We start from the raw sequence: 57,671 nt of genomic DNA on the forward strand, positions 1-57,671 counted from the left end.
CGGCCTTCACCCGCGCGCGCTCTTCGCGCACCAAGAAGGCGATGACCTGGAACTTGACGCGGTTCGTGGGTCCGAGCTTTCCGCGCTGGGCCTTGGCCTCGACCTCGCGCACCTTGCGCGCCAGGATCGGGATCAGCGGCGCGTCATCATCGCGTCGGGCGGACGAAGATCTCCGTCGGCGGTTGGCGGTCGCTGCGGCGGTGGCCATGGTCGGCATGCTCCTCCTGAGCCTGAGTGCCGGAGTTCCGTCGTGACGGAAACGTACGAGGTGCCGCTCGAACGGACACCGGAGCGTCATGCGAGCGAAGGGCGTTCGCGTCGGTCGGCCACGGGCACTCGCTTCAGCGAGCTGCGGCGTCGAACCCGACGATGTCCCCGTCGTCCATTCTATGCCATGTCAGGCGCGCCCCGCGATGCGGCCGCGGGGCGGACGGCGTAGCCGGGCTCAGGGCCACAGCTGGGCGACGATGCCCGGCGTGTAGGAATCGGGGCCGTAGTTGACCCACCGCGTCGCGATCCAGGCGTTGCCGCGGAAGAAGTGCGTCTCTCCCAGCTCGACGACCTGCTCGTCCATCGAGAGGGTCTGCTGCGACGTTCGGAAGTACTCCCCGCCCGACGCCTCCTCGGCGGCGAAGCCGGACGACGTCAGCGAATCGGTGATGAGCTTCGCGTCGGCGGGCGAGACGATCGACACGGTGGTTGCCACACCCCGGTCGGAGGGAGTGCCCCACGTGCACCTCAGGCTCGGCACACCCGACTCGAGGACGGTGAGCGCCTCGGCGTTCTCCGTGGAGTACATCGTCACCCCCGGGTCGTTGAGCGGGGGGAGCTCCGCTTCGAGCGTCGCGCGCAGCTCACCGGTGAAGATGTCGTCGCACGACGAGGGCAGCCCGATCTCCTCGTTCGTCGCCTGCGTCTCGATGGGGCTCGGCGTCGCCGAGGGGGTCGGCTCGGGCGACCGCGTCGCGGCGGACTCGGTCGGGGCGGGGCTCGCGGTCCCGCCCGCCGGAGTCGCGCATGCCGTGGCCAGCAGCGCGACCGCCGCGATGACCGGGATGAAGCGGAGGGCGGTGCGGTGCGTGACGGGCATGCCCAGATCGCAACGAGCCATGCGGGCTATCCGCTCCGGCGCGCGGGCCGCAACGCCGATCGCAGTCGCAGGCTGTTGAGCACGACGAAGACGCTCGAGAACGCCATGGCGGCCGCGGCGACCATCGGGTTGAGCAGACCGGCCACCGCGAGCGGCACGGCGGCGACGTTGTAGGCGAAGGCCCAGAACAGGTTGCCGCGAATGATGCCGAGGGTACGGCGGCTGAGTTCGATCGCCTCGGCCACGGCCCGGGGGCTGCCAGCGGTGAGCGTGATGTCGCTGGCGTGCTTGGCGGCATCCGTGCCACCGCCCATCGCGATGCCGAGGTCGGCAGCGGCGAGGGCGGCCGCGTCGTTGACGCCGTCGCCGACCATCGCGACGCGCTTCCCCGCGGCCTGGCGGCGCCGTACCTCATCGAGCTTGCCCTCGGGACGCACGTCGGCGACCACGTCGTCGATGCCGAGCTCGCGGGCGACCGCCCCCGCGGCGCCGGCGTTGTCGCCGGTGACCAGGACCACCGAGGCCCCGGTGCGGTGCAGCCGCGCCACGGCCTCGCGGGCGTCGTCTCGGACCCGGTCCGAGACCGCGATGACCGCACGGACCGCCCCGTCCCAGCCGACGGCGACGACGGAAGCACCGGATGCCGCGGCGTCGCGCGCGGCTTCATCGAGCTCGGAGCTCAGCTCGCCCAGTCGCTGGGTGACGAAGGCGACGCTCCCCGCGGTGACCTCGCGCCCCTCGACTACGCCGCTGACGCCGCCTCCGGCGACGCCCGTGAACTCCGTCACCGGCGGCACGGTGCCGGCGGCTGCGACGATCGCGCGCGCGATCGGGTGCTCCGAGGCGGATTCGACGGCGCCGGCCGCCCGCAACGCGTCGTCGCGATCGGCTCCGGCCGCGGTGACGACCGAGGCGACGGACATCCGCCCCTCGGTGAGGGTGCCGGTCTTGTCCATGAGCACGACGTCGATGCGCTCGGCGGCCTCGAGGGCTTCGGGACCGGTGATGAGGATGCCGAGCTCGGCGCCTCGGCCGGTGCCGACGAGGACGGCGATGGGCGTCGCGAGCCCGAGCGCGCACGGGCAGGCGATGATCAGGACCGCGACGGCGGCGGTGAAGCCCGCGGCGACGGGTGCGCCGGCGATGATCCAGCCGAGAAGGGTCAGCACTGCCACGACGATGACGACGGGGACGAACACCGCCGAGACGCGGTCGGCGAGACGCTGCACGCGGCTCTTGCCCGACTGGGCCTCGTCGACCAGCCGCGCCAGATGCGCGAGGCGGGTTTCGTCGCCGACCGAGGTGGCGCGTACCCGCAACCGTCCGCCGGAGGCGATCGTGCCGCCGGTGACCTCGGAACCGGGGCCGACGTCGACGGGCACCGACTCGCCCGTCAGCATGCTCTCGTCCACCGCCGCCGCGCCGTCGACGACGATGCCGTCGGTGGCCACCTTCTCACCGGGCCGCACGATGAACTCGTCGCCCGCATGCAGCGCGTCGATGCCGACGCGACGCCCGTCCGGCAGCTCGACATCCGCCGCCCCGAGCTCGAGCAGGGCGCGCAGCGCGGCGCCCGCGCGCCGCCGCGAGCGCTGCTCGATGTATCGACCGAGCAGGATGAGCACGGTCACCGCTGCGGCGACCTCGAAGTAGACGAGCGATGTCGGGTCGTGCACGGGGCCGAAGAGGACGACATCGTGACGGATGCCGATGCGCCCGGCGGAGCCGAACAGCACCGCCCACAGGCTCCAAGCGAAGGCCGCGAAGGTGCCCAATGTGACGAGCGTGTCCATCGTCAGCGCGCCGTGGCGCGCGTTCGCGAACGTGGCACGGTGGAACGGCCAACCCGCCCAGAACACGACCGGCGCGGTCAGGACGAGCGACACCCACTGCCAGCCGGGGAACTGCCACGCCGGCACCATGCCGAGCGCCACGACGGGCGCGGCGAGCACGATGCCCCAGATCAGCCGGGTGCGCAGAGTGGTCTGCCCCGGCATGTCCTCGACGTCGTGCTGGTGGCCCGGAGCGTCATGATGCTCCGCCGGATGCTGCGCCGGAGAGGAGCGCACTCGAGCGGTATACCCCGCCTGGCCGACGGCCTCGACCAGGTCGTCGACCGAGACGGCGGCGGGATGCTCGACGCGCGCCGACTCGGTCGCGAGGTTCACCGTCGCGTGGACACCGTCCAGTCGCTGCAGCCGCTTCTCGACCCGGGCGACACAGCTCGCGCACGTCATCCCCTCGATGTCGAGGACGGCATGGCTGCTCTCCCGCCCGGCGGTGTCCGCGCTCATCAGCGGCGTCCGGTGACCGTGTAGCCCGCCTCGGCCACAGCGGCCGAGACGACGTCGTCGTCGGGCGGCTGCACAGCCGTGACCGCGACGGTGCCGGCGTCGACGTCGACGGCGACGTCGGAGACGCCCGGGACGAGCCCGAGCTCGCGGGTCACCGCTGCGGCGCAATGCCCGCAGGTCATGCCTTCGACGGTGTAGGTCTGAGTCGTCATGATGCTCCTTCGTGGTTCAGCGACGACAACAGGATACCCCCCAGGGGTATTCCCGTCGATGCCTCGAGATTCGGACGGCGTACGCTGAAAGCATGTCCACGATCTCCGAGCGCGAGCTCGCCGCGACCCTCGACCACGCCATCCTCAAGCCCGAGCTGACCCGCGACCAGGTCGACGCCGAGCTCGACATCGCCGCCGAGTGGCGAGTCTTCTCGGTGTGCGTACGCCCCTCCGACATCCCGCACGCTGTCGCGCGTCTCGCGGGCACCGGTGTCGCCGTCGGTACGGTCATCGGCTTCCCCCACGGCACGACGTCCACGGCGGCGAAGGTCGCCGAGGTCCGTCAGGCCGCCGCGGACGGCGCCTCGGAGTTCGACATGGTCGTCAACATCGCCGCGCTGCGCTCGGGCTTCGACGACGTCGTCGTCGACGACATCCGCGCCGTGGTCGAGGCCGCCGAAGGCAAGATCGTCAAGGTCATCCTCGAGACGAGCCTGCTCGATGACGAGCAGATCGCCCGCGGCAGCCGCCTGACCGAGGCCGGCGGCGCCGACTTCGTCAAGACCTCGACCGGCTTCGCCGGCGGCGGGGCGACAGTCCCCCACGTCCGCCTCATGCGCGAGAACGTCGGCGAGGCCGTGCAGGTCAAGGCCTCCGGCGGCGTGCGCAGCTTCGCTGACGCCGTCGCGATGCTCGACGCAGGCGCCACGCGCCTCGGCACGAGCGGCAGCGCGACCATCCTCGGCGAAGCGCGCCGACTCGAGGCCGGCGGCGAGGCCACCGGCGCAGTCGACGAGTCGTCGTACTGATCACGCGGGCTGCGGCCCGCACGGGCGCGCGAGGCGCTGGCTTCAGGCGAGGGCCTCGCGCACGCGGACGACATCGTCGTCCATCTGCTCGATGAGCGCCGGGATACCCGCGAACGCGACCATCCCGCGGATACGGGCCGTGAAGCGGACCTCGACGCGGTGACCGTAGAGGTCGAGATCCGTCTCGTCGAGCACGTACGCCTCGACCTGTCGCTGCGGCACGTCGTCGAACGTGGGATTGGTGCCCACCGAGATCGCCGCCGGATACCGGATGACACTCGCCGGCATCGCGCCGTCGGCACCCGGCATCCCGAGGTCGACGAGCCAGCCGGCGTACACACCGTCGGCCGGGATGAAGCCCGCGGCGTCGGTGGCGAGGTTCGCGGTCGGATACCCGAGTTCCCGGCCGCGCTTGAGTCCGTGGACGACCTCGGCCTCGACCGCGTGAGGGCGGCCGAGCAGGCGGGCGGCACCGGCGACATCGCCGGCCGCGAGCAGATCGCGCACCCACGTCGACGAGACGCGCCGGCCGGCGTCGCGGGCGCGGACGTCTGTGACGACGTCGACATCGAAACCGTGCTCGCGCCCGAGTGCGGCCAGCACCTCGGGATCGCCCTCGCCGCCTCGACCGAAGCGGAAGTCGTCGCCGACGAGGACGCCGACGGCACCGAGCGCGCGAACGAGGATGCTCTCGACGAAGTCACGCGCCGAGAGCGCTGCGAGCTCGGCGTCGAACCGCAGCACGAGGACGGCATCCACCCCGGCCGCCGCGAGGAGCCCGATCTTCTGATCCAGAGCGACGAGCGGCTCCGGGCAGAGCTCCGGACGCAGCAGGCTCAGCGGGTTGCGGTCGAAGGTGACCGCCACGACACGCGCGCCGCGGGCGGCGGCATCCACCCGGGCCCGGTCGATGACCGCGCGGTGCCCGGAGTGCACGCCGTCGAACTTGCCGATGGCCACGACGCTCGGGCCGAAGTCCGCGGGGACCTCCGCGGGGTCTCGGTACACGGTCACCATGACGATCCCTCCAGGACGGCCGGGCGCTCGCTGCTCTCTCCGGCACCGTTGCGGTGCGACACGAGCCACCAGATCCCCACGAAGGGCAGGGCGAGCGGAACCCAGAAGTAGCCGAAACCGTAGCCCGACCAGACGGTGGCGTCGTGCGAGAACAGGTCGGGCAGCACGAGGCTGAGCGTGCCGACGACGAGCACCCCGGCCAGCTCGAAGCAGATCGCGACCCACGCGATCGCGTACCAGGTGCGCGAGCCCGACTTCACCAGCGCGACGGTCGCCAGCACGTACACCAGCGCCGCGGCCGCCGACAGCGAGTACGCGAGCGGTGCGTTGGAGAAGTCCTCGACGATCTGGACGAACGAGCGTCCCGTCGCGGCGAGCGCCATCACGGCGTACACGACCACCAGAACGCGGCCGATGCCGGTCATTCGAGGGCGGGGATGATCCATGACCCCACCAATGATAGGCGTCGCGCGGACGGCTTCAGACGACCTGAACCGTCCAGATCACCTGCATCCGCCACACCATGATCGCGACCGACAGGGCGGCGACGCCGAGGATGACGGTGCTCCAGCGACTGCGTTCGATGAGCGCCCAGAACACGGCGGCGGGCGGCAGCAGGACGGCCGAGACGAGATACACCCAGAACTCCAGGAGACTGCCCGAAGGGGCGTTACCCGCGAGCGGGGCGATGATCGCGACGACGACCTGGGCGATGAGAAGCACCTCGACGAGGGCGAGCGACCCGACCGAGAGGTCGCTCGGGCGGCGGTTCGCGAGGCCGAGGACGGTACAGAGCAGACCGGCGGCGACCGCCACCGCCACCTGAACGATGGTGAAGACCGTGATCATGCGTCCTCCGCCATGTTCATCAGGCTCTTGACGTCGTCGCCGCGACGCTCGACGATCCCCACCAGTCGCCCATCGGGGTCGATCGCCGCCGGGTGCGGTGCCGACAGGCGCGCCGCTGCTCCGACGAGACGCTTGCCGTGGCGCAGGTCGCGCGCCTCGTCGGCGGTCACCTCGAAGGCGCCGAGCACCGCGGCCGCGACATCCGCGTCGCGCAGCAGCGTCGCGTCCGGGGTGATCTCGGCCTCGGCATCCGACACCTCGAAAGGTCCAATGCGGGTGCGTCGGAGCGCCGTCAGATGCCCGCCGACGCCGAGATCTGCTCCCAGGTCGCGGGCCAAGGCGCGGATGTAGGTACCGCTCGTGCAGTCGACGACGACGTCGACGTCGATCGCGCGGGATCCGCCCGCGACATCGTTCAGGACGACGTCGCGGACGTCGCGCACATCGAAGCGAGAGACGGTGACGCGACGTGCCTTCAGCTCGACCTCTTCGCCCGCGCGAGCGAGGTCGTACGCCCGCTTCCCGCCGACCTTGATCGCCGACACCCGGCTCGGCACCTGGTCGATCTCGCCGGTGAGCGCCGCGATGCCGCGATCGATGCCGGCGCGGTCGACCGCGGCGAGGGCTTCGTTCGTCGCGTGCTCCGTCACGGTGCCGTCAGCGTCGTCGGAATCGGTCGAGACGCCGAGGCGGATCGTCGCCTCGTAGGTCTTGCCGAGCCCCACGATGTACGTCAGCAGGCGGGTCGCCGGCCCCACACCGAGGACGAGCAGCCCCGTCGCCATCGGATCCAGAGTGCCGGCGTGGCCGATCTTGCGGGTGCCGAGGGCTCGACGGGCTCGGGCGACGACGTCATGACTGGTCATCCCGCCCGGCTTGTCGACGAGCAGGATGCCGCGGGGCGCGGGTTCGGGCATGTCTCCCAGCCTACGGCGATGCCCCGCCGGCCCCGTCCGCGGTCAGTCCAGCGCCAGCTCGATGGTCGCGAAGGAGTGCGGCGGCATCGTCACGACGAGCTCGCCCCCATCGAGGGCGGTCGCGAGGGGCCGCGGCTCGACACGAGCGGGCACGTCGGCGTCGTTGTACGTCGTCGCGCTCTCTGCTCCCAGCACCCGGGCACGCACGACGCGGGCGCCACGTCCGCGGAGGTCGATGCGCACCTCGCACTCGTCGTCCGCCGAGAGGTGGGTGAGCGAGATGAGCGCCGCCCCCTCCTTCGTAGAGGCCGACATCGACACCAGCGGCAGCTCTCCCCCGCGCGCCGTCGTCGCGGGCGCGTCGAGCACGTGCGCGGCGAGCGCACGGGCGTCCTGGTGCCCCTTGTTCATCTCGAACACGTGGTAGGTCGGCGTGAGAACGAGCTTCTCGCCGTCGGTGAGGATCATCGCCTGCAAGACGTTCACCGTCTGTGCGATGTTCGCCATCGAGATGCGCCGCGCGTACCGGTGGAAGATGTCGAAATGGATGCCGGCGACGAGCGCGTCGCGGATCGTGTTCTGTTGGAACAGGAAGCCCGGGTTCGTGCCCTTCTCGGCGTTCCACCACGTGCCCCACTCGTCGCAGACGAGGCTCACCCGGTTCTCGGGGTCGTACGAGTCCATGACCGCGACGTGTCCGCGGACGACCCGCTCGAAGTCGCGGGCGTAGGCCATCGTGTCGTAGAACTGCTCGTCGGTGAAGGTCGTCGCGTCTTCGCGATTGATGCCCGATCCGGTGTGCGTGTAGTAGTGGAACGAGATCGCCTGGTACGGATGCTTGTCGTACAGGTTCGCGGCGTGCGACTCGACGAGCGTCTTCACGAGCACCCGCGTCCACTCGAAGTCGTCCTCGTTGGCGCCGGCGGCGATGAGCGTCAACCTGTTCTCGCCGTGGTCGTGGCAATAGGTCGCGTAGCGCCGCGCTTCTTCCGCGTAGAACTCGGGAGACAGGTTGCCGCCGCATCCCCACGGCTCGTTGCCGATGCCCCAGAAGGGCACACGCCAGGGCTCGTCGCGACCGTTCTCGCGGCGCAGACGCGCCATGGGGCTGTCGTCGTCGCGCGTGAGGTACTCGACCCACTCCGACATCTCCTGCACCGTGCCGCTGCCGACGTTCCCGTTGACGTACGCCTCGGTGCCGAGCAGGTCGCACAGATCCATGAACTCGTGGGTTCCGAAGTGGTTGCTCTCGACGACGTCGCCCCAGTTCGTGTTGGCGATCTTCGGCCGTTGCTCGCGCGGACCGATGCCATCGCGCCAGTGGTACGTGTCGGCGAAGCAACCGCCCGGCCAGCGCAGGTTCGGGATGTCGAGCGCGCGGAGGGCCTCGACGACGTCGGTGCGGATGCCGCGGGTGTTGGAGATCGTCGAGTCCTCGCCGACCCAGAAGCCGTCGTAGATGCAGCGTCCGAGATGCTCGGCGAAGTGCCCGTAGATGTGCCGGCTGATGCGATCGCCGACGACGTCGAGGTCGATGACCGCACGTGCGGACGAGGTCATGTGGTTCTCCAGTGCTCGTGCTCGGTGAGCGGGACCAGCGGAGGACGCTCCGCGGTCGTGGTCAGGGTGATGCGGCGTCCCTCTCGCGCCGACCGCGTGAGGGCGCTCATGATCTCCAGGACGTGCAGGGCGACCTCACCGCTCGCACGTCCCGCGCCGGCGCCGCCGCGTACGAGGTCGAGGACTCCGATGCCGCGGCCCGCGCCTCGATAGCCCGCGCGCGGCGCGATGGCCGTCCACTCCTCCGCGCGGGGTCGCCGCATGGTCACGTCGCCGTCGAAGAAGTTGGGGTCGGGCAGGGTCAGCGATGCGCTCTCGCCGTGCACCTCGATCGGTGCGGCGTGGGTTGCGGCGGCGTCGAAGCTGAAGGTGACCGTCGAGACCGCGCCGCCGGCGTGCTCGAGCACGCCGGTGACATGCGTGTCGATCTCGACGGGGATGCGCTCCCCCGCTCGCGGGCCCGAACCGATCGTGCGCTCGTCGCGTGATCGCGACGAAGCACCCGACACGCTGACGACGGGTCCCAGCAGGTGGAACAGCGCCGTGAGGTAGTACGGCCCCATGTCGTAGAGCGGTCCGCCGCCTTCGCGATAGTAGAAGTCGGGATGCGGGTGCCAGGCCTCGTGGCCCGACGACAGCCACGTCGCGACGGCCGCGACCGGTCGGCCGATCTCGCCGGCGTCGACGACCGCTCGCGCGGTCTGCACTCCGGACCCCAGCACGGTGTCGGGGGCCCCGCCGACCCAGGCGCTGGCCGCGCCGGCCATGACCCCGAGCGCTTCGTCGAAGGTCGCGGCCAGCGGTTTCTCGCCGTAGACGTTCTTGCCCGCGGCGAGTGCCGCGCGCGCGACCTCGCCGTGAGCGGCGGGGATCGTCAGGTTGACCACGGTCTGCACCGCCGGGTCGGCGACGAGCTCGGCGACCGATAGGGCGCGGGCTCCGGGGAACCGCTCGGCGACCGACCGGGCGCGGTCGACGTCGAGGTCGGCCGTCGCAACGATACGGACGGCGGGGTGATCGCCCAGCGTCTCCAGATACTGGCCCGAGATGACCCCGAGGCCGACTACACCGATGCCGTGCGGCTCGCCCACAGCATCCCCCTCTCGATGATGGTGCGGACGTTGACGTCGCGCAGCACGACGAGGCTGTGCCCCGGCGTCGCGACGAAGATGCGGCCCTGTCCCCACTCGCGTGTCCAGACGGCAGGCGAGGTGATGGGGCGGTGCCACGGGTGGTACGGCTGCACGGGATGCGTCGTCGTCGCGAGCACGTCGTTGAGGTCGTCGGAGAGCACCCAGTACTGCTCCGTGCGGAGCGTGAAGTCCTCGAGGCCCGCCATGATCTCCGAGCGGCGACCTGCGTCGGTGAGGTCGACGGTGTAGCAGAGGTAGTTGTCGGTCTCGTCGCCGACGCGGGCATCGGGGTGCTTCGCGGGATGCGTCGCGAACTGGCCGCCGACGAGCTGCAGGTAGTCGGAGTTGTCGCGGTACGAGTCGGCGATGCCGCCGTGCCAGCCCGCCAGCCCCGTTCCGCGCTCGACCGCGTCGCGCAGGCCGGCGAAGGCCTCGCGTGAGATCTTCGACATCGTCACCGACTGCACGATCAGGTCGGTGCGCTCCATCGTCTCCCGGTCGGTGTAGACCTCGTTGTCCTCTTCGATGCGGACCTCGAAGCCGTTCTCTTCGAGGAAGGGCACGAAGAGGTTGGTGGCCTCGACGGGTTTGTGCCCCTCCCAGCCGCCTCGGACGATGAGCGCCTGTCTCGCGGTCATGAGATGACCCCTTCCACTCGGATGCTTCTGCTGTCGGATGCCGCGCTCTCCTCGACCGCCGCGAGGACGCGCTGCACACCCGCGGCCTCGGCGAACGACGGGTGCACCTCGATCTCACCGGCGACGGCGCGGACGAAGTCGACGCTCTGGTGGGTGAACAAGTGCTCGTAGCCGAGTCCGTGTCCTGCCGGCCACCAGGCTCCGGCATAGGGATGCTCGGGCTCGGTCGCGTCGATGCGGCGGAACCCCTGCTCACCGGCAGGGAGCGTCGCGTCGGCGAAGAGCAGGTCGTTCAGGTGCGAGAAGTCGAAGGCGACGGCTCCGCGGTCACCGCTGATCTCGATGCGGTTGGCGTTGCGGTGCCCCGAGGCCATGCGCGTGGCCTCGAAGATGCCGAGGGCGCCGTCGGAGAACGATGCGGTGAACGCCGCGGCGTCGTCGACGGTCACGCGTTCAGTTGCGGTTCCGGCACCGGCTCGGCCGCCGAGCCCGACGCGCTCGTCGAGGACGGGGCGCTCGTCGACGAAGGTGCGAAGTGTGCCCGAGACGCTCGTGATGCGCGCGCCGGTGAGCCACTGGGCGGCATCGATGCTGTGCGCCCCGATGTCGCCGAGCGCACCCGATCCCGCGCGATCGCGATCGAGACGCCAGGTGAACGGCGCCTCCGGGTCGGTGAGCCAGTCCTGCAGGTACTGGGCGCGCACGTGCCGGATGCGGCCGATGCGTCCCTCCTCGATTAGACGTCGCGCCAGAGCGAGGGCGGGCGTGCGGCGGTAGCTGAACCCGCACATCGCGACGACCCCGCGCGATGCCGCCGCGGCGGCGGCATCCGTCATCCGGTCGGCGTCGGCGACGTCGTTGGCCAGCGGCTTCTCGCACAGCACGTGACGGCCGGCGTCGAGGGCTGCGAGCGCGATCTCGGCGTGGGTGTCGCCCGGGGTGCAGATGTCGACGGCGTCGATGTCGTCGCGTGCGATGACACTTCGCCAGTCGTCGCTCGACTCGGCGATGCCGAACCGCGATGCGGCGTCGGCCGCGCGTTGCGCGTCGCTGCCCGCGAGCACGACCACCTCCGGCTCGACCGGCAGATCGAAGAACCGCGGAGCGGTGCGCCAGGCGTGCGCGTGCATCCGTCCCATGAACCCGGTCCCGATGATCGCGATGCGCAATCGTCTCGACATCCTCGTCTCCCTCCGCACCGGTGCGTGTGATCGCGGACCACGATGTCACAGCCCCTCGACGCGGACGTCGGGCTTTGCGCAAAATAGGCGCATGCCGTCTTCCCGACCGAGCCTCACCGACGTCGCCACGGCCGCGGGCGTCAGCGTCGCGACCGTCTCACGGGCGCTCCGCGGCCGCGGCGAGCTGTCGCCCGAGACCCGCACGCGTGTGCTGCAGACGGCAGAACGGCTCGGGTACACGCGAAGCGGGACACCGCGCGGCCGGCCCCGCGGCGGTACGTCCCGCATCTTCGATCTGGTTCTCGGGCACTTCCATGACCCCTACACCGACGAGGTCGTCGCCGGGGCTCACACGGCGGCCTCGCGCCTGAGCTACGACCTCGTCCTCACCGCGGAGCGCGACGATCCGGGCGATGACTGGCCGGCCCGCATCCGCTCCCGGGGATCGGCGGGGGTCGTGCTCGGTCTGATCCTGCCCACCGCGGCCCAGCTGGAGGTCGTGCAGGGCGCGGGCATTCCCGTCGTCCTGCTCGAGCCTCCATCGGGGACCACCCAGCACGTGCCGAGCGTGCGGAACACCGATCACGCGGGCGGCTCGGCGGCGGCGGAGCACCTGCTGGCGCAGGGCGCGCGGCGCTTCATCGTCATCGGCGGGGCTCCGTCGTACCGGTACGGCCGTGCGCGGATCGAGGGCTTCCTCTCGACGCTCGACGAGACGGCCCCGGCTGCGCCTCGCATCCTGACGACGGCGGACTGGGGTGCGGCGGACGCGCGACGAGCGTGCGCCGCGGCGCTCGATGACCTCGGCGGCGAGGGCCCCATCGGGCTCTTCGCCTGCTCCGATGAGATGGCCGCGGGCGCCTACCGGGCGATCGCCGAGGCTGGGCTCGCGGTGGGGCGCCACGTTCTTGTCGTGGGATACGACGATGTGCGGGGCGCGCGGTGGCTGCATCCGCCGCTCACCACGATCCGTCAGCCCATCCGCGAGATGGCCGCCGCGGCGGTCACGCTCCTGGCTCAGATGGCGGGCGGTGCGCAGCTCGCCGACGAGGTGGTCGAGCTGCCGACGGTTCTCGTGGCCCGCGGCTCGACCGGCCGTCCGCGCTGACCGAGGCCGCCACCGACGGGGCTCACGCGGGCGCGACGACCGGGAAGTACACGGCGTAGCGCTCGTCGACGATCTCGTTCAGCGGCACGAATCGGATGCCGGCCGAGCCGCCGACGCTGCGGTATCGCGTGAGCCACTGCGACCACTGCCTCTCGTCGTCGGCAGCCAGCAGCGTCGCCGGGTCGGAGCTGTCGCCGATGAGCGGCGTCTCACGGTCGACGAGACCCGCGAGCACCACGGCGCCCTCGACGAAGGCGACGGTCTCGGGCTCATCCGGGATCGGCACCGTCCGCAGCTCGAATCCGAAACCGAGTTCGATCTCGGTGCGCCCACCGGGATGATCGATCTCCACGAAGCTGCCGCGCCGCACCACGGCGACGTCCGACCGGACGTGCACCTCGCCCGCGGTCCAGGCGGGCACACGCATCCGGACGCGGCCCCGAACGGTCGGCGGCGACTCGACCGCCACCGAGACCCGAAGGGCGTGCGGCCGATGCGCCGGGCCGCCGGGGCCCGCGTTCGCGTCCGGACCGACGTAGAGGGCGTCGTCGATCGTGCGGACCTCGACGACCAGCTGGCCTGCTGCCGTGGCGACGTCGGCGCGGACGGGGATGTACTGAGCGACGGTGACGGCTTCGCCGTCGCTGTACACCGCCAGCGACGAGTGGCGCGTGTGCGCCTGCACCACCGTGCCGTGGCAGCACCAGAAGTCCTCGGTGGGCGATCCCCATTCCTTGCGCGCTCCGCTCTGCAGCGGCAGGAAGTAGCTCACCATGCCGGTGCCGGGATGCTGCTGCGCCAGGATGCCGTTGACGAGGTTGGCCTCGATGTAGTCGAGGTACGACGCCTCGCCCGTCCATCGGAACAGCACGTCGGCCAGCCGGATCATGTTGTAGACGGCGCAGTGCTCCTGGGTCTTCGTGCCCCGTCGCGCGGCGAAGGCGAACGGCGGCGTCCAGATCTCACCCGAGGTCTGTCCGCCCGTGCAGAAGGTTCCGCGTCGTGTGACGGCCCAGTCCCAGTACGCCTCGACGATGCGTCGCCAGCGCTCCTCACCCGTGACCTCGAAGGCCCGCGCGGCACCGAGCACCTCCGGGATGGTCGTGTTCGCGTGCATGTTGGTCAGCATGTCCTCGCCCGCCAGCAGACCGTCGAAGAGCGACCGGTGGTCGTATCGGTCGAGGAGCTCGCGATACATGTCGTCGCCGGTGGCCTCGAGGAGGTCTGCCCACACCTCGAGCATGCCGCCCGTCTCGACCTCGAGGATGGCCTGGAACTCGTCGCGCTCGAACTCCCGCGCCCACTCCGCGATCAGCGCCGCAGCGCGGTGGGCGATGCGCAGGGCTCGCTCGTCGCCGAGGTCTCGGTACACGTCCACCAGACCCATGAAGGTCTTGTGGATGTTGTACTGCGGCGCCCACACCTCGCGCCCCTCGGCGAGCCGGCGCAGGAACGTCTGCGGAATGCCGAACACCCAGCCCGCGCCGGCATCCTGGCACGCCTCGAGCTCGTCGAGGACGACGGCCAGCTTGCCCCGCAGCACCGGATCGCCGGTGACGGCGATCTCGCGCGCGGCGGCCGACATCCAGTGCCCCACGAAATGGCCCCGCAAGAGTGCGCCGGGCGTCTCCCAGCCCCAATGACGTGCCCAGCCGTTCTCGACGCCCGGTGTGACGGACGGCTTCAGGTGCCAGGCCTGATCGCCGATGCCCGCTTCGATGCGGTGGTTCTGCACGAGAGCGTGCTCGTCGAGCGACACGAGGTACGCGCGATTGATGCGACGCCGGCGATCATAGGTCCCCGGGAGCAGCCGGGAGGCATCGGGCGCGAGGGCGGATGCGGTCATGGTTGTGCCATCTCCTTCGATGTGCTGAGATCGATCTCTGACTGTACCGCCCGAGCGATGTCAGCAGAATAGGAGCATGGATTCCATGCGCGTGATCCACCTCAACGCCGAGGACGTCTCCGTCGTGATCGCAACGGCGGACGATGGGATGCCGGAGATCGTCCACTGGGGCGAGGCGGTGACGTCAGCGGAGCCCGACCTCCTCGCATTCGTCGCGGCCGAGCAGCGGAACGGGATGGCCGGTGATTCCGACGTTCCGTACCGCGCGAGCGTGCTGCCCGAGCACAGCCGCGGGTGGTTCGGAGCCCCGGGGCTGTCCGCACATCGCGACGGCTCGGGGTGGGCGCCGCGGTTCGTGCTGCGCTCGCTGACTCTCGACGGCGCCGAGGCCGGACCGGGCGTGACGTCCGGCGGAGCGGGGCGGGTCGACGCAGTCCTCCACGACGATGCTGCTGAGATTGAGCTCGGTGTAGAGATCGATCTCACACGAGACGGCCTCGTGCGTTCCCGCGCTCGGGTCCGGAACACCGCCGGCGCAACCGAGGCGGCGGCACCGCTCGAGATCCAGTCCCTCGCCGTCGCCCTTCCGATACCGACGTGGGCGCAGGAGGTGCTCGACTTCACCGGCCGATGGGGGCACGAGCGCATCCCCCAGCGGCATCCGGTCGTCCGCGGTGATAACTCGCGCGTCTCGCGGCGCGGCCGAACCGGTCTCGACGCGACGCTGGTGCAGGCGGTCGGCACGCCGGGGTTCTCCGCCGGATCCGGCGAGGTATGGATCGGACACGTCGGATTCAGCGGCGACCACGAGCACACGATCGAGCGCACCGACGGGCGCCTGCACTTTCGGGGCGGCGAGTCGATCCTTCCCGGCGAGATCCGGCTGACGCCCGGCGAGGAGTACACCGGCCCCTGGGTGTTCGGCAGCTACGGGCGCGGACTCGACGGCGCTGCGGCGCGCTTCCACTCCTACCTGCGTGAGCGCTCGCGTTCGTCGCGCCGCCCCCGCCCCGTGACGATGAACGTCTGGGAGGCGGTGTATTTCGACCACGACCACCGCGTACTCGTCGATCTGGCGGCCCGCGCCGCCGAGCTCGGCGTCGAGCGCTACGTCCTCGACGACGGCTGGTTCCGGGGGCGCAATGACGACCGCGCGGGGCTCGGCGACTGGGCGCCCGACCCGATTGCGTGGCCCGACGGCCTCCGCCCACTGGCCGACGAGGTGCGCTCTCTCGGCATGGAGTTCGGGCTCTGGGTCGAGCCGGAGATGATCAACGAGGACTCCGATCTCGCCCGTGCGCACCCCGAGTGGATCCTTCGGGCGGGGCCCGAGCTGCCGCCGCGCCAGCGGTTCCAGCAGGTGCTCGACCTCACGCATCCGGCCGCTTTCGACCACATCCTGGGCGTGCTCGACGGGCTCATCGAGGACATCGGCGTGAGCTACCTCAAGTGGGACCACAACCGCGACCTCATCGCAGCCGGGCACCCCGCCTCGGGCGCCCCCGCCGTTCACGAGCAGACCCTCGCGGTGTACCGCCTCATCGACGAGCTCCGCCGTCGCCATCCCGACCTCGAGATCGAGAGCTGCGCCTCCGGCGGCGGGCGGGTCGACCTGGGGATCCTCGAACGGACTGACCGGATCCATCCCTCCGACAGCCACGACCCCCACGACCGTTTCGGCATCCTGCGCTGGACGGGACTCCTGGTGCCGCCGGAGATGATGGGATCGCACGTCGCCTCCCCCGTGTCGAGCGTCACGGGACGCGCGCATGACCTGCAGTTCCGGTGCGCCGTCGCCTTCCTCGGCCACTTCGGCATCGAGTGGGACATCCGCGATCTCGACGAGCACGACCGGCGCGTCCTCGGCGACTGGATCGCACGATACCGCCGGCACCGCCACCTCATCGCGACGGGGCGCACCGTCGGCTCGGGTGAGCTCGACGCCGCGGCTCCGCAGGTGCGCGGCGTGGTCGCGCCCGACGGGTCGGAGGCGCTCTTCACGATCGTCACGCCGACGACCTCGGCCGACACGATCGCCCGTGTGCGGTTCCCCGGCTTGTCGACCGACCGCAGCTACCGGGTGTCGGTGAGCGGCTCGGACTCCTTCGGACCACCCTGGCAGGTTCCGGCGTGGCTTCGGGAGAGCCCGGGGCTCGGCGGTGACGGTGACGGTGGCGGCGAGCGTGTGGGTGACGGCCCGGTCATCGCGGGTACAGTGCTCGCACGGGTGGGGCTGGAGTTCCCCACGTTCCACCCCGACCGCGCGGCGGTCGTTCACCTCGCGGCGGTGGCAGCGCCGTGATCGGCGCGCGCCGGGCCGCGGCATCCCGTCCCCCGATGGGGTGGAACAGCTGGGACTGCTTCGGGTCGTCCGTGACGGAGGCCGAGGTGCTGGCGAACGCCGAATACGTCGCGGAGCACCTGCTCGCGTTCGGCTGGGACACGATCGTCGTCGACATCCAGTGGTACGAACCCGATCCGGGGGCGCACGACTATCGCGAGGTCTCTCGGCCACTGCTCGATGCCTGGGGCCGGCCGCTCCCCGCGCCGGGACGCTTCCCCTCCGCGGCGGACGGGAGCTTCCGGCCGCTCGCCGACCGGGTCCACGAGCTCGGCCTGCGCTTCGGGGTGCACCTCATGCGGGGCGTGCCGCGCGCCGCAGCGGATGCGGCTCTGCCCGTCTCGGGTCGCCCCGACGCGACGTGCGACTCGATCGCCGACCGCTCGAACGTCTGCGTGTGGAACCCCGACAATTACGGCGTCGATATGACGGCACCCGGTGCGCAGGAGTACTACGACTCGGTCATGGCGCAGCTGGCCGCCTGGGGCGTCGACTTCGTGAAGCTCGACGATGTGCTCTACCCGCCCGTCGAGACCGCTGAGATCGCAGCGATCTCGCGCGCGATCGATCGGTCGGGACGGGCGATGGTCCTGAGCCTGTCGCCCGGCAAGCGACTGTCGCTCGCGCACCTCGAGACGCTGCGCGAACACGGCCAGATGTGGCGGATCTCGGACGACTTCTGGGATGACTGGGCGCACGTGGTCGAACAGTTCCAGCGCGCCGCCCGCTGGGCGCCGTTCCAGCGGCGCGGTGCGTGGGCGGATGCCGACATGCTCCCTTTCGGACGCATCGGCGTGCGCGGACACGTCGGCGAAGACCGTCTCAGCCGCCTGTCGGTCGACGAGCAGCGCACCGTCATGACGCTGTGGAGCATGATGCGCTCACCGCTCATGATGGGCGGCCACCTGCCCGACACTCCGCCAGAGACGCTCGCGCTGCTGCGTAATCCCGGCGTCCTCGCGCTGCGCGACGGCGAGGAGTCGCGCGAGATCGTGCGCGACGGACACCTGGTCATTTGGAGCGCGCGCGCGGGCGCGCGCGAGTACCGTGCGGTGTTCTGGCTCGGCGACGATGAGCAGGAGCTCGTCGTTCACCTCGCCGACCTCGGGCTCGGGCTCGGGATCGCGGACATGGGGACGGCGGGTTCGTGCACGGATGTGTGGAGCGGGACGAGCGTCGAGGTCGCCGACGGACGCGTCACGCTGACGGTGCCGGCTCACGGCACGCGTCTACTGGTCTTCGACTGACCGGCGGGCGAGCGGAGCGGGCCGGGCTGTGGAAAGTCACGGGCGATGTCGGAGGCCCGTGGCAACATTAGAACATGCATTCGAAGGGCGAGCTTAGTGGCGGGATGGGCAGCGACGGCGACGTCGATGTCCTCGCTCAGCTGGTCGCGGATGCGGAGGGGGCGGCGGATGCTGCGCGGTTGGCGCAGATTCGGGAGGTTCGGGTTCTCGCGGCAGCTGGCGTGCTGGCCGAGAAGCAGGCGGCTGCGGCGGCGGAGCGGGTCAAGGCACGGGAGATGGCGCTGCGTGGCATCGCAGCGGAGCTCGCCGGGGTGTTCGTCGCGACCGACCGGACACTGCAACGGCGGATCGACGAAGCCCGGGATCTGGTCGAGAACTACCCGGTGACGATGGCCGCGTGGGAGGACGGGCGCATCGTCCGCGGGCACGTGCGGGTGATCCAGGAGATCGGATGTCTCGTGCCCGCGGAGGAACGGGCAGAGTTCGAACGAGTCGCGATCGAACGGTGCGAGGGCGAGACCCCGAACCGGGTGCGCGACGCGTTGCGGATGATCGCCGAGCGGATTCACCCGCGCAGTTTCACGGAGCGGCACGAGGAGGCCGCGGCGGGGCGGTGCGTGCGAGTGCAGGCCGGGGCGGACGGGATGTCCGACCTGATCGCGACGCTGCCGACCGTGATCGCCGACGGGATCGTGGACCGGCTGACGCGGCAGGCGCGAGAGATCATCAACGCGCGGGCCCAGGCTGACGCCGCGGATGCGGATGTGGAGAGCGATGCTGAGAGCGCAGTGGGCGCCGGGTCGTCGTTCATCGACGATGCCCGCACCATCGACCAGGTCCGCGCCGACGTGTTCAGCGACCTCCTCCTCGCCGGAACACCCGCCCTCGACCCCACCGCGAGCGGTGACGGCGACGGAACGCTCGGGGCGATCCGGGCACACGTGCAAGTCGCCGTGTCCGCACTGACGCTCATGGGACAGGACGAGGGCCCGGCTGATCTGGCCGGCCGCTCCCCCATCGATGCCGCCACAGCACGGGAACTGGCCGGCAACGCCACTTCGTGGGATCGGTTGCTGACCCACCCGGTCACCGGGACCGTGCTGGAGTGCGATGCATACCGGCCCACCGCCGCGATGGTACGGCTGCTGCGGGCGAGGGACCGGCACTGCCGGTTCCCCGGATGCCGACAACCAGCCATCCGGTGCGAGTTGGACCATACGATCGCCGCATCCGAGGGCGGGGGCACGCACGTGTGCAACCTCGCCAACCTCTGCAAGAGACACCACGACGTCAAACACCACACCCGATGGCATGTCCGACAACTCCCGGGTGGGCGGCTCGTGTGGACCTCACCTACCGGGCGGGTCTACCGCGAAGACGCACCCCCACCACTCGTCGCCTTCACCATCGACGAGCCACCCGATCGCCGAGGCGATCAAGCACCACCCGGAGCGTTTCCCCCACCACGATCACTGGGGCGACCCGACGCGCCTCAGGGGTCCGCTCCGCCGTTCTGACGGGATCGTCTTCGCCCTGAACCAGCCCGCGGGAGGGGGTGGTTGCCGTGCCCGTCACACCGCGAGAGCGCCGTCCATCATGCCCGCGACCGCGTCGCGCCGCCGGAAGACGACACGCGTCTGCTCGCGTTCGGCCGACCGTCAGGACGCGCGGCGCGGGTCGCTCCCGAGTCTGCCGACGGCGTCATCGAAACCGCCGGCGCGAGCGAGTTCCTCCGCGCGCGCCGATGCCCGCTCGAACAGGTCGTCGAACCTGACCGGGGCGCCGGTGGCCGCGGACGCCACGGCAGCCTCGACCATGGCGAGGCTGCCGATGTTCCGCGTGATCTCGCCGGACGGCACCGGACCGCCGTCGAGGGCTGCGACGAACTCGGCGAGGGCGGCATCCAGCCCCTCGGCCCCGTCCGCCAGCACAGCAGCCTGCGCGCCGCCCTCACGTGGCTGGATCACGACGTCGGTCTCTCCGTCCCAGGCAGCGGATCCATGGGCAGCGTTTCCCCGCCAGTCGCCGTTCCACGAGGTCGTCAGACCGTCGGCGCACCAGCTGCCGGAGTACGAGAACCGACGTCCATCGGCGAAGCGGAAGATCGCCTCGGCCGCGGCGGCGCCGCGATACCAGCTCCAGCTCGGCGAGAACTCCTCGCAGAAGACCGACACGGGTTCACTCGAGAGCAGGTACCGGGCTTGGTCGAACTGGTGAATCGCCATGTCCACGAGCAACGGCGACGGCATCTCGTCTCGGAAACCTCCGAACCGGGGGTTCTGGAAGAAGCGGACGTCGAGCTGCTCGGCCCCGCCGAGGCTGGCCAGGGCGTCGCGGAACGCCCGGATCCCGCGGGAGTGCCGACGCGACTGACTCGTCGCCATCAGGGTTCCGGTCGACGCACTGACGGCGGACAGTAGCAGCGCCTCGGCCACGGTCGGCGTCACCGGCTTCTCGCTCAGGACGGGAACGCCCGCCCGCAGCGCCGCGGCGCTCACCTCGAGATGCGCCTGCGGGATCGTGACGTTGACGACGAGGTCGACGTCGAGGGCGTCGAGCGCGTCATCGACCGAGCCGAAGCTCGGGACATCGAGCGCCCGCTCGACTGCCGCGGCCCGCGCGGCGTCGGCGACGATGTCGACGAGCCCGACGATCTCGAGATCAGGACGACGAGCGACTGTGTCGATCCACGCCTTCCCCATCGCTCCCGCCCCGACGACGACGACACGACGGGCGCGCCCCGTCACGACTGCTCCTCGCCGTCCCACTCCCGCGGAACGTCCCACTCCCCCGTGCGATGCATCGCCAGACGGGCGGCGGCGCGGGGGCGGTCGTTCCGAGCCCATCGCGCCGCGTTCGCGAGGACGAGCTGGATCTCGGGCTGATGGTAGACGGGATAGTCCTGGTCACCTGGCGAGAAGTAGAACACCCGCCCGTGACCGCGGAAGAACGTCATGCCCGAGCGGAACACCTCACCGCCCGAGAAGTTCGAGACGAAGACGAGCTCGTCCGGCTGCGGCACGTCGAAGAACTCGCCGTACATCTCCTGCTCGGGGATGACGATCGGCTGCGGCACGCCGGCGGCGATCGGATGCGTCGGCGAGACCGTCCACACGAGCTCCCGGTCATGCGCCTGCCGCCAGCGCAGCGCGCAGGTCGTCCCCATGAGACGGATGAAGATCCTCGAGAAGTGCGCCGAATGCAGCGCCACGAAACCGAGCCCGCCGAGCACGTGCCGATGGACCCGCTCGACCACGACGTCGTCGACCTCGTCGTGCAGGAGGTGCCCCCACCAGAACAGCACATCCGTCTGCGCGAGGCGCTCCTCGCTCAGCCCGTGCTCCGGATCGTCGAGCGTCGCCGTCTCGACGACGGCAGCGTCGCCGAGCAGTCGCCGCAGGCCCGCGGCGATGGTCCCGTGCATCGTTTCGGGATAGAGGGCGCGCGGGATGCCGTGATGCTTCTCGTGATGGTTCTCGCCCCACACCAGCACGCGGATGGGGGTGGATGTCGTGCCCGTCACCCCTTGAACGCCCCGTCCATGATGCCCGCCACCATGCGGCGCCCGACGACGAAGAAGACGATGAGCAGCGGCAAGGTTGCCAGGAACGACCCGCCCATCGTCAGCGCCAGGTCGATCGACCGGTTCGCCTGCAGCTGCTTCAGGGCGATCTGCACCGTGAACAGCTCGGGCGACTTCAGCACGATGAACGGCCACATGAAGTCGTTCCACACCGAGGTGAACGTGATGAGGCCGAGCACGAAGGCCGCCGGCCGCACGACCGGGAACCCGATGCGCCAGAAGATCTGCCAGCTGTTCGCCCCGTCGATGCGGGCCGCGTGCATGAGCTCGTCGTTGAGGGTGGTCGCCATGTGCTGCCGCATCCAGAAGATGCCGAACGCGCTGGCGAGCCCCGGGACGATGATCGCCTGCAGGGTGTCGACCCAGTCCAGCCACGAGATGATCAGGTACTGCGGGATGACGCTCAGCTGAGCGGGCACCGTCATGGTGAGCAGCACGATGACGAAGAGCGCGTTGCGGCCCCGGAACTGCAGCTTCGCGAAGGCGAAACCGGCGAGCGCGCACAGCAGTGATGCGATGACGGCGATCGAGAGCGAGACGATCGCGCTGTTCAGCAGCGACTGGAAGAACGGCACCGTGTCGAACACCTTCGTCGCGATGTCGAAGAAGTTGAGCCCCGGGTAGAAGCGCGGCGGGATCGAGGTGACCGCGGAGGCACCCACCGACGCGATCACGAACATGTAGTACAGCGGGAAGACGCTGATCACGACCGCGATCCCGAGCAGCACGTAGACCGGCCAGGGCACGCGGCCGACGCGCCCGCCTCCGCGCCGCGGACGCTTGCGGGGCGCGCTCAGCGCGGTCGGATCGAGGGGACGCGGCACAGCTGTGTCGACGGCGTCGGACATCATCGGGCCTTTCGGGTGCGGGTGGTCAGGAAGAAGTTGATCGCCGAGACCACGACGACCACGACGAAGAGGGCGACACCGATCGCCGAGCCGTAACCGAACTCGAACTGGCCGAAGCCCTGCTCGTAGAGGAACAGCGCGAGGGTCTGGCACTGTCGCCCGCCGCCGCAGGTCAGCCCCGACTCGGGAGCCACCAGCAGGGGCTCCGTGAAGATCTGCAGCCCGCCGATGGTCGACATGATGACGGTGAAGATGATGATGGGCCGCAGCGACGGGATCGTCAGGTGGATGAACTGCTGCCAGCCGGACGCGCCGTCGACCGAGGCCGCTTCGTACATTTCGCGCGGGAGCGCCTGCAGCCCGGCGAGGTAGAGCAGCGTGTTGTATCCGAACCATCGCCACATCACCATCGACGAGATGACGATCCACGAGCCGACCTGAGACGACAGGAAGTTCACCGCCGGGATGCCGAAGAGGTCGAGCACCCAATTGATGAGCCCGAAGTTCTTATCGAAGATCTGCGCGAAGACGAGGGCGGTCGCGGCGACCGAGGTGATGTAGGGCACCAGCAGCGCCATGCGGAAGAAGTTCGCCATCTTGAGGGTGGCGTGGTTCAGCAGGTGCGCGAGGCCGAGCGCCAGCAGCAGCTGCGGGATCGTGGAGATGAGGAAGATCCCGAAGGTGTTCACGAACGCGTTCCAGAACCGGGAGTCCTGGACGAGCCGCTCGAAGTTCGCCAGACCGACGAACGTCTGCTCCCCGATCGGGTTCCAGTCGAACAAGGCCACGTAGAACGTGAACAGCAGGGGGAACAGCCCGAAGATCAGGAAGATCACGAAGAACGGGGCGATGTAGATGTACGGCGCGATGCGCTCCGCGAGCGGCTGGCGGATGGCGCGTCTCGGCGGACGCTCGCGCCGAGCGGTCTTCTTGTCGATGGTGATGGCGGTGGCGGTGGCTGTCGCGGTCATGATGCGTCCTCGATGAGGGTGGTGGCCCGCCCACGGGCGGACCACCACCGAGCGGGTAAGGTCAACCGCCGATCGCGGCCCGGGCGCTGTCGACGCCGGTCTGCCACGCGTCGCGCGGCGCGACGTTGCCCGCTTCCATGTCGACGAGGGCATTGAGCAGCGCCGCCCCGATCGCGCTCGTGTCCGGCCCGTTGTGGAAGGACTGGAACTTCAGCACCGAGTTGCTGATGACCTCGCCGATCCGGGAGTCCCCGAAGAAGGGATCGGTGTAGCCGGTCACCTCGCTGCTCTCGAGAGCGCTCTTGGCCGCCGGGAACGTGCCGGTGCGGGCGAAGTGCGCCGTTTGTCCTTCCGGCGAGAGCATCGTCTCGATGTACTTCCACGCGGCCTGCGGGTTCTTCGCGCGGGCGGGGATCGCGATGACGCTGCCACCCCAGTTGCCGCCGACGCCGGGGATCGCGGCGACTCGCCAGAGCCCCTCGGTGTCGGGAGCGTCGTTCTTGTAGCCGGACAGCATCCAGGAGGGCGCAGTGCTGACCGCGAACGCGCCGTTCGCCTTGCCCGGAGCCCAGCCCGACGACCAGGCGGCGATGCCGGCGCTGATGCCCGCCTCGTAGGTGCGCACCGCGACGTCGAACGCCTCCTCCACCTGCGGGTTGGTGTCGAAGATGAGCTCGCCGTCCGGTGTGTAGTACTTCTCGGTGACCTGGTTCACGGTCGAGAAGAAGACGCTCGTCTCGACGTTGTCGACGAAGGGCTCTCCGGTCGCGGCCGTGTATTTCTTGCCCATCTCGATGAAGCCGTCCCACGTCGACCACATCTCGGCGACCTCGTCCGGGTCGGTCGGCAGTCCTGCCGCCTCGAAGAGGTCTGCGCGGTAGGCGAAGCCGAGCCCGCCGATGTCGGTCGGGATGCCGATGATCGAGCCATCCTCACCCGTCGCCTCGGCGATGGCCCAGTCGAGGTAGCCGTCGCCGATGTCGTCGCCGCCCAGCGTGCGGAGGTCGATGAAGTTCCCGGGGTTCTCGATGAATTTCGGCAACTCGTCGTTCTGGATCATGACGAGGTCGGGGACGCGTCCGCCGGCCAGGGCCGCGGTGAGCGCGGTCGCGGTCTCGGCGGTGCTGCCGACCTCCGACAGCTTCACCTTCGCGTCCGGGTTCTGCTCGAGGTACTGGTTGACGGAGTCCTGCTGCCCGATTCCCGTGAACGACCAGAACTCGAACTCGGCGTTCGGGTCGTCCGACCCGCCGCCCGATCCACCGGACGTGCACGCGGTCATCGCGATCGCGACGACGCCGAGAGCGGCGACGGGCAGGGCCAGTCTGCGACGATTCACAACTGCTCCTCTTCTTTGGGGACATGTGATGTGCGCGGGGCGATCAGATACCCCACTGAGAGATCGTTCTCTCATGCCGGGAAACAGTATCCCGAGATCGAACAGCTGGCAAGCCGCGGCATCCGCCAGTTTCGTCACACGCACTCCAAGACCGGGACCATGAACGGATGGGTTGCGCGCAGCGGCTGCTGTCGTGCGAAGATCATCGCGTCAGAGAACGATCTTTCGCTCGCTGAACCCGACCTAGGAAGAGGGAGCCATGTCTCGACCGACCATCGTCGACGTTGCCCGCGCGGCCGGCGTCTCACGCGCTACGGCAGCGCGCGTCCTGGCCGGAGCGACGAACGTCGACCCGGCGATGGCGGCCGCCGTCGGCCGCGAGGCCGCGCGCCTGGGCTACGAGACGAACTTCGCCGCGCGCGTGCTGCGCGGCGGGCGCGCCGGCGCGATCGGACTCGTCATCGCCTTCGACGAGCTCGGCGGGCTGAGCGGCACGTTCTTCACCGCGGTCATGAAGGGCGCAGCCAAGGGCCTCTCTGCCGGCGAGGTGCAACCGGTCCTGCTTCCCGCCGATCACGAGGACCTCGATCGCATCCCGCGGTTCCTGCGATCTGGAGCACTCGATGGCGCCATCGTCGTGCTCCAGCACGAGATCACCCACCTCGTCGACCGGCTCGCCGACTCGCCGGTGCCCATCGCGTGGGTCGGTCGTCCACGTGGCGAGATCGGCCCCGACCCGATCGTGATCGACTCGGACAACTACGGCGGCGGGGTCCTCGCGGCGCGGGCGCTGGTCGAGCATGGGCGCCGCAACATCGGCATCATCACGGGCCCCCTCGACATGGAGCAGGCGCGCGAGCGCACCCGCGGATGGACCGACGAGCTCGCGCGCCACGGCATCGAGCCCGGACCCATCGTCCACGGCGACTTCACCCTCGACAGCGGCACGGCGGCGATGGCCCGGCTGCTGCAGCGCGTCCCGACCCTCGACGGGGTGTTCGCCTGTTCCGACCTCATGGCTGCAGGCGCCACGCGCGTGCTGCAAGCGGCCGGTAGGCGTGTGCCCACCGACGTCTCGCTCGTCGGCTTCGACGACATCCTGCTCGCCGCAGCGAACGACCCCCCGCTGACCACCGTGCGCCAACCGCTCGAGGAGATGGGCCGTGCTGCCGCCGACACGCTTCTGGGCGCCATCCGCGGGGACGACGTCGAGCGTGTGCAGGTGCTGCCCACCTCGCTCGTGCACCGGGAATCGCTGTGACCTCGGCGCGCTCGTGAAAGCCGGCCCGGATCTGGTCTTCCGCAGCACGGAGCCCGCCGAGTCGTGGGAGCACGGCCTCATCGTCGGAAGCGGTCGTGTCGGCGCCGTCGTCCACGGACCCGGCGACCAGCTGCGCATCTCGATGGCCCACGAGAGGTTCTTCCTGCCCGCGAACCCGCGGCCACCGGCACCCCGGCTGCATCCCGCCCTGCCGCGGTTGCGGGCGGCCCTCGGGAGCGGCAACCCGGCGCTGGCCGCCGAGATCTTCGACGCCGCACTGACCGACGCCGGGTTCGCCGAGCTCGTCTGGACCGACCCGCTCGCGCTGTGCGGCTCGCTGACGGTGGCGACGACGGGCGGATGCTCGACCGAGACGCGCGAGATCGACCTCGTGCGTGGCGTGGCGAGCGTCGCCTGTCGCGACGACTCCGGCGCGTCCCATCGGGTCAGCATCGTCGCCCCGCGTGACACCGACACGATCGAGCTCGCCCTCGAAGCCGACGCCGACACCGAGATGCGGATCCGCCTGGCACTCGCTCCCGTCGACGACACCCCCGCCGCGTCGTTCGCCCCCGATTACACCGGAACCGTCACGGGGCGCCTGCGCGCGGGCGACACCGGATGCCTCGAGATCGTCGACGTCGCCGGTCGACTCCTCGCCACCGTGACCGCGGCGATCCCCGAGCCCGGCGTCGCCTGGCGGGAGGATGCGGACGCGCTCGAGGCTCGCGTGCTCGTACCCGCGGGGGTGAGGCGGACGGTGCGCGTCGATCTGTCGGTCGTGGGGCAGCCATTCGCTCCCGCGCGCGCTGCCGACTGGGACGACCGGCTCCGCTCGCAGGAGCGCGATCACGGCTCCCTGGTCACCTCATCGCTGCTCGACCTCGACGTCGCACCCGGCGTGGGCACGGCGACGACCGGTGAGCTGTGGCGGGACGCCCGATCGGGAAGCGCCGACGCCGTCCGTCGCGCGATCGAGATCGCCTATGTTTCGGGCCGGTCGAACATCATCTCGTCGGCCGGAGAGCTGCCGCCGACCCTCCAGGGCGTCTGGCAGGGCACCTGGAGGCCGGCATGGTCGGCCGACTACACGATGAACGGCAACGTGCAGAACGGGGCCCTTGCCGGCGTGGGCGTGACGGGAACACCCGAGCTCGCGCTCTCGCTCCTCGGGCTCGTCCTTCCGCACCTCGACGACTACCGGGAGAATGCGCGGCGGATCTACGGCGCCGACGGGATGCTGCTCCCCTCGCGCATGTCGACGCACGGCATCGCCAACCATGTCGACCGCGCCTACCCGCACGTCTTCTGGGCCGGCGCCGGCCCTTGGATCCTCCGGATCGCGGCCGACGTCTTGGCGCTCACGGGCGACCGCTCGATCGTGGACGATCGCCTCTGGGAGCTCGTCGAGGGCGTGCTGTCCTTCGGTGAGACCGCGACGGTCGTCGTCGACGGCATCCGCCATTTCTCACCGAGCTATTCACCCGAGAACACTCCGGCCGGGTGGGCGACGCCGCTCGCGGTCGACGCCGCCGTCGATGTCGCCGCCTACCGCGACGCCGCCCGCGCGGCCCGTCTGCTCGGTCGAGCCCGGGCAGACGGCTCGCTCGAGGAGCGGTGGGACGCGCTGGCGAACAGCCTCCCCGACCTGGCGGTCGCACCCGACGGGACGCTGGCCGAGTGGCTCGATCCGGCGTTACCGGAGAACATCGCGCACCGACACGTCTCGCAGCTGTACCCGCTCTGGTACGACCCCGACGAGATGTTCGCCGCTGACAGCCCCTCGGCCGCCGCGCTGCGCGAGGCCGCTCGTCGGACGATCGACGCGAAGATCGCCTGGCGTGCGCACGATCCCGCTCCCCCGCCGGGCCGGATGGAGATGGCGTTCGGGCTCGGGCAGCTCGGTCAGGCTGCTGCCGCTCTCGGCGATGCGGAGGCGGCGGTGCGCTGCGTCGAATGGCTCGCACTCCTGCATTGGCGGCCGTCGCTCACGACGACCCACGACGCCGACAGCATCTTCAACCTCGACGCCAGCGGAGCGCTGCCCGCCGTCGTCGCGTCGATGCTCACTCGGTCGACGATGGGCTCCCTCCATCTGCTGCCCGCGCTTCCGGCACGGTGGCCGCGTGGCGAGGTCACGGGCCTCCGCGCGCGCGGCGGCATCGTGATCGACCGCCTGGCGTGGGATGAGGCATCGGCGACGGTCGAGTTGCGCAGACTCCCCGCAGCCTCGTGGCTGTGTCCGGCGGGAACCATGATGGTGCATTCCGGCTCGGGGTTCACGTGGTGGGACGAGCAGGGCGACGCAGACGGCAGCGCGCGCGTCGTCGAGCTGCTAGATGAGCCCGTCACCCTGAGACTGCGGCGCACCCCGCGACGGAGGAGCACAGCCACGACATCGTAGGCTGATCGGATGCCCGACCTCGCCTCCCCGCTCATCGCGTGGTACCGCGACAACGCGCGCGATCTCCCGTGGCGACGCCCGGGATTCGGGGCTTGGGGAACCCTCGTCAGTGAGTTCATGCTGCAGCAGACCCCCGTCGCCCGGGTGATCCCCCTGCTGGAGGCGTGGCTCGAGCGATGGCCGACACCGGCGGATCTCGCCGCCGCGGCCCCAGCCGACGCGGTCCGGCAATGGGCCAACCTGGGCTATCCGCGGCGCGCGCTCTGGCTGCACCGTGCCGCCGTCGAGATCCGCGACCGCCACGCCGGCGTCGTCCCCCGCGACGTCGACGACTTGCTCGCGCTGACCGGCATCGGCGACTACACCGCGCGTGCCGTCGCCGTCTTCGCGTACGGCGACCGGCATCCGGTCGTCGACACGAACACTCGCCGCGTCCTGGCGAGAGCCGTGCAGGGGCGTTCGCAGCCCGGGCCGGCGGCGAAGCGCGACCTCGCCGACATGACCGAGATCCTGCCCCACGACATCGCCGCATCGGCCGTCGTGAACGCGGCGGCGATGGAGCTGGGAGCGCTCGTGTGCACAGCCCGAGTACCGAGGTGCGCTGCGTGCCCGCTGGCCGACCGTTGCGCGTGGCGCGCCGCCGGCTATCCCGACACCGGCGACACCCGCGTGAAGCAGGCGCGGTACGAGGGCAGCGACCGGCAGGCACGAGGCGCGATCCTCGGAGTCCTGCGCGCTGCGACGACGCACGACGTCGCCGCCGAGGACGTCATCGGCGACTGGCCCGACGCCGCTCAGCGTGACCGCGCGATCGACTCGCTCGTCTCAGACGGCCTCGTCGAAGCCGTCGACGGCCGGCTGCGCCTCCCCCGGTGACGAGACGGAAGAGGGATGCCGCGGCAGCGCGGCATCCCTCTTCTCAGTCCTCGTCCTCGTCGGCCTCGCGAGGCTTGACGTAGGGGTCGGCTTCTCCCGCGTAGCTCGCGCCCGTCGCGGTGGCCGCGGTGGCGGCATCCCGCTCGCGCGCCTCGCGCAGCAGGTGCTCGATGTGACCCGCGTTCTCGGGGATGGCATCGAGGATGAACTCGAGCGTGGGGGTCACCCGCACGCCGAGCTTGCGACCGACCTCGCTGCGGAGCATGCCCGTCGCCGCGCGCAGGGCGTCGGCCGAGTCGGCTCGCTCCTGGTCGGAGCCGTACACGGTGTAGAACACCGACGCGTGCTGCAGGTCACCCGTCACACGCACGTCGGTGATGGTCACGAAGCCGAGGCGCGGGTCGCGCAGGCCCTTCTCGAGCCGCTCCGCGACGAGCACGCGGATGCGATCGGCCAGACGCGACTGACGTTCGCTAGACATACCTTCTTCTCCCTACTCAGGCCCGCTCGTCGGCGGACCGGCGATTGCGGAGGCGATGGATGTCGCTCGGATAGTCGGGGTCTTGGGGGTCCTGTTATCCGAGCGACATCCGTCGCCGTAGCAACCAACGATGGGTCAGCCGCGCGGCTTCTCCACCATCTCGGTCGTCTCGATCTCGTCGCCGATCTGGATGTCGTTGTACTTGCCGAGGCCGATACCGGCTTCGAAGTCCGTACGGACCTCGGTGACGTCGTCCTTGAACCGGCGGAGCGACTCGATGGCGAGACCATCGGCGATCACGACACCGTCGCGGATGACGCGCGCCTTGGCGTTGCGCGTGATCGTGCCCGAGCGGACGATGACACCCGCGATGTTGCCGAACTTCGAGGAGCGGAACACCTCGCGGATCTCGGCAACACCCGACTGGACCTCTTCGTACTCCGGCTTGAGCATGCCCTTGAGCGACTGCTCGACGTCGTCGATCGCGTTGTAGATGACCGAGTAGAACCGGACGTCCACACCCTCGCGGGCGGCACGCTCACGCGCCTTCGTGTCGGGACGGACGTTGAAGCCGATGACGATCGCGTTGTCGATCGTCGCCAGGTTGATGTCCGACTCGGTGATGGCGCCGACGCCGCGGTGGATGATCCGCAGCTGGACGGAGTCGTCGACCTCGATCTTGAGCAGCGACTCCTCGAGGGCCTCGACGGCACCCGAGACGTCACCCTTGATGATGAGGTTGAGCGACTCGACCTTGCCCTCTTCGAGAGCACGGGTGAAGTCCTCGAGCGAGATGCGCTTGCGGGCCTTGGCCAGCTGCGCATTGCGCTCGGCAGCCTCGCGCTTCTCCGCGATCTGACGCGCGGTGCGGTCCTCCTCGGTGACGATGAACACGTCGCCGGCTCGGGGCACCGAGTTCAGACCCTGCACCTGCACCGGGCGCGAGGGGTAGGCCTCGTCGACCGCGTCGCCGTTCTCGTCGATCATGGCGCGGACGCGACCGTAGGCCGTTCCCGCGACGATCGCGTCGCCGACGCGGAGCGTTCCGGACTGGATGAGCACCGTGGCGACCGAACCGCGGCCCTTGTCGAGCTTCGCCTCGATCGCGACACCGCGCGCCGCCTTGTTCGGGTTCGCCGTCAGGTCGAGACCGGCGTCGGCGGTGAGCAGGACGGCGTCCAGGAGCTCCTGGATGTTGGTGCCCTGTCGAGCCGACACGTCGACGAACATGACGTCTCCGCCGTACTCCTCGGCGACCAGACCGTACTCGGTGAGCTGCTGGCGAACCTTGGCCGGGTTGGCGTCGGGCTTGTCGACCTTGTTCACCGCGACCACGATCGGCACGTTGGCGGCCTGCGCGTGGTTCAGGGCCTCGACCGTCTGCGGCATGATGCCGTCGTCGGCCGCGACCACGAGGATCGCGATGTCGGTCACCTGCGCACCACGGGCACGCATGGCGGTGAACGCCTCGTGACCCGGGGTGTCGATGAAGGTGATCGCACGCTCGATGCCCTCGTGCTCGGTCCAGACCTGGTACGCGCCGATGTGCTGCGTGATGCCGCCGGCCTCGCCCGCGACCACGTTGGTCTGACGGATCGCATCGAGCAGTCGGGTCTTACCGTGGTCGACGTGGCCCATGACGGTGACCACCGGAGGACGGATCTCGAGGTCTTCGTCGCTCTCCGCTTCCAGCTCGGCGTCGAGATCGAGACCGAAGCCCTCGAGGAGCTCTTTGTCCTCGTCCTCGGGCGAGACCATCTGGATCTTGTAGCCGAGCTCCTCGCCGAGCACCTCGAAGGTGGCCTCGTCGAGCGACTCGGTGGCCGTGGCCATCTCGCCCAGGTTGAACAGGATCGTCACGAGCGTGCCGGGCTGCACCGTGTAGCCGCGCAGCGCCTCGAGCTTGTCCGCGAAATCGGCGATCGATGCACCGCGGCGCAGGCGGATGATCTCGCCGTTGCCCTTCTGGACGTTGACGCCGCCGACGACCGGCGCCGACCGCATCTCGAATTCCTGCCGCTTCGCCCGACGCGACTTACGCTGCTTGGACTTGCCGCCGCCCTTGCCGAAGGCGCCTGCGGTGCCGCCGCCGGGGCCGCGACCGCGACCGCCGCCGCCACCGGGACGACCGGCGAAACCGCCACCGGGAGCACCCGGACGCTGGAAGCCGCCGGCACCGCCGGGACGACCGGGACCGCCGGGACGCTGCTGGAAGGGAGCACCGGGACGACCGCCGCCGCCGGGACGACCGGCGCCACCGGGGCGCGGAGCGCCGGGACGGGGAGCACCGGGTCGCGGGGCCTGCGGACGCGGGATGTTGCCGGGCGTAGGCCGCTGGCCCATGCCCTGCGCCGAGGCGAAGGGGTTGTTGCCGGGACGGGGACCGGCGGGACGCTGGCCCATGCCCTGCGAGGGCGCGAAGGGGTTGTTGCCGGGGCGTGCGCCACCGGGACGCGGCGGCTGCGAGCCGCCGGGCGTCGGGCCTGCCGGCTTGGCCGGACCGGGCTTGCCGGCGCCGGGAGTCGGGGCCGACGGAGCGGAAGGCGCCGCAGGGGTCGCCGACGGCGCGGCAGGGGCAGCAGGAGCTGCCGGGGCGGATGCCGCGGGGGCAGCCGGAGCTGCGGGCGCGGCGGGCTTCGCGGGGCCGGGCTTGACGGCCGGGCCGGGCTTCGCTCCGGCGGGACCGGGCTTGCCGGCGCCGGGGCGCGCAGCACCCGGACGAGCGGCACCGGGCTTGGCGCCGCCCGACGCAGCGGGAGCGGGAGCCGCGGCGGCAGAGCCGCCCTCAGCCTCGAGCGCAGCCCGCAGCTTGCGAGCCACGGGGGGCTCGATGGTGGACGAGGGGCTCTTGACGAACTCGCCGAGCTCCTTCAGCTTCGCGAGCGCGACTTTGCTGTCGACGCCGAGTTCGGAAGCGATCTCGTGTACGCGTGGTTTTGCCACAATTCTCCTGTCTGAAGGCCCACCCTCGGACAGGGCGGACCGCTTAAGCGCGGACGGGTCTCATTTCGAGCCGTTCACTTCGTGTCCATAGCCGTTCAGCCTTTGCGCTGGTGATCAATCGGGAAATCCTGCGTGTCCAGTGGGCCGGACACCCGCAGGGCTCGTCCGAACGCGCGGCGCCGCAACGCGGCATCCATGCATTCGTGCGTCTCGTGCACCCACGCGCCCCTGCCCGGCAGCGACGCGGCTCGATCTGCGATCAAGACGCCGTCGCGGGCCACGACTCGCAGGAGTGAGGACCGGGAGGCACGCGCGCGACAGCCCACGCACGTTCGAACAGGTTCCATTCTACCCCCTCGACCGACGTCCCGGTTTCGTCAGGACTCCAGGATCGAGTCGGGCTGGATGTCGATCTTCGCGCCGGTCAGCTTCGCGGCGAGGCGGGCGTTCTGCCCCTCCTTGCCGATGGCGAGCGACAGCTGGTAGTCCGGGACGAGCGCCCGGACGGCCTTCGTGGCCGCGTCGAGCACGAAGCTCGAGGTGACCTTGGCCGGCGACAGGGCGTTGGCCACGAACGCCGGCAGGTCGGCGTTGTAGTCGATGATGTCGATCTTCTCGCCGCCGAGCTCTTCGGTGACGGCGCGGACGCGGCGGCCCAACTCGCCGATGCAGGCGCCCTTGGCGTTGATGGAGGGATCGTTGGCCTTGACCGCGATCTTCGTGCGGTGACCGGCTTCGCGTGCGAGCGAGGTGATCTCGACGAGACCGTTGGCGATCTCGGGCACCTCCATGGCGAAGAGCTTGCGGACGAGTCCGGGGTGCGTGCGGGAGACGGTGATCGAGGGGCCCTTGGTGCCCTTCGAGACCGAGGTCACGTAGACGCGCAGACGCGAGCCGTGCCGGTACTCCTCGCCCGCGACCTGCTCCTCGGGCGGGAGGATGGCCTCGATCGTGCCGAGGTCGACGTGCACCATGCGCGGGTTCGGCCCCTGCTGGATGACACCGGCGACGATGTCGCCCTCCTTGCCCCGGAACTCCCCCAGCACGGCGTCGTCGGCGATGTCGCGCAGGCGCTGGCTGATGACCTGCTTCGCGGCGAAGGCGGCGATGCGGCCGAAGTCGTCGGGAGTCGACTCCTCTTCGCCGATGACGGCGCCCTCCTCATCGCGGAGCGGCACGTAGATGGCGACGTGGCCGGTCTTGCGGTCGAGCTCCGCACGAGCCCCTTCGGGCAGCTCGCCGTCGGGCGAGGTGTGCTTGGCGTACGCCGTGAGGACCGCCTGCTCGATGATGCGGACGAGTTCGTCGAAGGGGATCTCCTTCTCTCGCTCGACGGTGCGCAGCAGTGAGAGATCGATGTCCATGGGGGCCCTCCATATTCAGCTCTTGTCCGGGCGCGTTTCGCGCTCCCGGCATCCATCCCACGTTACCCGATGGGGCGGGGAACGTGTTTGCCCGGCGCCGAGGGCGCCACGTCGAGCGGGCGATCTCGGGATACTGGGGGCATGACCGAACGCGCTCCCCGCCTCGCCGACCCCGGACTGATCGGACTGCTCGGTTTCGTGATCGCCACGCTCACGGCACAGCTGGAGCATCTCGGACTGCAGAACGAGAGCCCGGTGTTCTGGGTCGGTGCCGTCTTCGGCGGCGTGGTTCAGGTCACCGCGGGGATGCTGTCGTACTTCGCGGGCGACGACTTCCACTTCATCGTCTACAACGCCTTCGGGTGGTACTGGATCTGCATGCCCGGCTTCCTGCTCGGCGGCGAGCTCGGGTTCTTCGAGGTCGAGGGGCCTGCGCGTGGCGTGTTCACGCTCATGTTCTCGATCCTGGCCCTCGTGTTCGCCCTCTCGGCGGCATCGCGCAACACCGTGCTGCCGGTGACACTGCTGGCCGTCGCGGCCGGCCTCGGCCTGCAGACGGTCACCGCGTTCGGCGGGCCGCCGGCCGTCGGAGCAGCCGGCTCAGTCGCATTGCTCCTGGCCTCCGCGCTCGCGGCGTACATGCTGCTCGAGAAGTTCTACGCGCGAACGCTCGGTCGCAGCATCCTGCCGCTGGGGCCCGCGTGGTTCCGGCTCGCCTCCCCTGTATCGATTCAGGCGCATACTGTTTGAGGACCGGGCGGCCCGCGCTGCGGGAGACCACGCCCGATCGTGACATCGGTCGCGACGACGGCTCTGCCGCCGCGACCGCAACGCGAAAGGAACCTCTCATGACCACCAACGCGCACGCCGCCGTTCTCCACGGCCAGGACGCACCGTTCACATTCGAGGAGATCACCCTCGACGACATCCGTCCGAACGAACTGCTCGTGAAGGTCGCCGCCACCGGCCTCTGCCACACCGACCTCGCCGTGCAGCACGGTCACATCCCCGCGGCGTTCCCGTTCGTTCTGGGCCACGAAGGCGCGGGCACCGTCGAGCAGGTCGGCGATGCCGTCGTCGGCTACGCCGTCGGCGACAAGGTCGCGGTGTCGTTCGCCTCGTGCGGCCACTGCACCAACTGCCTCACGGGACGCGAGGCCTACTGCCGCAACTTCATGGCGCTCAACTTCGGCGGGGCGCGCGAGGACGGCTCGGCCACCATGACCGCCGCGGACGGTTCCGCCGTGCACGGCTCGTTCTTCGGTCAGTCCTCGTTCGCCAGCCACGTCATCGTCGAGGCCCGCAACGCGGTGAAGCTGCCGACGACCGCCGACGTCGAGATCGCCGGCCCCCTCGGCTGCGGCGTGCAGACCGGAGCCGGCACCGTGCTCAACTCGCTCGACGTTCCCGCCGGCGCATCGGTCATCGTGACCGGCACCGGCGCCGTGGGGCTGTCGTCGATCATGGGCGCGAAGGTGGCCGGCGCCACGACGATCATCGCGGTCGACATCATCCCGGAGCGGCTCGAGTTCGCGGCGAAGCTTGGCGCAACCCACACGGTCAACAGCAAGGACGAAGACGCCGTGGCGCGCATCCTCGAGATCACAGGCGGGGTCGGCGCGGACTTCGCCGTCGACACCACGGCCGTTCCCGCGGTCGTCGACACGATCGTCGCCGCCACCGCGTTCGGCGCGAAGATCGCGCTGGTCGGTGTGCCGAAGCCGGGCACGGAGATCGCGCTGGCGTCCATCTCGGGCTCGGGCAAGACCTTCGTCGGCGCGATCGAGGGTGACGCGGTGCCGCAGAAGTTCATCCCCGAGATGCTCGCGCTGCACGAGGCCGGACGCTTCCCGTTCGACCAGCTCATCACCAAGTACCCGTTCTCGGAGATCGAGCAGGCCATCGCCGACACGCAGTCGGGCAAGGCGGTCAAGGCCGTCCTCGTCATGGACTGACGACCCGGATACGCCGATCGGGCCGGAGCACGCACATCGCTGCGCGTTCCGGCCCGATTCCTTCCGTCTGGCGGCACGACTTCGGCCATCGCTGAGCCACCCGGCGGTCGCCCCTCGGACACCTAGCCGTCACGGAGTCTCTCCAGAGTCGGGATCGGCGCACATCGCGCCGCCCTCCCCGTCGAACAGGAGTTCCCGCGTGTCCTCACGCCTTCCGTCAGCCACTCGCACGCGTCGCACCGCCGCCGCCCTGACCGTGGCGGGCCTCGCCGCCGGTCTCGCCGTGGCCGCGCCCGCAACCACCGCGGCGACCGCCGCCGCGCCTCCCGCCGAAGACCTCGCCTCCCGCTTCACCCTCGCCGTGCTGCCCGACACGCAGTTCTACTCGCGCTACTCGGCCGACCAGTTCCTGCCGCGCTACGGCACCGACCCGTTCGCGACGCAGACGGAGTGGCTGACGGCTCACGCGGACGACCTGCGCATTCCCTTCACGTTGCACCTCGGGGACATCGTCGACCGCGCCGGGGTCGAGGCCGAGTGGCGTGCGGCCGACGCCGCCATGCGCACCATGGACGAGGCCGCTGCGCCCTACTCGATCCTTCCCGGCAACCACGACGTGCTCAACAGTGGCGTCCGCGATGACCAGCTCGACGTCGCGAACGAGCCCTTCAACCGCTGGTTCGGCGCGACACGGGCGGCGACGCAGAGCACGTACGGCGGCAGCGACCCGCTGGGGCTGAGCCAGTTCCACATCTTCGAGGCCGAAGGCCAGCGGTTCATGTCGCTCGCCGTCGCCTGGAACGCCTCGGACGCAACGCTCGCCTGGGCCCAGAGCGTGCTCGACGCGCACCCGGACGTCCCGGTCATCCTCACCTCCCACGCACTGATCAACGTCGCGGCCGACCAGACCTCCCCCGTCGAGACCGGCGACAGCCAGCGGATGTGGGACCGCCTCATCCGGGGCAACGACCAGATCTTCCTGACCTTCAACGGCCACTTCCACGGCGCGACGCGACAGGTCAAGCAGAACGACTTCGGCCACGACGTGCATCAGGTGCTGATGGACTATCAGATGGCGTACGAGGGCGGCAACGGTTACCTCGGCCTCGTCGAGTTCGACCTCACCAACGGCCGCCTGTCGCTCGAGACGGGGTCGCCGTGGGTCGTGCAGAAGCCGCAGGAGAGCCTCGCGAGCTACGACCAGCCCCTCCTCGACGGTGAGCACCAGCGTTTCTCGGTCCCGATCGACTTCCGCGAGCGCTTCGCCGGGTTCGCTCCCGGGTTCACCGCCGGTTCGGCCGATGAGCCGAGGCTGACGGAGGCCGCGCGCGCGATCCTCCTCGACGGCTTCGAGGGCCCCGATCCGATCTCGACCGAGGCCCCGGGCAACGAACTCGACTTCGTCGAGGCCGAGGGCACGCTCGCGCACTGGCGATTCAACGGTCAGGACGGCGTCGTCGACGCGGACACGGTGATCGAGGACATCGCCGGCGACAACGACCTCACCCGCCCCGACCCCGCCGACACGAACGCGGTCGGGACGCTCTGGGAGGACGTGACCGTCCAGTCCTCCGACGTGCACGGCTACTCGTCGGACGCGGCGGCGGTGTGCTTCGACGACTCGTCGGGATCGCGCTTCAGCTACCTGACGACGGCCCCCGACGCTCCGATCAATGAGGCCGACCTGTCGCAGGGGTACACGATCGAGACCTTCGTGAAGATGGACGCCGACTGGAACGCCTCGGCGAACGGATGGTCGAAGGCCCTGACCCGCACCGGCAATCGGTCGCAGATCGGTGTGCCCGAGACTCGCTGGGACTGGACCGCCTCGCCCACCGCGCTGGGCATCTCGAACCTGCGCGAGTTCCAGTACACGAGCCTCGACGCCGACGCGACGCTCGGCGACCGCGTCAACTGGTCGGGCGAGATCATGGTCGACCAATGGCAGCACGTCGCGATCGTGAACGACCCCGAGTCGCGCACGACGACCATGTACGTCGACGGTGCCCCGGTGCTGCGCAACGCCACGAACGTCGGCGGTATGGCCTGGCACGAGGGACACTCGTGGATCCTCGGGGCCGACTGGACCGATGACGCCGCGCGCAACGGATGGCATGGCTGCATCGGCGAGACGCGCATCATCGACCGCCCGACCACGCCGGACGAGTGGCTGACGCAGCGCGCCGACCTGACCGGCTTCGGGGTGCGCGAGGCTCCGTCGGGCGAGCTCGCCGCCGATGTGTCGTCCGTGCGCTTCGCGGGCGTCGGCTTCCCCGGCGCCGAGGTGCGCCTGGCGCCCGCCGCCGAGGGCGTGGCGGCACGTGCTGACCTCGGCGGCGCCGTCACCGCCGTGGCGGCGGACGGCACGTGGGAGATCGTCGTCACCTCGGGCCTGACCGCCGGCGAGCACGCCGTCGAACTCTCGCAGGCTCTCGGAGCGCGCTCGATCACGCCGCAGCGCGTCGCCTTCGCGATCGCGGCCGCTGCGCCCGCTCCGGCTCCGACGACGCCGACGCCCACCCTCCCCGGCGGGACCGTTCCCGGCGGGACCGCATCGGGAGGCGCCGTGCCGACCGGCGCACCTGCCGCGGACGTCGACGGTTCGCTGGCCGCCACCGGCGGTGACTCGGGCCTCATGATGCCGCTGGCCGTGGCGGCATCCGTGCTCACCGTCCTCGGTGGCGTGCTCCTGGCGCTGCGTCGCCGACACATCGCCCGCGGCTGATCCCCGGGCCGGGGCGCGGCGGCATCCGTCGCGTCCCGGCCCGCCGCCGCCCCCTCGCCCTCGTGCCGTCGTAGGCTCGCGGGATGGCCGAACACGGGGTGCACGACGCGGCGCGTGCCGTCGAGCGGCATCCCGCGGCGCGCGTGCTCGCCCGGGGCGGCTACGTCGCGAACGGCTTCGTGCACCTGCTGATCGGGTCGCTCATCGTCGCGGTCGCTTTCGGCGGCGACCGCGACGCCGACCAGACGGGAGCCTTCCGCGCGGTCGCCGAGCTTCCGCTAGGGTTCGTCGCGCTGTGGGCCGCAGCCGCTCTCCTGACCGCGCTGGGCGTGTGGCATCTCGCCGAGGGGATGCTGGCCTCGCGGCGCCGGCGCGGCGCCGCCGTCTGGGGGCTGCGGGTCTCGGAGTGGGGACAGGCGGTCGTGTTCCTGTTCTTCGGCGGGTTGTCCGCCGCCGTGGCGCTCGGCGCACGTCCGCAGGCCGATGAGGCCGCGCGCGACGCGAGCCGCGGCATCCTCGCGCTTCCGGGCGGTGTGTTCGCGATCGTGCTCGTCGGGGCCGGTGTCGCGATCGCCGGAGTGGTCTTCGTCGTGATGGGCGTGCGGCGCTCCTTCCACTCCAAGATGACGATCCCCGACGGAGCGGTCGGTCGCGCCGTCGAGGGCCTCGGGATCCTCGGCTTCATCGCGAAGGGCATTGCTCTGGGGTCGCTGGGCGGTGTGCTCATCGTCGCCGCCGTGCGTTCGCGCGCCGACGAGGCCGGCAGCCTGGATGCCGCGATCCGGGCGCTGCTCGACCTGACGTTCGGCCCCGAGATCGTGGTCGTTGTGGGGGCCGGGCTCATCGCCTACGGCGTGTTCACGGTCTTCCGAGCGCGCTACGCCGACCTCTGAGCCCCGGGTCTCTCGGCGGCTGCCCGCTTTCGGGCGCACTTCGGCCTGTCGACCGCAGGAACACGTGCGCCGGATGCCGCAATCTGCGCGGCATCCGGCGACCGGGCGCTGAGATCAGCGGGCGGTGAGTCGCGCGACCGCGTCGGCCGCGGCGAGGGTCTCGCGTTCGCCCGTCCGACGGTCCCACAGCTCCACCTGGCCGTTGGCCGCGCCTCGCCCGACGATGAGGATGCGCGGCACGCCCACCAGCTCGGCGTCGCCGAACTTCACGCCGGGCGACACCTTCGGGCGGTCGTCGTAGACGACCTCCAGGCCCGTCGCCTCGAGCTCGCCCGAGAGCTGCTCGGCCAGCTCGAAGGCCGCGGCGTCCCGGCCGGTCGCCACGACGTGCACGTCGAAGGGAGCGACCGACGCGGGCCAGATGAGTCCACGCTCGTCGTTGTTGAGCTCGGCGATGATCGCGAGGATGCGGGTCACGCCGATGCCGTACGAGCCCATCGTGACCGTGACGAGCTTGCCGTTCTCGTCGAGGACCTTCAGCCCCAGCGCCTCGGCGTACTTGCGGCCGAGCTGGAAGACGTGACCGATCTCCATGCCCCGCGCGATCGAGACCGGGCCCGAGCCGTCGGGCGCCGGGTCGCCCTCGCGCACGGTGGCGACCTCGACGAACGCGTCGGCCGTGAAGTCGCGGCCCGCGACGAGGGAGTGCACGTGCTTCTGGTCGATGTTCGCGCCCGTGATCCACGAGGTCCCGTCTACGACGCGGGGGTCGAGGACGTAGCGGATGCCGGTCGCTGACTCCTCGCCGAGCACCGGGCCCTCGGGCGACCAGGGGCCGATGTAGCCCTTGACCAGCAGCGGGTTCTTGGCGAAGTCCTCGGCCGTCGCCGGCTCGACCTCGGCCGGCGCGAAGGCGACCTCCACACGCTTGTCGTCGACGTCGCGGTCGCCGGGCAGGCCCACGACGACGAGCTCCCGCGTGCCGTCGAGGTGCGTGAGGGCGAGCACGACGTTCTTGAGCGTGTGCGCCGCGGTGAACTCGCCCTCGAGGGTGGCGTTGACGTGTGCCACGAGCGTCTCGATCGTGGGGGTGTCAGGCGAGTCGAAGACGACCGGCTCCGGCAGCCCGTCGATCGGCCCCGCCTCGGGGACGACCGTCGTGAACGCCTCGACGTTCGCGGCATATCCGCCCGCGGAGCGCACGAACGAGTCCTCGCCGACGGGGGTCGGGTGCAGGAACTCTTCCGAGCGGGAGCCGCCCATGGCCCCGGCATCCGCCTGGACGATGACGTAGTCGAGACCGAGGCGCTGGAAGATGCGCTCGTACGCGTCGCGCTGGGCCTGATAGCTCGCCTCGAGCCCGGCGTCGTTCGCGTCGAACGAGTACGCGTCCTTCATCGTGAACTCGCGGCCGCGCAGCAGGCCGGCACGGGGACGGGCCTCGTCGCGGTACTTGTCCTGGATCTGGTAGATCGTCAGCGGCAGGTCCTTGTACGACGAGTAGAGGTCCTTGACGAGGAGGGTGAAGGCCTCCTCGTGGGTCGGAGCGAGCAGGTAGTCGCCGCCCTTGCGGTCCTGCAGGCGGAACAGCAGGTCGCCGTACTCCTCCCAGCGACCCGTCGCCTCGTACGCCTCGCGCGGCATGAGGGCCGGGAAGTGCACCTCCTGGGCGCCGGCCGCCGCCATCTCCTCGCGCACGACGCGCTCGATCTTGGCCTTGACGCGCAGGCCGAGAGGCAGCCAAGCGAAGATGCCCGCCGCCTGCGGTCGGATGTAGCCGGCGCGGATCAGCAGCTTGTGACTGGCGACCTCGGCGCCCGCGGGGTCTTCACGGAGCGTGCGGAGGAACAGGTGCGACATACGGGTGACCACGAGTCGAGTCTACGGATGACACGGGGCCGCGATGCGCGCGCGATCGTTCGTCACCCCGCCGCATCCCGCATCGCCGACAGCACGCGCTCCGCGGCATCCACGACGTCCGGCGCCTCCATGATCTCGACGACGTTCACTCCGTCGGTCGCGAGGAGGTAGGAGCTGTCCGGACGGATAGCCCCGACGCCCCGCACGGCCTCGGTCGCGCCCGCGACGTCGACCGGCACCGGGACGTCCCGTCGCCCGTCACCTGCAGCGAGTCGATCCCATTCCCATGCGCCGCCGGGGGGGGCGACCGCGTCGAGTCGCGCAGTGACGACCGCAGCGGCCTCATCATCTCCCACACCCTGTAGTGTCCGGCACGCCGAGAAGGTTCGCGGCCGTGCGAATTAATCTGAACGGATGAGAACCGTTCTACTGACTGGATTCGAGCCCTTCGCCGGAGACGCGACGAATCCATCGGGGGACGCGGTAAACCTGGTCGCCGACCATTGGACGGGCCCGGAGAACCTGGTCATGGCGGTGCTACCGGTGACCTTCCGTGGGGCCGGGTTGCAGCTGCTCGAGCTCATCGTCGAGCACTCCCCCGACGTCATCATCGCGACCGGCCTGGCCGGGGGCCGCACGGGGATCGCCGTTGAACGAGTGGCGCTCAACCTCAAGGACGCACGGATCCCGGACAACAGCGGCGAACAGCCCGTCGACGAGCCGTCGGTCAGGCACGCGCCCGACGCACACTTCGCGACGCTGCCCGTGAAAGCGATCGCCGCGGACATCATGGCGGCGGGCATCCCCGCCTCGGTCTCATACTCGGCGGGCACCTTCGTCTGCAACCACGTGATGTTCACGGCCCTGGATAGCGGCGAGCCGGGCGATCGCGCCGCCGGCTTCATCCACGTTCCCTACGCCACCGAGAACGCACCCGAGGGCCAGCCGTCGCTGCCGCTCTCGGACATTGCGCAAGCGTTGCGCATCGCCATCCGGACCTCCTTGGACACCGAGGTGGACCACTCGTACGCGGCAGGCTCCATCTGGTGAGAGGCAGCTGCCTCGTCAGCTCGAGAGCGCGGAGAGCATTTGCCCGAGGACCTGCCCTGCGAGGTCGAGATTCTCGTCGTAGAGGCTGACCACGTTCACTCCGTCGGTCGCGAACGCCTTGTACGAGCCGTAACCCCAATCTGTGGCGAAGGCGTCGGTCGCACCGGCCACGTCCAGCTCGACAACCGATGACTCCGCCGCCCGCCCGCGCAACTCGTCCCACTGCCACCCCAGGCCCGGCGCGACCTGCGGCGAGAGGATGTGGAACTCGTCCGTCTCGTAATCTATCCGCTCGCCGTCGGAGAACAGCGGACACGCTCGGAAGACACCCGCCGCTGCCAGCAGGACCTCCTCCGGCTGCTCGGAACCCTCCCAGTAGCCGTGGCGATACGGACCGATCAGTTCCTCGAGGCCCATGGCCTCGCCGAGCCACACGCAGTCGGGAACCGGCCAGACGTCATCGGTGGCGGCAGCGCGCCGAGGCTGCGTCGCCGTCGGTAGGTTGGCGGCGACCGCTTCGATGGCTGCACCCAGCAGCTCGTCCGGGGTCTCGACCGCGCCCCAGCCGGCGTTCGCGCCGACCCACACGTCGTCCACCACGCGCCCGAGACGACAGTGGTTGGCGTCGTAGCTGGGCTCGCAGGTCGCCACGGAGTAGCGCGCTGCGAACTCGTTGCTCACCTCGGCTGCGGGGACCACGGTCAACGTGAGGTTTCCGACACCCTCGGGGAGATCCGCGCCGTCAGCGGCGAACCACGTGCAGGCGAGGCCACCGAGAGTCCCGAGGGGCTCGAAGTCGACCTCCACCGGACGATCCGCGTCCCACGCGAGGTACTGCTCGGCCCGAGTGAGCGCCCCGACTCCGAGGAGTTCGTCGCGCTGCTCGGTCGTGAGCATTCGATCGCAGTCGCCGTCGAACGCGCGAACCGGCTCCAGGTTCGGCGTGGGCGTCGGCGTCGGCGAGGCCGGCATCTCGCTCGGCGCTGAGGGCGTCGGCGTCTCCGCCGTGCGTTCGACGGGAGCACACCCCGCCACGAGGGCGGCGGCGAGCGCGAGGGAGAGAAACGCGACAGGACGACGGAGCATGCGGTCAGCCTGGCAGGGGCGACATGCCGACAGCGGCATCCGCCGTCGAAGCGTTACGGAACCGATCTCAGGCGGTGACGACCTGTGCCGTGCCGAGCGGCGCGTCGGGACCGAGCTCGTCGGCGATACGGCGGGCCTCTTCGATGAGCGTCGCGACGATCTCCGATTCGGGCACGGTCTTGATGACCTCGCCCTTGACGAAGATCTGTCCCTTGCCGTTGCCCGATGCGACGCCGAGGTCGGCCTCCCGGGCCTCGCCCGGCCCGTTGACGACGCAGCCCATGACGGCGACGCGCAGCGGCACGGTGACATCCTTGAGGCCCGCGGTGACGTCGTCGGCGAGCGTGTAGACGTCGACCTGCGCCCGCCCGCATGACGGGCACGAGACGATCTCGAGCTTGCGCTCCCGCAGGTTGAGCGACTGCAGGATCTGGTGTCCGACCTTGACCTCCTCGGCCGGCGGCGCCGACAGCGAGACGCGAATCGTGTCGCCGATTCCCTCGCCCAGCAGGATGCCGAACGCGGTGGCGCTCTTGATCGTGCCCTGGAACGCCGGCCCCGCCTCGGTCACCCCGAGGTGCAGGGGCCAGTCGCCGCGCTCGGCGAGCTGCCGGTAGGCCTTGACCATGACGATCGGGTCGTTGTGCTTGACCGAGATCTTGAAGTCATGGAAGTCGTGCTCCTCGAACAGCGAGGCCTCCCAGACCGCGCTCTCGACGAGGGCCTCCGGCGTCGCCTTGCCGTACTTCTCGAGCAGGCGACGATCGAGAGAGCCGGCGTTGACGCCGATGCGCAGCGAGACGCCGGCGGCCTTCGCCGCGTTCGCGATCGCACCGACCTGGTCGTCGAACTTCCGGATGTTGCCCGGGTTCACGCGCACCGCGGCGCATCCGGCGTCGATCGCCTGGAAGACGTACTTCGGCTGGAAGTGGATGTCGGCGATGACGGGGATCTGGCTCTTCTTGGCGATGATGTGCAGCACGTCCGCGTCGTCCTGCGAGGGAACGGCGACGCGCACGATCTCGCAGCCGGATGCCGTGAGCTCGGCGATCTGCTGCAGCGTCGCGTTGATGTCGGTGGTCGGCGTCGTCGTCATCGACTGCACGCTGACGGGGGCTCCTCCCCCGACGAGCACCTTCCCGACGCGGATCTGCCGGCTCTTGCGGCGAGGGGCGAGGACGTCCGGAACCTGGGGCATCCCGAGATTGACAGCTGGCACGGGCACAGCCTACGCGGCACCGCCGCAGACGGGCTGGGAGCCGCGCGACACCGCATCCCCGGCGCGGGTGTGATAATTTCGGCCCATGCGCACGCGCCTCTCCTGGTGGCACACCGCCTAGGCGGTGTGTTCGACGTGCACACGTTTCAGACCGCCCGGCGTTGAAGGCCCGGCGGTCTTCTTCGTGGGGCGGGCGCTCCGACGAAGAAAGACGACGATGACCGGTTCTCTCCCGACCCTGACCGATCTCGCGGCGAGCGGTGCGCCCTTCGCGCTCATCGCGCGCGACGGGGCGAGCGTCGAGGTGCTCCGCGGCGACGTCGTCGACGTCGACCGGCTCGCCGACATCCCGCTGGACGATCCCGACGACACACCGCGCGAAGTGCTCGCCCTCGTGCCGTTCCGCCAGGTCGTCGAACGCGGCTTCGTCTGCCACGACGATCGGGCACCGCTGCGCTGCCTGCGCGTCGCCGACCACGATTCCCTGCCCCTGGCCGAGGCACTGCGCCAGCTGCCGTCGGAGCGGGTGCCGCTCGAGGACGCCGGGTTCGACATCTCCGACGAGGACTACGCCGATATCGTCCGTCGCGTGATCGCCGACGAGATCGGCCGCGGCGAGGGCGCCAACTTCGTCATCCGCCGTGATTTCACCGCAACGGTGGAGACGGATGCCGTCACCGCCGGCCTCACCTGGTTCCGCGCGCTGCTGCAGCACGAGCGCGGCGCGTACTGGACCTTCCTCGTCGTGACCGACGGTCACGTGGCGGTCGGCGCCAGCCCGGAGGCCCACGTCAGTGCGCGCAGCGGGGCGCCCGCGGAGCCCGGCACGAGCATCGTCACGATGAACCCGATCTCCGGCACCTTCCGCCATCCCCGCGGTGGCGCGACCGCCGAGACGCTGACGGAGTTCCTCTCCTCCACCAAGGAGACCGAGGAACTGTTCATGGTCGTCGACGAAGAGCTGAAGATGATGTCGGCGGTCTGCTCCGACGGGGGCCGGATCACCGGCCCGCACCTGAAGGAGATGTCGCGCCTGACCCACACCGAGTACATGCTGCGCGGCTCGAGCACCATGGACCCCCGCGACATCCTCCGCGAGACCATGTTCGCCCCCACCGTCACGGGGTCGCCCATGCAGAACGCGTGCACGGTGATCGCGCGGCACGAGCGGACGCCCCGCGGCTACTACTCCGGTGTCGCCGCCCTCTTCACCCCCGCGGCGGGCGGCGGCCACGACCTCGACGCCCCCATCCTGATCCGCACCGCCTACCTCGTCGACGGCCGGCTGCGCGTGCCCGTCGGAGCGACGCTCGTCCGGCACTCCGACCCGGCGGGCGAAGTGGGCGAGACCCACGGCAAGGCGGCCGGCGTCCTGGGCGCGATCGGCGCCGTCGACCGCGACGAAGCGCCCGCGGTGATCGCCGGCACGACGGCGGTCGACGAGGACGCACCCGCCGCGCACCGCCCGCGGCTCGGCGACGATCCGACGATCGCGGCCCTGCTCTCCTCGCGCAACGCGCGTCTCGCGCAGTTCTGGCTCGACCCGCAGGCGGCGGGAGGCGGGCCGTACGCGGGCCGCGAGGTGCTGGTCGTCGACGCCGAGGACCGGTTCACCACGATGCTCGGGCACCAGCTGCACCACCTCGGGTTCGCCGTTCGCATCGCTCCCTGGCACGAGGTGACGGATGCCGCGGTCGACGGGGCCGGTCTCGTCGTCTTCGGCCCCGGCCCGGGCGATCCGCGCGACGGCGCCAGCCCTCGCATCGCCCGCATGCGCGAGCTCGTCGGCCGGCGCGCCGACGCGGGCAGGCCGCTGCTCGCCGTGTGCCTGAGCCACCAGATCCTGGCCGACCGGCTCGGGATCGCGCTGGCCCCTCTCGCGTCGCCCCATCAGGGCCTGCAGAAGAGCGTCGACGTGTTCGGACAACCGGCGTCCATCGGCTTCTACAACACGTTCACGGCACGCGTCGCCCCCGGCACCGAACGCCTGGGCGACACCGAGATCGCGGCGGACCCGTCGTCGGGTGACGTGTACGCGCTCCGGGGACCGGGGTACGCCTCCGTGCAGGGGCATCTCGAGTCGATCCTGTCGCGAGATGGTCTGCCGACACTCGAGCGGCTCGTCGGATTCGCCCTCGAGCCCGTCCCCGCCTGATCGCGCCGCGTCGGCGGCGAGCGCGTCAGCCGAGAATCGAGATCGGGTTGAAGACGTCGGCGAGGATCAGCGTCCCGCCCATGACGATGAGCCCGATCACCACGACGAAGGTGACGGGAACGAGCTTGGTCGCATCGACCGGGCGTGGTCGCGGGCGACGGAAGAGCTTCGCCCAGGCCCGCTTGATGCCGTCCCACAGGGCGACCACGACGTGTCCGCCGTCGAGAGGCAGCAGGGGCAGCAGATTGAAGATGAACAGCGCGATGTTGAGCGAGCCGAGCAGGCTCAGCAGGTCGACGACGCGGTCCTGAATGGGCGCTTCGGTCGCGGCGACCTCGCCCGCGATGCGTCCGGCACCGACGACCGACAGCGGGCCGTTGGGGTCGCGCTCCCCGCCGGTCACCAGGGCCACTCCGGTTTCGTAGACCTTCACCGGCAGCTGCCAGATGACGCTCGCAACGGCTCCGAGCCGCTCGACCGCCGCCTGCGGTCCGGTCCAGATCGGCTGCGGCACGTTGACCCGCGTTCCCGTCATACCGACGAACCCGACCTCCTTGACCTCGGTCGTGCCATCCGCCGTCGTCACGGGACGTTCGGCGGCGACCGGAGTGACCTCGAGCGTGATGCGGTCGCCGTCGCGCTCGACGACGATCGGAATCGTGCGTCCCGGCGACGCCTGAATGATCGCGGTCGCTTCGACGTAGCCCGACACCTCGGTCCCGTCGACGGCGACGATGACGTCCCCGGGACGGATGCCGCCTGCCGCGGCCGGTGAGACAGGATCACCGGGCTCGCATGTCGTGCGCTCGACGCCGGCCGGAACGACGCACTCGTTCACGCCGGCGATCGTGGTGGAGACGCTCGGAAGTCCGATGGCACTCAGCGCGATACCGAAGAGCACCATCGCGAGCACGAAGTTCATCAGGGGCCCGCCGACCATGATGACGATGCGCTTCCACACCGACAGCTGGTAGAACGCCGGACGCGTGTCGTTCTCGACGAGGGTCTCGGCGTTGGCGAGACGGGCGTCCTGCACCATCGCCCCGAAGAAGCGACCACTGCGCCGGGTGGCGGCGTCGGGCTCGTCGGGTGCTGGCGGGTACATGCCCGACATCGAGATGTAGCCGCCGAGAGGCAGCGCCTTCACGCCGTACTCGGTCTCACCGAAGCGCCGCGACCAGAGCGTCGGCCCGAGGCCGATCATGTACCGGCCGACGCGCACGCCGAACAGCTTGGCGGGCACGAGGTGGCCGACCTCGTGCAGCGCGATCGACACGGCGAGCCCGACGACGAGCAGCACGACGCCGATGACGAAAGCGAGGATGGTCACGACCGCCCAGAGTACCCGCCGAGTCTTTGAATCGGCCCAGGCCGTAAACTCCCACCATGGAGCGGGCGCAGAGTGCGACAGTGCGGCGTGCTCGCGCGCTGCGCGGAACCGCCTCCGCCGCGATCGCCACCGTCTTCGCCGCCACCGCCCACACCATCTCGGGCGGGCTCGCACCGCTCTGGCTGATCGTCGTCGCGACGCTGCTCGCGGCCCCCGCGGCCGTCTGGCTCGTGGGCCGCGCCCCGTCGGCCTGGCGAACCGGCCTCGTCGTGCTGGCGAGCCAGGGCCTGTTCCACACGTTCTTCTCCATCGCCGGCTCCACTGACCCGACGGCGCCCCTCGGGCACGTCCACGGCGGAACGCTCGCCGCGCTCGGGCCTGTCGCGCACACGCACGCCTTCGGCATGAACATGAGTGCCACGCACGTCGTCGCGGCCGCCGTCACCGTCGCGACGCTCGTCGCCGGCGAGCGCCTCGTGCGCCTCATCCATCGCGGCATCCGTCGGTTCGTGCGTCTGATGTCGCCGTCGGTTCGCGCGCGGACGCCCCTGCTGCGTCCCGCCGTCGGGAGCACGCGCGTCGTCCCGGCACGTCGTCTCCGTTCCTCTCTGTCGCTGCGGGGTCCGCCGGTCGCCACCGCGTGACCTCCCCTTCCCGTAGCGGCCGGCACGATGCCGCCCGCATGTTCCGAGAGACGACAATGACCCTCACCATCACCGCGCGCCGCCGTGCGCGCCTGGCCGTCGGCGTGACCGCCGGCGCCGCCCTCGCCCTGGCCCTTCCGCTGGCCGCCTCCGCGCACGTCCACGTGACGCCGGAGGAAGTCGCCGCCAACGGCTCGACCCGCATCGACTTCTCGTTCAGCCACGGCTGCGACGGATCGCCCACGACGGCGCTCGTCGTCGACATCCCCGCCGAGGCACAGGGAGCGACCCCCGTCATCGACGGCGCGTGGACCATCACCACTGAAGCGGGCGAGAACGGCATCCCCACGCGCGTCACGTACACGGCGGTGGCGCCCATCCCCGACGCCTACGCGGCCTCCGCCGGCATGAACGTGATCTTCCCGGGATCGGCCGAGGGCGAGAGCTTCGCCTTCCCCGTGACGCAGCAGTGCGAGGCAGGAGAGGCTGCCTGGGTGCAGGTTGCCGAGGACGGCCAGGACCCGGACGACCTGGAGTACCCCGCTCCCGTCGTGGTTGTGGGGGCGGCCGCAGCCGACGCGCACGGCGGTCACTCCGAGGGCGGCCACTCGTCCGAGGGCGCGGCCGCCGCGGCCGATGCCGAGGCGACGGCCGCGGCCGCGGCCGACCCGCTGCCGCTCTGGCTCTCGGCCGGCGCACTCGTCCTCGCGGCCGCGGCGCTCGTCCTGGCGATCACCCGCCGACGCGCGTGAGCACAGCCGGGGCGGGCGCGTCAATCGGCGCGGCCGCCCCGGAACCGGGATGAGACAATGGTGGGAATGCCTACCGACGCCCCGAACCTCCCTCCCGTCCTCCGACCCGAGACGCCGCCGCGCCGCTCCCTGGCCGAGCTCGCCGCTCACGTCGGCGGCCGGATCGTCGGCGATGCATCCGACGTCTCGGTCACGGGTATCACCCTCGCGACGGCCGACCTGCGTCCGGGGGAAGCGTTCGTCGCGATCCGCGGCGCGGTGCGGCACGGTGCCGAGTTCGCGACGCAGGCCGCCGCGACGGGCGCCGCCGCGATCGTCACCGACACCCGTGGGGCCGAGCTCGCCGCCGACGCCGGCCTGCCCATCGTGGTCGTCGACGACCCGCGGGCCCGACTGGGCGAGCTCTCTGCCTGGGTCTACGGCACAGGCCGTGACGACCGCCTTCCTCTTCTCCTCGGCACGACCGGGACGAACGGCAAGACGAGCGTGTCGCACCTCATCGAGGGCATCCTCGGTCAGCTCGGAGCCGTCACCGGGCTGTCGTCCACGGCCGAACGCCACATCGCGGGCGAGGTCATCGTCTCGCGGCTCACGACGCCCGAGGCCTCGGAGTTCCACGCGCTGCTCGCCCTCATGCGCGAACGCGGCGTCGAGGCGGTCGCCGTCGAGGTGAGCGCGCAGGCACTGACACGTCACCGTGTCGACGGTGTGGTCTTCGACGTCGCCGGCTTCACCAATCTCACGCACGACCACCTCGACGACTACCGCGACATGGCAGAGTACTTCGAGGCCAAGCTCCCCCTGTTCCGTGCCGACCGTGCGCGCCGGGGCGTGGTCTGCCTCGACTCCGAAGCCGGCACCCAGATCGTCGCGCGGGCCGAGATCCCCGTGACGACGATCGTCACACCCGCGATCGCCGAGTCGCCCTCCGCGACCGCGGACTGGACGGTCGAGATCGTCGCGGAGCGGCAGAGCGGCACCGAGTTCCGCCTGGTCGGGCCGGACGAACGACAGCTCACCACGACGGTTCCGGTCATCGGACGGCACATGGCCGCGAATGCCGGCCTTGCGATCGTCATGCTGCTCGAGGGCGGCTACGCGTGGGACGAGCTCGTGCGCGTGCTGGACGGGCGACGCATCGACGCTCACCTGCCGGGGCGCACGCAGCGCGTCTCGGGTGACCGCGGCCCGGCCGTGTACGTCGACTTCGGGCACTCCCCCGATGCGTTCGAGAAGACCCTGGCCGCCGTGCGGCGCGTCACGCCCGGGACCGTCGTCATGGTCTTCGGGGCCGACGGCGATCGCGACAAGACCAAGCGGCACGACATGGGTGCCACTGCCGTCCTCGGCAGCGACATCCTGATCGTGACCGACCACCACCCGCGGTTCGAGGATCCCGACGCGATCCGGGCCACTCTCCTGGAGGGCGCTCGGCGAGCGCGACCGGATGCCGACATCCGCGAGTCGTCGCCGCCCGAGAAGGCGATCATCGAGGCCGTCTCGCTCGTCGGAGAAGGCGACGCGATCCTGTGGGCCGGACCGGGACACCAGGACTATCGCGACATCCGCGGAGTGCGCACGCCGTATTCGGCTCGAGAGCTCGCCCGTCGTGCACTCCGAGACGCCGGCTGGCCGGTGCCCGAACCGAGTTGGGCCGTGCCTTACGCCGACTGAGCGCGTTTGTGGTCGGACCACTGTGAAAAATCAGGGGTCCCCCGCCGTCCTGTCGCTCGCGTGCACGATTCCTCCAGCCCTCGCGGGTGCGGCGTAGCGTCGGCCACAGGCACGCCGCGGCAGGCACGACCAGCGCCTTCCCCGCTCCCCGGCGGGCCTTCCGACAGGACGAAGGACCCACGATGAGCACAGTCATCCCGACCACGACAGCACACGACGACGACGCGGTCCCCGCCGCGTGGGCGGGCTTCGCCCCGGGCCCGTGGCAGGACGACATCGACGTCCGTGACTTCATCCAGCGCAACTACGAGCCCTACACCGGTGACGCATCGTTCCTCGTGGGACCGACGGCCCGCACGACCGGGCTCTGGCAGACGCTCAGCGAGATGTTCCCGGCGGAGCGCGAGCGCGGCGTGTACGACGTCGACGCCCTCACCCCCTCGACGATCACGTCGCACGCTCCGGGCTACATCCGCCGGGAGGACGAGCTGATCGTCGGCCTGCAGACCGACGCGCCCCTGCGTCGCGCGATCATGCCGAACGGCGGATGGCGCATGGTCAAGGGAGCCCTGGAGACATACGGCTATCCGGTCGATCCGACCCTCGAGACGATCTTCACGCGCTACCGCAAGACGCACAACGACGGCGTGTTCGATGTATACCCGCCGGCCGTCCGCCGCGCTCGGAGCAGCCACATCATCACGGGCCTTCCCGACGCCTACGGCCGCGGCCGGATCATCGGCGACTACCGCCGCGTCGCCCTGTACGGCACCGACGCGCTCGTGGCAGCGAAGAACGTCGAGCGGGCGGAGCTCGACATGCACCCCTCGACGGCGAACATCCTGCGCTCGCGGGAAGAGAACGCCGAGCAGATCCGCGCCCTGCACGAGCTCGCCGAGATGGCGGCCTCGTACGGCTTCGACATCACCCGGCCCGCCGCCACCGCCCGCGAAGCCATCCAGTGGCTGTACTTCGCCTACCTCGGTGCGGTCAAGGAGCAGAACGGCGCCGCGATGAGCTTCGGGCGCAACACCGCGTTCCTCGACGCGTACATCCAGCGCGACATGGCGAGCGGCACCCTCACCGAGGTCGAGGCGCAGGAGCTCGTCGACGACCTCGTCATCAAGCTGCGGATCGTCCGGTTCCTGCGCACGCCCGAGTACGACGCGCTGTTCTCGGGCGACCCGACCTGGGTGACCGAGTCGATCGGCGGCGTCGGCGAGGACGGACGCACGCTCGTGACCAAAACCGCCTTCCGCTTCCTGCAGACGCTCTACAACCTCGGCCCCGCACCCGAGCCCAATCTGACCGTGCTGTGGACCGACGCCCTGCCCGACGGCTTCAAGGAGTTCTGCGCGCAGGTCTCGATCGACACCTCGTCGATCCAGTACGAGTCCGACGACCACATCCGCGCACTGTGCGGCGACGACGCGGCCATCGCGTGCTGCGTCTCGCCGATGACGGTCGGCAAGCAGATGCAGTTCTTCGGGGCTCGGGTCAACCTCGCCAAGACTCTCCTGTACGCCATCAACGGCGGACGCGACGAGGTGAGCGGCAAGCAGATCGCACCGGCCGCCGCTCCCGTCTCGGGAGACGTGCTGGGGTACGACGACGTGCGCGAGCGCTTCCGGGTGATGATGGAGTGGCTCGCCGAGACGTACGTCGACGCGCTCAACTGCATCCACTTCATGCACGACAAGTACGCCTACGAGCGTCTCGAGATGGCTCTGCACGACGGCAACGTCCTGCGCACCATGGCATGCGGCATCGCGGGGCTCTCGGTCGCCGCGGACTCGCTCTCGGCCATCAAGTACGCGACCGTCGAGCCGGTGCGCGATGCATCGGGGCTCATCGTCGACTACCTCGTCCACGGCGACTTCCCGACTTTCGGGAACGACGACGACCGCGTCGACGAGATCGCCCGCGAGCTGGTGTCGGACTTCATGTCGATGATCCGCAAGCACCAGACGTACCGCGATGCGGTGCACACCCAGTCGGTGCTGACGATCACGTCGAACGTCGTGTACGGCAAGGCCACCGGCAACACCCCCGACGGTCGCCGTGCCGGTCAGCCCTTCGCCCCGGGCGCGAACCCCATGAACGGGCGCGACACGCACGGGATGCTGGCGGCGGCGCTGTCGGTCGCGAAACTGCCCTTCGACCAGGCCCAGGACGGCATCTCGCTGACCACGACCGTGACGCCGAGCGGCCTCGGGCGCACGCCCGACGAACGGGTGCGCAACCTCGTGGGGCTGCTCGATGCGCAGATGGCGTCGGACGGCTACCACCTCAACGTCAACGTGCTGACGCGCGAGACGCTCGAGGATGCGATGGTCAATCCCGACAAGTACCCGCAGCTGACCATCCGGGTGTCCGGCTACGCGGTCAACTTCGTGCGACTGACCCGAGAGCAGCAGCTCGACGTGCTCAGCCGCACCTTCCACACGGGGGTCTGAGTCCCGTGCCCGCCATCCTGGTGCCGGGCGCGGCCTGCACCGCCGATCTGAGCGACCCCCGTCACGACCGTCTCGCCGCGCGACGGTCCGGGCATGTCGCGAGCGTGCACTCCTGGGAGCTCGTCACTTCCGTGGACGGCCCCGGCACCAGGATGACCCTCTTCCTCGCGGGATGCCCGCTGCGCTGCCAGTACTGCCACAACCCCGACACGTGGCGTCAGCGCGACGGCGAGCTCACCGCTCTCGACGACATCGTCGCCCGCCTGCGCCGGTACCTGCCGGTCTTCCGGGCGACGGGAGGAGGGCTGACGATCTCCGGCGGCGAGCCGCTGCAGCAGGCGGCCTTCGTCACGCGCCTGGCCCGGGCCGCCGCCGAGCTCGGCATCCACGTCGCCATCGACACCTCGGGCAACCTCGGCCGCGCGGCATCCGATGCGCTGCTCGACGACGTCTCGCTCGTCCTGCTCGACGTCAAGTCGGGCCTGCCCGACACCTACCGCGAGGTCACCGGCCGCGACCTGCAGCCGACGATCGAATTCGGCGACCGTCTCGCGGCCCGCGGCACTCCGGTGTGGATCAGGTTCGTGCTCGTGCCCGGACTCACGGATGCCGCGGAGAACGTCGACGCCGTCGCCGACATCATCGCCCGGTGGCAGAACGTGCAGCGGGTCGAGGTCCTGCCGTTCCATCAGATGGGCACGTCGAAGTGGGAGCGTCTGGGCATCCCCTATCCGCTCGCCGGGCGACCGACGCCGGATGCCGAGCTGCTCGCCCGGGTCCGCGGTCAGTTCGCCGCGCGAGGCCTCACCGTCTACTGACGGCGGTCGTCATCGCGTCGCACCGATCGCCCGGTCAGCGGCGCTCCGGGCCCACGACTCGGCCTCCGCGAGCGACTCCCTCGTGAGTTCGTTCGGCGGGCGATGCGCTTCGACGACACGTTCGACGGTCTCCACGATGCCGAGGAAGCTCAGCGCGCCCGCATGGAACGCCTCGACGGCCTGCTCGTTCGCGGCGTTGAAGACCGCGGGATAGGTCCGACCCTCCCGCCCCACCCGCTTGGCGAGGGCGACGGCCGGGAACGCCGCATCGTCGAGAGGCTCGAAGGTCCACTCGCTCGCGCGCGTCCAGTCGAGCGGAGCGCCCACGCCCGCGACCCGGCGCGGCCAGTCGAGGCCGAGCGAGATCGGCAGGCGCATGTCGGGCGGCGAGGCCTGGGCGATGGTGGACCCGTCGATGAACTCGACCATCGAATGCACGACGGACTGGGGATGCACGACGACGTCGATGCGGTCGTAGTCCACGCCGAACAGCAGGTACGCCTCGATGACCTCGAGCCCCTTGTTGACGAGGGTCGCGGAGTTGGTGGTCACGACGCGTCCCATGTCCCACGTGGGGTGAGCGAGGGCCTGGTCCGGTGTGACGGAGGCCAGTTCGTCGCGGCGACGGCCGCGGAACGGCCCGCCGGATGCCGTGAGCACGAGCCGCCGGACCTCGTCAGGCTCGCCCGACCGCAGCGCCTGCGCGATGGCGGAGTGCTCCGAGTCGACAGGAACGATCTGACCGGGCGCAGCGAGCGACGTGACGAGCTCGCCGCCGACGATGAGCGATTCTTTATTCGCCAGCGCGAGGGTGCGACCCGACTCCAGGGCGGCCAGGGTCGGGCCCAGCCCGACCGACCCCGTGATGCCGTTGAGCACGACATCGGCCTCGACGTCACGGACGAGACGTTCCGCGTCGGCCGCACCGAGTGCGGTGTGGGTCACACCGAACCGCGCCGCCTGCTCTTCCAGCATCCGAGCGTTCGAGCCCGCGGCGAGTCCCACGACCTCGAACCGGTCTCGACGGGAGTCGATGACGTCGAGCGCCTGCGTTCCGATCGAGCCGGTGGAGCCGAGGATGAGGACGCGACGCATGCCGTCAGCCTAGGTGCTGCGGGTGTGCCGGTTTAGTTGCCGCGGTGGGTGACCTCAGCCCGCGGCGGGGGCCGGCGTGCGCTGGACGCCGAGGATGTCGACAACGAAGACGAGCGTCTCGTTCTGGAGCTCGCTGCCCTCCTGCGCACCGTAACCCGCGGCCGGCGGGATGACGACGAGCACCTGCGAGCCGACCTGCTGCCCCTCGAGCGCCTGCTGGAAGCCGGCGACGACCCCGTTCGTCGGGAACGCCGCGGGCTGGCCACGGTCCCAGCTCGAGTCGAACACCGAGCCGTCCGACCACTTCACGCCGGTGTACTGGACGAACGCGGTGTCACCGGGCTGGATGGTGGCGCCGTCACCGGTCTTGAGGTTCGCCAGCTGCACCTCCGTCGGCGCATCCGTGCCGGGGAGGGTGATGGTCGGGGCGCCGTTGTCGGCCAGGGCGACGGTCGGCATTCCGTCGACGGGCGCCTGGTCGGCGCCGTCGGCTCGCGTCGGGAGCTTCTCGACCCCCTCGGCGACGACGACCACGGACGTGCGGTCCTGGCCGAAGGCCGAGCCGGGGATCGCGAGGGCGGCGGTCGAGCCGAGCGGCGCGCATTCGAGAGCCGCGACGAACACCGAGTACTGCTGCGGGTCGAGCAGCACCGGCACGAGACCGGAGTCATCGGGAGAGGTGTCGCGCGACTGCTCGAGCAGCTCGCCCGTCGCACCGTCGTAAATCGCGTAGGAGCCGGAGACCAGATCGCCCGAGACGAGGTCCTCGCCGTCGCCGCGAGTCGTGAGCGTCCGCTCGATCTCGGCGGGCTCGAGGCCGGGGTCGACCTTCGCGGTCAGCTCGGGCGCCGACCCGGAGACCTCGATGCTGTCGGAGGACTCCCCCGGCTGGGCGTTCACGAGGCACTGCTCCGATGCACCGGAAGCGTTCGGGCTGGGCGACTCGGTCGCCGTGTCACCGCTCGCGCAACCGGCGAGCGCGAGCGCCGAGACGGCGACGACGGACAGGGCGGCGAACGGGCGCAGACGCACGGAGAACCTCTTCGATCGGGGGTGGGAGCTCTCATCCTCTCGCACGAGCATCGGTGTGCGCTGAGAGCGGCGGATGCACGTGCCGCTTCGGGCTGTGGAGAACCGCGGGGCATTGTCGGAGGTCCGTGGGAACATTAGAACATGCATTCGAACGGCGGACTCGGCAGCGGGATGGGCAGCGACGCAGACATCGATGTGCTCGTGGCTTTGGTGGCGGATGCCGAAGGAGCGGCGGACGCCGTTCGGGCTGGCCAGGTGCGTGAGGTTCGGGTGCTCGCTGCGGCGGGGGCTCTCGCGGAGAAGCAGGCCGTGGGCGCGTCGGAGCAGGTCAAGGCGCGCGAGATGGCGCTGCGAGGGATCGCGGCCGAGCTCGCCGGTGTGTTCGTCGCGACCGACCGCACTTTGCAGCGGCGGATCGATGAGGCGCGCGATCTGGTCGACAATTTCCCGCTGACACTGGCCGCGTGGGAGGACGGACGAATCGTCCGCGGGCACGTGCGGCTGATTCAGGAGGTCGGATGCCTCGTGCCCGTGGAGAATCGGGCGGAGTTCGAACGCGCCGCGGTTGAACGGTGCGAGGGCGAGACTCCCAACCGGGTGCGCGAAGCACTGCGG

At 70.5% G+C, this 57,671-nt stretch carries 49 protein-coding genes (2 of these 49 cut by a window edge); 20 read left to right on the forward strand and 29 right to left on the reverse strand.

Annotated elements, in window-relative coordinates; translation table 11 throughout:
* The 4 genes from DO944_RS11040 to DO944_RS11055 form a co-directional block, all read right to left on the reverse strand.
* Nucleotides 1–217: the start of a DEAD/DEAH box helicase gene (locus tag DO944_RS11040; RefSeq protein ID WP_112617215.1), read on the reverse strand. It extends 1,937 nt beyond the left edge of the window; 217 of the gene's 2,154 nt are visible here — the first part of the coding sequence; its start codon is at nucleotides 215–217; the stop codon falls past the left edge of the window.
* 228 nt (nucleotides 218–445) lie between these two features.
* Nucleotides 446–1,111: a hypothetical protein gene (locus DO944_RS11045; RefSeq protein ID WP_112617216.1), complete on the reverse strand. Its 666-nt coding sequence runs from the start codon at nucleotides 1,109–1,111 to the stop codon at nucleotides 446–448.
* Between the two features lie 5 nt (nucleotides 1,112–1,116).
* Nucleotides 1,117–3,384, reverse strand: coding sequence for a cation-translocating P-type ATPase (locus DO944_RS11050; RefSeq protein ID WP_112617217.1), 2,268 nt, complete (start codon nucleotides 3,382–3,384; stop codon nucleotides 1,117–1,119).
* The gene (locus DO944_RS11055) at nucleotides 3,384–3,596 is read right to left on the reverse strand and encodes a heavy-metal-associated domain-containing protein (protein ID WP_023955083.1); all 213 of its coding nucleotides are present in this window, start codon (nucleotides 3,594–3,596) and stop codon (nucleotides 3,384–3,386) included. The genes DO944_RS11050 and DO944_RS11055 overlap by 1 nt, the downstream gene beginning before the upstream one ends.
* Nucleotides 3,597–3,688: 92 nt before the next feature.
* Between DO944_RS11055 and deoC the strand changes: the two genes are divergently transcribed.
* On the forward strand, nucleotides 3,689–4,405 hold the full coding sequence (gene deoC, locus DO944_RS11060) for a deoxyribose-phosphate aldolase (protein ID WP_112617218.1): 717 nt from the start codon (nucleotides 3,689–3,691) through the stop codon (nucleotides 4,403–4,405).
* Nucleotides 4,406–4,447: 42 nt separating this feature from the next.
* Here the strand turns inward: deoC and DO944_RS11065 are convergent, their stop codons facing one another.
* The 8 genes from DO944_RS11065 to DO944_RS11100 are packed head-to-tail and all read right to left on the reverse strand — an operon-like array spanning nucleotide 4,448 to nucleotide 11,700.
* Entirely contained in the window at nucleotides 4,448–5,419 is a 972-nt protein-coding gene (locus DO944_RS11065; RefSeq protein WP_112617565.1) for a bifunctional riboflavin kinase/FAD synthetase, read from the reverse strand.
* The gene (locus DO944_RS11070) at nucleotides 5,416–5,847 is read right to left on the reverse strand and encodes a hypothetical protein (RefSeq protein ID WP_240309717.1); all 432 of its coding nucleotides are present in this window, start codon (nucleotides 5,845–5,847) and stop codon (nucleotides 5,416–5,418) included. The genes DO944_RS11065 and DO944_RS11070 overlap by 4 nt, the downstream gene beginning before the upstream one ends.
* Nucleotides 5,848–5,902: 55 nt before the next feature.
* Entirely contained in the window at nucleotides 5,903–6,271 is a 369-nt protein-coding gene (locus DO944_RS11075; protein ID WP_112617220.1) for a hypothetical protein, read from the reverse strand.
* Complete coding sequence (truB, locus tag DO944_RS11080) at nucleotides 6,268–7,188, reverse strand: tRNA pseudouridine(55) synthase TruB (protein WP_112617221.1); 921 nt, start codon at nucleotides 7,186–7,188, stop codon at nucleotides 6,268–6,270. Before truB ends, DO944_RS11075 begins: the two co-directional genes overlap by 4 nt.
* Before the next feature lie 42 nt (nucleotides 7,189–7,230).
* Nucleotides 7,231–8,748: an alpha-N-arabinofuranosidase gene (locus tag DO944_RS11085; protein WP_112617222.1), complete on the reverse strand. Its 1,518-nt coding sequence runs from the start codon at nucleotides 8,746–8,748 to the stop codon at nucleotides 7,231–7,233.
* Entirely contained in the window at nucleotides 8,745–9,839 is a 1,095-nt protein-coding gene (locus DO944_RS11090; RefSeq protein WP_112617223.1) for a Gfo/Idh/MocA family protein, read from the reverse strand. The genes DO944_RS11085 and DO944_RS11090 overlap by 4 nt, the downstream gene beginning before the upstream one ends.
* Nucleotides 9,812–10,519 carry a ThuA domain-containing protein gene (locus tag DO944_RS11095; protein ID WP_112617224.1) on the reverse strand — a complete coding sequence of 236 codons (708 nt, stop codon included), beginning with the start codon at nucleotides 10,517–10,519 and terminating at the stop codon, nucleotides 9,812–9,814. Before DO944_RS11095 ends, DO944_RS11090 begins: the two co-directional genes overlap by 28 nt.
* On the reverse strand, nucleotides 10,516–11,700 hold the full coding sequence (locus DO944_RS11100) for a Gfo/Idh/MocA family protein (RefSeq protein ID WP_112617225.1): 1,185 nt from the start codon (nucleotides 11,698–11,700) through the stop codon (nucleotides 10,516–10,518). Before DO944_RS11100 ends, DO944_RS11095 begins: the two co-directional genes overlap by 4 nt.
* Nucleotides 11,701–11,791: 91 nt before the next feature.
* Between DO944_RS11100 and DO944_RS11105 the strand changes: the two genes are divergently transcribed.
* Nucleotides 11,792–12,808: a LacI family DNA-binding transcriptional regulator gene (locus DO944_RS11105; protein WP_112617226.1), complete on the forward strand. Its 1,017-nt coding sequence runs from the start codon at nucleotides 11,792–11,794 to the stop codon at nucleotides 12,806–12,808.
* Nucleotides 12,809–12,830: 22 nt separating this feature from the next.
* On the opposite strand, the gene DO944_RS11110 is transcribed toward DO944_RS11105, so the two are convergent.
* Complete coding sequence (locus DO944_RS11110) at nucleotides 12,831–14,654, reverse strand: beta-L-arabinofuranosidase domain-containing protein (RefSeq protein ID WP_112617227.1); 1,824 nt, start codon at nucleotides 14,652–14,654, stop codon at nucleotides 12,831–12,833.
* A 76-nt stretch (nucleotides 14,655–14,730) separates the two neighbouring features.
* On the opposite strand from DO944_RS11110, the gene DO944_RS11115 reads away from it, so the two are divergent.
* From DO944_RS11115 to DO944_RS11125, 3 genes are all read left to right on the forward strand, one after another.
* On the forward strand, nucleotides 14,731–16,956 hold the full coding sequence (locus DO944_RS11115) for an alpha-galactosidase (RefSeq protein WP_112617228.1): 2,226 nt from the start codon (nucleotides 14,731–14,733) through the stop codon (nucleotides 16,954–16,956).
* Entirely contained in the window at nucleotides 16,953–18,242 is a 1,290-nt protein-coding gene (locus DO944_RS11120; RefSeq protein WP_258524687.1) for a glycoside hydrolase family 27 protein, read from the forward strand. The genes DO944_RS11115 and DO944_RS11120 overlap by 4 nt, the downstream gene beginning before the upstream one ends.
* A 74-nt stretch (nucleotides 18,243–18,316) precedes the next feature.
* The gene (locus tag DO944_RS11125; RefSeq protein WP_258524688.1) at nucleotides 18,317–19,759 is read left to right on the forward strand and encodes an HNH endonuclease signature motif containing protein; all 1,443 of its coding nucleotides are present in this window, start codon (nucleotides 18,317–18,319) and stop codon (nucleotides 19,757–19,759) included.
* A 141-nt stretch (nucleotides 19,760–19,900) separates the two neighbouring features.
* Here DO944_RS11125 and DO944_RS11130 read toward each other — a convergent pair whose 3' ends face one another.
* The 5 genes from DO944_RS11130 to DO944_RS11150 form a co-directional block, all read right to left on the reverse strand.
* Nucleotides 19,901–20,989, reverse strand: a complete 1,089-nt coding sequence (locus DO944_RS11130) for a Gfo/Idh/MocA family protein (protein ID WP_181574221.1) — start codon at nucleotides 20,987–20,989, stop codon at nucleotides 19,901–19,903.
* Nucleotides 20,986–21,765 carry a ThuA domain-containing protein gene (locus tag DO944_RS11135; RefSeq protein WP_112617232.1) on the reverse strand — a complete coding sequence of 260 codons (780 nt, stop codon included), beginning with the start codon at nucleotides 21,763–21,765 and terminating at the stop codon, nucleotides 20,986–20,988. Before DO944_RS11135 ends, DO944_RS11130 begins: the two co-directional genes overlap by 4 nt.
* Entirely contained in the window at nucleotides 21,762–22,673 is a 912-nt protein-coding gene (locus DO944_RS11140) for a carbohydrate ABC transporter permease (RefSeq protein ID WP_112617566.1), read from the reverse strand. The genes DO944_RS11135 and DO944_RS11140 overlap by 4 nt, the downstream gene beginning before the upstream one ends.
* Nucleotides 22,673–23,644 carry a carbohydrate ABC transporter permease gene (locus tag DO944_RS11145; protein WP_112617233.1) on the reverse strand — a complete coding sequence of 324 codons (972 nt, stop codon included), beginning with the start codon at nucleotides 23,642–23,644 and terminating at the stop codon, nucleotides 22,673–22,675. The genes DO944_RS11140 and DO944_RS11145 overlap by 1 nt, the downstream gene beginning before the upstream one ends.
* Nucleotides 23,645–23,705: 61 nt before the next feature.
* A complete protein-coding gene (locus DO944_RS11150; RefSeq protein ID WP_220118337.1) occupies nucleotides 23,706–24,983 on the reverse strand; it encodes an ABC transporter substrate-binding protein in 1,278 nt (425 codons plus the stop codon).
* A gap of 259 nt (nucleotides 24,984–25,242) precedes the next feature.
* Between DO944_RS11150 and DO944_RS11155 the strand changes: the two genes are divergently transcribed.
* Genes DO944_RS11155 through DO944_RS11165 form a run of 3 tightly spaced genes read left to right on the forward strand, consistent with a single transcriptional unit; the run spans nucleotide 25,243 to nucleotide 29,524 of the window.
* Entirely contained in the window at nucleotides 25,243–26,244 is a 1,002-nt protein-coding gene (locus tag DO944_RS11155) for a LacI family DNA-binding transcriptional regulator (RefSeq protein WP_112617235.1), read from the forward strand.
* Between the two features lie 13 nt (nucleotides 26,245–26,257).
* Nucleotides 26,258–28,648 carry a glycosyl hydrolase family 95 catalytic domain-containing protein gene (locus tag DO944_RS11160; RefSeq protein ID WP_181574222.1) on the forward strand — a complete coding sequence of 797 codons (2,391 nt, stop codon included), beginning with the start codon at nucleotides 26,258–26,260 and terminating at the stop codon, nucleotides 28,646–28,648.
* A gap of 9 nt (nucleotides 28,649–28,657) precedes the next feature.
* On the forward strand, nucleotides 28,658–29,524 hold the full coding sequence (locus DO944_RS11165; protein ID WP_112617237.1) for an A/G-specific adenine glycosylase: 867 nt from the start codon (nucleotides 28,658–28,660) through the stop codon (nucleotides 29,522–29,524).
* A gap of 43 nt (nucleotides 29,525–29,567) precedes the next feature.
* On the opposite strand, the gene rbfA is transcribed toward DO944_RS11165, so the two are convergent.
* The 4 genes from rbfA to nusA form a co-directional block, all read right to left on the reverse strand.
* Nucleotides 29,568–30,005, reverse strand: a complete 438-nt coding sequence (gene rbfA, locus DO944_RS11170; protein WP_071919310.1) for a 30S ribosome-binding factor RbfA — start codon at nucleotides 30,003–30,005, stop codon at nucleotides 29,568–29,570.
* Nucleotides 30,006–30,140: 135 nt separating this feature from the next.
* Complete coding sequence (infB, locus tag DO944_RS11175) at nucleotides 30,141–32,948, reverse strand: translation initiation factor IF-2 (RefSeq protein WP_112617238.1); 2,808 nt, start codon at nucleotides 32,946–32,948, stop codon at nucleotides 30,141–30,143.
* Nucleotides 32,949–33,043: 95 nt separating this feature from the next.
* Nucleotides 33,044–33,295, reverse strand: a complete 252-nt coding sequence (locus DO944_RS11180) for a YlxR family protein (RefSeq protein WP_112617239.1) — start codon at nucleotides 33,293–33,295, stop codon at nucleotides 33,044–33,046.
* Nucleotides 33,296–33,325: 30 nt separating this feature from the next.
* The gene (nusA, locus tag DO944_RS11185) at nucleotides 33,326–34,312 is read right to left on the reverse strand and encodes a transcription termination factor NusA (RefSeq protein WP_112617240.1); all 987 of its coding nucleotides are present in this window, start codon (nucleotides 34,310–34,312) and stop codon (nucleotides 33,326–33,328) included.
* A gap of 141 nt (nucleotides 34,313–34,453) precedes the next feature.
* On the opposite strand from nusA, the gene DO944_RS11190 reads away from it, so the two are divergent.
* From DO944_RS11190 to DO944_RS11205, 4 genes are all read left to right on the forward strand, one after another.
* Nucleotides 34,454–35,062: an acetate uptake transporter family protein gene (locus tag DO944_RS11190; RefSeq protein WP_112617241.1), complete on the forward strand. Its 609-nt coding sequence runs from the start codon at nucleotides 34,454–34,456 to the stop codon at nucleotides 35,060–35,062.
* Nucleotides 35,063–35,160: 98 nt separating this feature from the next.
* The gene (locus DO944_RS11195; protein WP_112617242.1) at nucleotides 35,161–36,267 is read left to right on the forward strand and encodes an NAD(P)-dependent alcohol dehydrogenase; all 1,107 of its coding nucleotides are present in this window, start codon (nucleotides 35,161–35,163) and stop codon (nucleotides 36,265–36,267) included.
* 199 nt (nucleotides 36,268–36,466) lie between these two features.
* Nucleotides 36,467–38,992, forward strand: coding sequence for a LamG-like jellyroll fold domain-containing protein (locus DO944_RS11200; RefSeq protein WP_112617243.1), 2,526 nt, complete (start codon nucleotides 36,467–36,469; stop codon nucleotides 38,990–38,992).
* An 83-nt stretch (nucleotides 38,993–39,075) separates the two neighbouring features.
* A complete protein-coding gene (locus DO944_RS11205; RefSeq protein WP_240309721.1) occupies nucleotides 39,076–39,885 on the forward strand; it encodes a DUF1206 domain-containing protein in 810 nt (269 codons plus the stop codon).
* 114 nt (nucleotides 39,886–39,999) lie between these two features.
* On the opposite strand, the gene DO944_RS11210 is transcribed toward DO944_RS11205, so the two are convergent.
* The gene (locus DO944_RS11210) at nucleotides 40,000–41,757 is read right to left on the reverse strand and encodes a proline--tRNA ligase (protein WP_112617244.1); all 1,758 of its coding nucleotides are present in this window, start codon (nucleotides 41,755–41,757) and stop codon (nucleotides 40,000–40,002) included.
* Nucleotides 41,758–41,807: 50 nt separating this feature from the next.
* Entirely contained in the window at nucleotides 41,808–42,101 is a 294-nt protein-coding gene (locus tag DO944_RS11215; protein ID WP_112617245.1) for a hypothetical protein, read from the reverse strand.
* A gap of 58 nt (nucleotides 42,102–42,159) precedes the next feature.
* Here DO944_RS11215 and pcp point away from each other — a divergent pair, with 58 nt between their 5' ends.
* A complete protein-coding gene (gene pcp, locus DO944_RS11220; protein WP_112617246.1) occupies nucleotides 42,160–42,795 on the forward strand; it encodes a pyroglutamyl-peptidase I in 636 nt (211 codons plus the stop codon).
* A gap of 15 nt (nucleotides 42,796–42,810) precedes the next feature.
* On the opposite strand, the gene DO944_RS11225 is transcribed toward pcp, so the two are convergent.
* Together DO944_RS11225 and ispG are read right to left on the reverse strand one after the other, a co-directional pair.
* Nucleotides 42,811–43,881, reverse strand: a complete 1,071-nt coding sequence (locus tag DO944_RS11225; protein WP_112617247.1) for a hypothetical protein — start codon at nucleotides 43,879–43,881, stop codon at nucleotides 42,811–42,813.
* A 67-nt stretch (nucleotides 43,882–43,948) separates the two neighbouring features.
* Nucleotides 43,949–45,079: a flavodoxin-dependent (E)-4-hydroxy-3-methylbut-2-enyl-diphosphate synthase gene (gene ispG / locus DO944_RS11230; RefSeq protein ID WP_023955151.1), complete on the reverse strand. Its 1,131-nt coding sequence runs from the start codon at nucleotides 45,077–45,079 to the stop codon at nucleotides 43,949–43,951.
* Nucleotides 45,080–45,317: 238 nt separating this feature from the next.
* On the opposite strand from ispG, the gene DO944_RS11235 reads away from it, so the two are divergent.
* Nucleotides 45,318–47,255: an anthranilate synthase family protein gene (locus DO944_RS11235; RefSeq protein WP_112617248.1), complete on the forward strand. Its 1,938-nt coding sequence runs from the start codon at nucleotides 45,318–45,320 to the stop codon at nucleotides 47,253–47,255.
* Nucleotides 47,256–47,280: 25 nt separating this feature from the next.
* Here the strand turns inward: DO944_RS11235 and DO944_RS11240 are convergent, their stop codons facing one another.
* The gene (locus tag DO944_RS11240) at nucleotides 47,281–48,585 is read right to left on the reverse strand and encodes an RIP metalloprotease (protein ID WP_112617249.1); all 1,305 of its coding nucleotides are present in this window, start codon (nucleotides 48,583–48,585) and stop codon (nucleotides 47,281–47,283) included.
* Between the two features lie 56 nt (nucleotides 48,586–48,641).
* Here DO944_RS11240 and DO944_RS11245 point away from each other — a divergent pair, with 56 nt between their 5' ends.
* The 5 genes from DO944_RS11245 to pflA all read left to right on the forward strand — a co-directional run bounded on the left by DO944_RS11245 (nucleotide 48,642) and on the right by pflA (nucleotide 54,929).
* A complete protein-coding gene (locus tag DO944_RS11245; RefSeq protein ID WP_112617250.1) occupies nucleotides 48,642–49,229 on the forward strand; it encodes a hypothetical protein in 588 nt (195 codons plus the stop codon).
* Between the two features lie 56 nt (nucleotides 49,230–49,285).
* The gene (locus DO944_RS11250) at nucleotides 49,286–49,981 is read left to right on the forward strand and encodes a DUF1775 domain-containing protein (protein WP_112617568.1); all 696 of its coding nucleotides are present in this window, start codon (nucleotides 49,286–49,288) and stop codon (nucleotides 49,979–49,981) included.
* A gap of 66 nt (nucleotides 49,982–50,047) precedes the next feature.
* Nucleotides 50,048–51,655: a Mur ligase family protein gene (locus tag DO944_RS11255; RefSeq protein ID WP_112617251.1), complete on the forward strand. Its 1,608-nt coding sequence runs from the start codon at nucleotides 50,048–50,050 to the stop codon at nucleotides 51,653–51,655.
* Nucleotides 51,656–51,837: 182 nt separating this feature from the next.
* Entirely contained in the window at nucleotides 51,838–54,111 is a 2,274-nt protein-coding gene (gene pflB / locus DO944_RS11260) for a formate C-acetyltransferase (RefSeq protein WP_112617252.1), read from the forward strand.
* A gap of 14 nt (nucleotides 54,112–54,125) precedes the next feature.
* Nucleotides 54,126–54,929: a pyruvate formate-lyase-activating protein gene (pflA, locus tag DO944_RS11265; RefSeq protein WP_258524726.1), complete on the forward strand. Its 804-nt coding sequence runs from the start codon at nucleotides 54,126–54,128 to the stop codon at nucleotides 54,927–54,929.
* A gap of 9 nt (nucleotides 54,930–54,938) precedes the next feature.
* On the opposite strand, the gene dxr is transcribed toward pflA, so the two are convergent.
* A complete protein-coding gene (gene dxr, locus DO944_RS11270) occupies nucleotides 54,939–56,024 on the reverse strand; it encodes a 1-deoxy-D-xylulose-5-phosphate reductoisomerase (protein ID WP_112617253.1) in 1,086 nt (361 codons plus the stop codon).
* 54 nt (nucleotides 56,025–56,078) lie between these two features.
* A complete protein-coding gene (locus DO944_RS11275; protein ID WP_112617570.1) occupies nucleotides 56,079–57,056 on the reverse strand; it encodes an FKBP-type peptidyl-prolyl cis-trans isomerase in 978 nt (325 codons plus the stop codon).
* 141 nt (nucleotides 57,057–57,197) lie between these two features.
* On the opposite strand from DO944_RS11275, the gene DO944_RS15940 reads away from it, so the two are divergent.
* Nucleotides 57,198–57,671: part of a 13E12 repeat family protein coding region (locus DO944_RS15940; protein WP_258524689.1), annotated on the forward strand (this coding region is incomplete at its 3' end). 117 nt of the annotated region lie beyond the right edge of the window; the window shows 474 of its 591 annotated nt.

The sequence above is a fragment of the Microbacterium sp. SMR1 genome, from assembly GCF_003289625.1.
Taxonomy (GTDB): domain Bacteria; phylum Actinomycetota; class Actinomycetes; order Actinomycetales; family Microbacteriaceae; genus Microbacterium; species Microbacterium plantarum.

Excerpts from the sequence above, each read along its gene's own strand:
- DO944_RS11225 (WP_112617247.1), bottom strand. The coding sequence starts at position 43,881 with ATGCTCCGTCGTCCTGTCGCGTTTCTCTCCCTCGCGCTCGCCGCCGCC.
- DO944_RS11235 (WP_112617248.1), top strand. The coding sequence starts at position 45,318 with ATGACCGGTTCTCTCCCGACCCTGACCGATCTCGCGGCGAGCGGTGCG.
- truB (WP_112617221.1), bottom strand. The coding sequence starts at position 7,188 with ATGCCCGAACCCGCGCCCCGCGGCATCCTGCTCGTCGACAAGCCGGGC.
- DO944_RS11045 (WP_112617216.1), bottom strand. The coding sequence starts at position 1,111 with ATGGCTCGTTGCGATCTGGGCATGCCCGTCACGCACCGCACCGCCCTC.
- DO944_RS11095 (WP_112617224.1), bottom strand. The coding sequence starts at position 10,519 with ATGACCGCGAGACAGGCGCTCATCGTCCGAGGCGGCTGGGAGGGGCAC.
- DO944_RS11125 (WP_258524688.1), top strand. The coding sequence starts at position 18,317 with ATGCATTCGAAGGGCGAGCTTAGTGGCGGGATGGGCAGCGACGGCGAC.
- DO944_RS11155 (WP_112617235.1), top strand. The coding sequence starts at position 25,243 with ATGTCTCGACCGACCATCGTCGACGTTGCCCGCGCGGCCGGCGTCTCA.
- pcp (WP_112617246.1), top strand. The coding sequence starts at position 42,160 with ATGAGAACCGTTCTACTGACTGGATTCGAGCCCTTCGCCGGAGACGCG.
- DO944_RS11190 (WP_112617241.1), top strand. The coding sequence starts at position 34,454 with ATGACCGAACGCGCTCCCCGCCTCGCCGACCCCGGACTGATCGGACTG.
- DO944_RS11100 (WP_112617225.1), bottom strand. The coding sequence starts at position 11,700 with ATGTCGAGACGATTGCGCATCGCGATCATCGGGACCGGGTTCATGGGA.
- DO944_RS11070 (WP_240309717.1), bottom strand. The coding sequence starts at position 5,847 with ATGACCGGCATCGGCCGCGTTCTGGTGGTCGTGTACGCCGTGATGGCG.
- DO944_RS11110 (WP_112617227.1), bottom strand. The coding sequence starts at position 14,654 with ATGACCGCATCCGCCCTCGCGCCCGATGCCTCCCGGCTGCTCCCGGGG.
- DO944_RS11055 (WP_023955083.1), bottom strand. The coding sequence starts at position 3,596 with ATGACGACTCAGACCTACACCGTCGAAGGCATGACCTGCGGGCATTGC.
- DO944_RS11075 (WP_112617220.1), bottom strand. The coding sequence starts at position 6,271 with ATGATCACGGTCTTCACCATCGTTCAGGTGGCGGTGGCGGTCGCCGCC.
- DO944_RS11085 (WP_112617222.1), bottom strand. The coding sequence starts at position 8,748 with ATGACCTCGTCCGCACGTGCGGTCATCGACCTCGACGTCGTCGGCGAT.
- nusA (WP_112617240.1), bottom strand. The coding sequence starts at position 34,312 with ATGGACATCGATCTCTCACTGCTGCGCACCGTCGAGCGAGAGAAGGAG.
- DO944_RS11245 (WP_112617250.1), top strand. The coding sequence starts at position 48,642 with ATGGAGCGGGCGCAGAGTGCGACAGTGCGGCGTGCTCGCGCGCTGCGC.
- dxr (WP_112617253.1), bottom strand. The coding sequence starts at position 56,024 with ATGCGTCGCGTCCTCATCCTCGGCTCCACCGGCTCGATCGGAACGCAG.
- DO944_RS11140 (WP_112617566.1), bottom strand. The coding sequence starts at position 22,673 with ATGTCCGACGCCGTCGACACAGCTGTGCCGCGTCCCCTCGATCCGACC.
- DO944_RS11205 (WP_240309721.1), top strand. The coding sequence starts at position 39,076 with ATGGCCGAACACGGGGTGCACGACGCGGCGCGTGCCGTCGAGCGGCAT.
- DO944_RS11250 (WP_112617568.1), top strand. The coding sequence starts at position 49,286 with ATGACCCTCACCATCACCGCGCGCCGCCGTGCGCGCCTGGCCGTCGGC.
- rbfA (WP_071919310.1), bottom strand. The coding sequence starts at position 30,005 with ATGTCTAGCGAACGTCAGTCGCGTCTGGCCGATCGCATCCGCGTGCTC.
- ispG (WP_023955151.1), bottom strand. The coding sequence starts at position 45,079 with ATGCCCCAGGTTCCGGACGTCCTCGCCCCTCGCCGCAAGAGCCGGCAG.
- DO944_RS11145 (WP_112617233.1), bottom strand. The coding sequence starts at position 23,644 with ATGACCGCGACAGCCACCGCCACCGCCATCACCATCGACAAGAAGACC.
- deoC (WP_112617218.1), top strand. The coding sequence starts at position 3,689 with ATGTCCACGATCTCCGAGCGCGAGCTCGCCGCGACCCTCGACCACGCC.
- DO944_RS11180 (WP_112617239.1), bottom strand. The coding sequence starts at position 33,295 with ATGGAACCTGTTCGAACGTGCGTGGGCTGTCGCGCGCGTGCCTCCCGG.
- pflB (WP_112617252.1), top strand. The coding sequence starts at position 51,838 with ATGAGCACAGTCATCCCGACCACGACAGCACACGACGACGACGCGGTC.
- DO944_RS11115 (WP_112617228.1), top strand. The coding sequence starts at position 14,731 with ATGGATTCCATGCGCGTGATCCACCTCAACGCCGAGGACGTCTCCGTC.
- DO944_RS11255 (WP_112617251.1), top strand. The coding sequence starts at position 50,048 with ATGCCTACCGACGCCCCGAACCTCCCTCCCGTCCTCCGACCCGAGACG.
- DO944_RS11195 (WP_112617242.1), top strand. The coding sequence starts at position 35,161 with ATGACCACCAACGCGCACGCCGCCGTTCTCCACGGCCAGGACGCACCG.
- DO944_RS11165 (WP_112617237.1), top strand. The coding sequence starts at position 28,658 with ATGCCCGACCTCGCCTCCCCGCTCATCGCGTGGTACCGCGACAACGCG.
- DO944_RS11050 (WP_112617217.1), bottom strand. The coding sequence starts at position 3,384 with ATGAGCGCGGACACCGCCGGGCGGGAGAGCAGCCATGCCGTCCTCGAC.
- DO944_RS11105 (WP_112617226.1), top strand. The coding sequence starts at position 11,792 with ATGCCGTCTTCCCGACCGAGCCTCACCGACGTCGCCACGGCCGCGGGC.